51 protein-coding genes and 2 tRNA genes (1 of these 53 only partly in view) are annotated in these 56,862 nt (G+C 63.5%); 38 read left to right on the top strand and 15 right to left on the bottom strand.

The genetic code is table 11. The annotated features are described in order from the left end of the window. From moeA to AC07X6_RS20360, 3 genes are all read left to right on the top strand, one after another. Positions 1-172, top strand: partial view of a molybdopterin molybdotransferase MoeA gene (moeA, locus tag AC07X6_RS20370; protein ID WP_494792169.1) — the end only. It extends 1,676 nt beyond the left edge of the window; the window shows 172 of its 1,848 coding nt (coding positions 1,677-1,848); the start codon falls outside the window, past its left edge; the stop codon is at positions 170-172. Next, complete coding sequence (locus AC07X6_RS20365) at positions 172-960, top strand: hypothetical protein (protein ID WP_494792168.1); 789 nt, start codon at positions 172-174, stop codon at positions 958-960. Before moeA ends, AC07X6_RS20365 begins: the two co-directional genes overlap by 1 nt. Before the next feature lie 295 nt (positions 961-1,255). Then, the gene (locus AC07X6_RS20360; RefSeq protein ID WP_494792167.1) at positions 1,256-2,164 is read left to right on the top strand and encodes an MHFG family PEP-CTERM protein; all 909 of its coding nucleotides are present in this window, start codon (positions 1,256-1,258) and stop codon (positions 2,162-2,164) included. 9 nt (positions 2,165-2,173) lie between these two features. On the opposite strand, the gene AC07X6_RS20355 is transcribed toward AC07X6_RS20360, so the two are convergent. Together AC07X6_RS20355 and AC07X6_RS20350 are read right to left on the bottom strand one after the other, a co-directional pair. Then, positions 2,174-3,541: a DNA recombination protein RmuC gene (locus AC07X6_RS20355; RefSeq protein WP_474292490.1), complete on the bottom strand. Its 1,368-nt coding sequence runs from the start codon at positions 3,539-3,541 to the stop codon at positions 2,174-2,176. A gap of 4 nt (positions 3,542-3,545) precedes the next feature. Continuing rightward, positions 3,546-3,941, bottom strand: a complete 396-nt coding sequence (locus AC07X6_RS20350) for a group II truncated hemoglobin (RefSeq protein ID WP_034785429.1) — start codon at positions 3,939-3,941, stop codon at positions 3,546-3,548. A gap of 132 nt (positions 3,942-4,073) precedes the next feature. Between AC07X6_RS20350 and AC07X6_RS20345 the strand changes: the two genes are divergently transcribed. The 3 genes from AC07X6_RS20345 to AC07X6_RS20335 are packed head-to-tail and all read left to right on the top strand — an operon-like array spanning position 4,074 to position 6,227. After that, positions 4,074-5,342: an MFS transporter gene (locus AC07X6_RS20345; protein WP_494792166.1), complete on the top strand. Its 1,269-nt coding sequence runs from the start codon at positions 4,074-4,076 to the stop codon at positions 5,340-5,342. A 12-nt stretch (positions 5,343-5,354) separates the two neighbouring features. Further along, the gene (locus AC07X6_RS20340) at positions 5,355-5,702 is read left to right on the top strand and encodes a GIY-YIG nuclease family protein (protein WP_494792165.1); all 348 of its coding nucleotides are present in this window, start codon (positions 5,355-5,357) and stop codon (positions 5,700-5,702) included. 60 nt (positions 5,703-5,762) lie between these two features. Next, complete coding sequence (locus AC07X6_RS20335; protein ID WP_230539709.1) at positions 5,763-6,227, top strand: MarR family winged helix-turn-helix transcriptional regulator; 465 nt, start codon at positions 5,763-5,765, stop codon at positions 6,225-6,227. 10 nt (positions 6,228-6,237) lie between these two features. Here the strand turns inward: AC07X6_RS20335 and cqsA are convergent, their stop codons facing one another. Next, the gene (gene cqsA / locus AC07X6_RS20330; RefSeq protein ID WP_494792164.1) at positions 6,238-7,485 is read right to left on the bottom strand and encodes an alpha-hydroxyketone-type quorum-sensing autoinducer synthase; all 1,248 of its coding nucleotides are present in this window, start codon (positions 7,483-7,485) and stop codon (positions 6,238-6,240) included. Between the two features lie 197 nt (positions 7,486-7,682). Here cqsA and AC07X6_RS20325 point away from each other — a divergent pair, with 197 nt between their 5' ends. Further along, on the top strand, positions 7,683-8,939 hold the full coding sequence (locus AC07X6_RS20325) for a sensor histidine kinase (protein WP_494792163.1): 1,257 nt from the start codon (positions 7,683-7,685) through the stop codon (positions 8,937-8,939). 11 nt (positions 8,940-8,950) lie between these two features. Continuing rightward, on the top strand, positions 8,951-9,958 hold the full coding sequence (locus AC07X6_RS20320; RefSeq protein ID WP_494792162.1) for a response regulator: 1,008 nt from the start codon (positions 8,951-8,953) through the stop codon (positions 9,956-9,958). 8 nt (positions 9,959-9,966) lie between these two features. Here the strand turns inward: AC07X6_RS20320 and AC07X6_RS20315 are convergent, their stop codons facing one another. Beyond that, a complete protein-coding gene (locus tag AC07X6_RS20315; protein ID WP_494792161.1) occupies positions 9,967-12,498 on the bottom strand; it encodes an ABC transporter permease in 2,532 nt (843 codons plus the stop codon). Positions 12,499-12,521: 23 nt separating this feature from the next. Continuing rightward, positions 12,522-13,553 carry an adenosine deaminase gene (locus AC07X6_RS20310; RefSeq protein WP_230539714.1) on the bottom strand — a complete coding sequence of 344 codons (1,032 nt, stop codon included), beginning with the start codon at positions 13,551-13,553 and terminating at the stop codon, positions 12,522-12,524. A gap of 554 nt (positions 13,554-14,107) precedes the next feature. On the opposite strand from AC07X6_RS20310, the gene AC07X6_RS20305 reads away from it, so the two are divergent. From AC07X6_RS20305 to AC07X6_RS20240, 14 genes are all read left to right on the top strand, one after another. Further along, the gene (locus AC07X6_RS20305; RefSeq protein WP_034785249.1) at positions 14,108-16,030 is read left to right on the top strand and encodes a PrkA family serine protein kinase; all 1,923 of its coding nucleotides are present in this window, start codon (positions 14,108-14,110) and stop codon (positions 16,028-16,030) included. A 69-nt stretch (positions 16,031-16,099) separates the two neighbouring features. After that, positions 16,100-17,368, top strand: a complete 1,269-nt coding sequence (locus AC07X6_RS20300; protein WP_230539715.1) for a YeaH/YhbH family protein — start codon at positions 16,100-16,102, stop codon at positions 17,366-17,368. Next, positions 17,368-18,969 (top strand): SpoVR family protein, encoded by a 1,602-nt coding sequence (locus tag AC07X6_RS20295; RefSeq protein WP_230539980.1) that lies wholly within the window; start codon positions 17,368-17,370, stop codon positions 18,967-18,969. The genes AC07X6_RS20300 and AC07X6_RS20295 overlap by 1 nt, the downstream gene beginning before the upstream one ends. 539 nt (positions 18,970-19,508) lie before the next feature. After that, positions 19,509-20,165 (top strand): energy transducer TonB, encoded by a 657-nt coding sequence (locus tag AC07X6_RS20290; protein WP_077407913.1) that lies wholly within the window; start codon positions 19,509-19,511, stop codon positions 20,163-20,165. Positions 20,166-20,251: 86 nt separating this feature from the next. Beyond that, positions 20,252-21,181, top strand: a complete 930-nt coding sequence (locus AC07X6_RS20285; RefSeq protein WP_230539716.1) for a MotA/TolQ/ExbB proton channel family protein — start codon at positions 20,252-20,254, stop codon at positions 21,179-21,181. 3 nt (positions 21,182-21,184) lie between these two features. After that, positions 21,185-21,613 (top strand): ExbD/TolR family protein, encoded by a 429-nt coding sequence (locus tag AC07X6_RS20280; protein ID WP_230539717.1) that lies wholly within the window; start codon positions 21,185-21,187, stop codon positions 21,611-21,613. 105 nt (positions 21,614-21,718) lie between these two features. After that, positions 21,719-22,150 (top strand): ExbD/TolR family protein, encoded by a 432-nt coding sequence (locus AC07X6_RS20275; RefSeq protein WP_170840419.1) that lies wholly within the window; start codon positions 21,719-21,721, stop codon positions 22,148-22,150. Positions 22,151-22,228: 78 nt separating this feature from the next. After that, positions 22,229-23,440: a tetratricopeptide repeat protein gene (locus AC07X6_RS20270; RefSeq protein ID WP_230539718.1), complete on the top strand. Its 1,212-nt coding sequence runs from the start codon at positions 22,229-22,231 to the stop codon at positions 23,438-23,440. 284 nt (positions 23,441-23,724) lie between these two features. Then, the gene (locus AC07X6_RS20265; protein ID WP_230539719.1) at positions 23,725-24,696 is read left to right on the top strand and encodes a bifunctional riboflavin kinase/FAD synthetase; all 972 of its coding nucleotides are present in this window, start codon (positions 23,725-23,727) and stop codon (positions 24,694-24,696) included. Between the two features lie 67 nt (positions 24,697-24,763). Next, positions 24,764-27,664: an isoleucine--tRNA ligase gene (gene ileS / locus AC07X6_RS20260; protein WP_494792160.1), complete on the top strand. Its 2,901-nt coding sequence runs from the start codon at positions 24,764-24,766 to the stop codon at positions 27,662-27,664. An 83-nt stretch (positions 27,665-27,747) separates the two neighbouring features. Continuing rightward, complete coding sequence (gene lspA, locus AC07X6_RS20255) at positions 27,748-28,257, top strand: signal peptidase II (RefSeq protein ID WP_474292499.1); 510 nt, start codon at positions 27,748-27,750, stop codon at positions 28,255-28,257. Positions 28,258-28,274: 17 nt separating this feature from the next. After that, on the top strand, positions 28,275-29,495 hold the full coding sequence (gene coaBC / locus AC07X6_RS20250; protein WP_230539721.1) for a bifunctional phosphopantothenoylcysteine decarboxylase/phosphopantothenate--cysteine ligase CoaBC: 1,221 nt from the start codon (positions 28,275-28,277) through the stop codon (positions 29,493-29,495). A gap of 35 nt (positions 29,496-29,530) precedes the next feature. Beyond that, entirely contained in the window at positions 29,531-29,980 is a 450-nt protein-coding gene (dut, locus tag AC07X6_RS20245; RefSeq protein WP_099762451.1) for a dUTP diphosphatase, read from the top strand. A gap of 12 nt (positions 29,981-29,992) precedes the next feature. Continuing rightward, positions 29,993-31,096: a M48 family metalloprotease gene (locus AC07X6_RS20240; RefSeq protein WP_494792159.1), complete on the top strand. Its 1,104-nt coding sequence runs from the start codon at positions 29,993-29,995 to the stop codon at positions 31,094-31,096. Between the two features lie 117 nt (positions 31,097-31,213). Here the strand turns inward: AC07X6_RS20240 and AC07X6_RS20235 are convergent, their stop codons facing one another. After that, a complete protein-coding gene (locus AC07X6_RS20235; protein WP_162835767.1) occupies positions 31,214-31,354 on the bottom strand; it encodes a hypothetical protein in 141 nt (46 codons plus the stop codon). 100 nt (positions 31,355-31,454) lie between these two features. On the opposite strand from AC07X6_RS20235, the gene AC07X6_RS20230 reads away from it, so the two are divergent. From AC07X6_RS20230 to AC07X6_RS20210, 5 genes are all read left to right on the top strand, one after another. After that, positions 31,455-32,462 (top strand): XdhC family protein, encoded by a 1,008-nt coding sequence (locus tag AC07X6_RS20230; RefSeq protein WP_494792158.1) that lies wholly within the window; start codon positions 31,455-31,457, stop codon positions 32,460-32,462. Between the two features lie 66 nt (positions 32,463-32,528). Beyond that, positions 32,529-33,446, top strand: a complete 918-nt coding sequence (locus tag AC07X6_RS20225; protein WP_494792157.1) for a DNA-3-methyladenine glycosylase family protein — start codon at positions 32,529-32,531, stop codon at positions 33,444-33,446. Positions 33,447-33,503: 57 nt separating this feature from the next. Continuing rightward, on the top strand, positions 33,504-33,869 hold the full coding sequence (locus AC07X6_RS20220; protein WP_409028005.1) for a COG4315 family predicted lipoprotein: 366 nt from the start codon (positions 33,504-33,506) through the stop codon (positions 33,867-33,869). A gap of 27 nt (positions 33,870-33,896) precedes the next feature. Continuing rightward, on the top strand, positions 33,897-34,418 hold the full coding sequence (locus AC07X6_RS20215) for an RNA polymerase sigma factor (RefSeq protein ID WP_494792156.1): 522 nt from the start codon (positions 33,897-33,899) through the stop codon (positions 34,416-34,418). Beyond that, positions 34,415-35,200 carry an anti-sigma factor family protein gene (locus AC07X6_RS20210; protein WP_494792155.1) on the top strand — a complete coding sequence of 262 codons (786 nt, stop codon included), beginning with the start codon at positions 34,415-34,417 and terminating at the stop codon, positions 35,198-35,200. Before AC07X6_RS20215 ends, AC07X6_RS20210 begins: the two co-directional genes overlap by 4 nt. Positions 35,201-35,237: 37 nt before the next feature. Here the strand turns inward: AC07X6_RS20210 and mug are convergent, their stop codons facing one another. Further along, positions 35,238-35,759, bottom strand: a complete 522-nt coding sequence (gene mug / locus AC07X6_RS20205) for a G/U mismatch-specific DNA glycosylase (RefSeq protein ID WP_474292506.1) — start codon at positions 35,757-35,759, stop codon at positions 35,238-35,240. A gap of 151 nt (positions 35,760-35,910) precedes the next feature. On the opposite strand from mug, the gene AC07X6_RS20200 reads away from it, so the two are divergent. After that, entirely contained in the window at positions 35,911-36,387 is a 477-nt protein-coding gene (locus AC07X6_RS20200) for a (2Fe-2S)-binding protein (protein WP_494792154.1), read from the top strand. Next, entirely contained in the window at positions 36,384-38,690 is a 2,307-nt protein-coding gene (locus AC07X6_RS20195) for a xanthine dehydrogenase family protein molybdopterin-binding subunit (protein ID WP_494792153.1), read from the top strand. The genes AC07X6_RS20200 and AC07X6_RS20195 overlap by 4 nt, the downstream gene beginning before the upstream one ends. On the opposite strand, the gene AC07X6_RS20190 is transcribed toward AC07X6_RS20195, so the two are convergent. Beyond that, positions 38,687-39,883: an MFS transporter gene (locus AC07X6_RS20190; RefSeq protein ID WP_494792152.1), complete on the bottom strand. Its 1,197-nt coding sequence runs from the start codon at positions 39,881-39,883 to the stop codon at positions 38,687-38,689. The two genes, AC07X6_RS20195 and AC07X6_RS20190, sit on opposite strands and share 4 nt — an antisense overlap. A gap of 110 nt (positions 39,884-39,993) precedes the next feature. Here AC07X6_RS20190 and AC07X6_RS20185 point away from each other — a divergent pair, with 110 nt between their 5' ends. Beyond that, positions 39,994-40,794: a helix-turn-helix transcriptional regulator gene (locus AC07X6_RS20185; RefSeq protein ID WP_494792151.1), complete on the top strand. Its 801-nt coding sequence runs from the start codon at positions 39,994-39,996 to the stop codon at positions 40,792-40,794. Between the two features lie 46 nt (positions 40,795-40,840). Here AC07X6_RS20185 and AC07X6_RS20180 read toward each other — a convergent pair. Next, positions 40,841-40,917, bottom strand: a tRNA-Met gene (locus AC07X6_RS20180). A gap of 142 nt (positions 40,918-41,059) precedes the next feature. Continuing rightward, positions 41,060-41,136 (bottom strand) — tRNA-Met (locus AC07X6_RS20175). 186 nt (positions 41,137-41,322) lie between these two features. On the opposite strand from AC07X6_RS20175, the gene AC07X6_RS20170 reads away from it, so the two are divergent. Genes AC07X6_RS20170 through AC07X6_RS20160 form a run of 3 tightly spaced genes read left to right on the top strand, consistent with a single transcriptional unit; the run spans position 41,323 to position 43,431 of the window. Further along, positions 41,323-41,901, top strand: a complete 579-nt coding sequence (locus AC07X6_RS20170) for an NUDIX hydrolase (RefSeq protein WP_230539741.1) — start codon at positions 41,323-41,325, stop codon at positions 41,899-41,901. Between the two features lie 30 nt (positions 41,902-41,931). Further along, positions 41,932-42,648: a leucyl/phenylalanyl-tRNA--protein transferase gene (gene aat / locus AC07X6_RS20165; RefSeq protein WP_494792150.1), complete on the top strand. Its 717-nt coding sequence runs from the start codon at positions 41,932-41,934 to the stop codon at positions 42,646-42,648. Between the two features lie 60 nt (positions 42,649-42,708). Next, positions 42,709-43,431, top strand: coding sequence for an arginyltransferase (locus AC07X6_RS20160; RefSeq protein WP_230539743.1), 723 nt, complete (start codon positions 42,709-42,711; stop codon positions 43,429-43,431). 29 nt (positions 43,432-43,460) lie between these two features. Here AC07X6_RS20160 and AC07X6_RS20155 read toward each other — a convergent pair whose 3' ends face one another. Then, on the bottom strand, positions 43,461-46,772 hold the full coding sequence (locus tag AC07X6_RS20155; RefSeq protein ID WP_494792149.1) for a S41 family peptidase: 3,312 nt from the start codon (positions 46,770-46,772) through the stop codon (positions 43,461-43,463). A gap of 203 nt (positions 46,773-46,975) precedes the next feature. Between AC07X6_RS20155 and AC07X6_RS20150 the strand changes: the two genes are divergently transcribed. From AC07X6_RS20150 to AC07X6_RS20130, 5 genes are all read left to right on the top strand, one after another. Then, positions 46,976-48,025, top strand: a complete 1,050-nt coding sequence (locus tag AC07X6_RS20150) for a quinone-dependent dihydroorotate dehydrogenase (RefSeq protein WP_494792148.1) — start codon at positions 46,976-46,978, stop codon at positions 48,023-48,025. Continuing rightward, positions 48,025-49,071 carry an aldo/keto reductase gene (locus AC07X6_RS20145; RefSeq protein WP_494792207.1) on the top strand — a complete coding sequence of 349 codons (1,047 nt, stop codon included), beginning with the start codon at positions 48,025-48,027 and terminating at the stop codon, positions 49,069-49,071. The genes AC07X6_RS20150 and AC07X6_RS20145 overlap by 1 nt, the downstream gene beginning before the upstream one ends. 315 nt (positions 49,072-49,386) lie before the next feature. Next, on the top strand, positions 49,387-51,810 hold the full coding sequence (locus AC07X6_RS20140; RefSeq protein ID WP_494792147.1) for a TonB-dependent receptor plug domain-containing protein: 2,424 nt from the start codon (positions 49,387-49,389) through the stop codon (positions 51,808-51,810). A 137-nt stretch (positions 51,811-51,947) separates the two neighbouring features. Next, complete coding sequence (locus tag AC07X6_RS20135; RefSeq protein ID WP_494792146.1) at positions 51,948-52,559, top strand: immunity protein Imm33 domain-containing protein; 612 nt, start codon at positions 51,948-51,950, stop codon at positions 52,557-52,559. Then, complete coding sequence (locus tag AC07X6_RS20130; RefSeq protein WP_494792145.1) at positions 52,556-52,909, top strand: MmcQ/YjbR family DNA-binding protein; 354 nt, start codon at positions 52,556-52,558, stop codon at positions 52,907-52,909. The genes AC07X6_RS20135 and AC07X6_RS20130 overlap by 4 nt, the downstream gene beginning before the upstream one ends. Here AC07X6_RS20130 and AC07X6_RS20125 read toward each other — a convergent pair. Genes AC07X6_RS20125 through cysT form a run of 4 tightly spaced genes read right to left on the bottom strand, consistent with a single transcriptional unit; the run spans position 52,906 to position 56,655 of the window. Continuing rightward, positions 52,906-53,838 (bottom strand): CysB family HTH-type transcriptional regulator, encoded by a 933-nt coding sequence (locus AC07X6_RS20125; RefSeq protein WP_034785189.1) that lies wholly within the window; start codon positions 53,836-53,838, stop codon positions 52,906-52,908. The two genes, AC07X6_RS20130 and AC07X6_RS20125, sit on opposite strands and share 4 nt — an antisense overlap. A 12-nt stretch (positions 53,839-53,850) precedes the next feature. Then, positions 53,851-54,921 (bottom strand): sulfate/molybdate ABC transporter ATP-binding protein, encoded by a 1,071-nt coding sequence (locus AC07X6_RS20120; RefSeq protein ID WP_035821525.1) that lies wholly within the window; start codon positions 54,919-54,921, stop codon positions 53,851-53,853. Between the two features lies 1 nt (position 54,922). Beyond that, positions 54,923-55,849 (bottom strand): sulfate ABC transporter permease subunit CysW, encoded by a 927-nt coding sequence (gene cysW, locus AC07X6_RS20115; protein WP_230539751.1) that lies wholly within the window; start codon positions 55,847-55,849, stop codon positions 54,923-54,925. Beyond that, positions 55,846-56,655 carry a sulfate ABC transporter permease subunit CysT gene (gene cysT / locus AC07X6_RS20110; RefSeq protein ID WP_099408869.1) on the bottom strand — a complete coding sequence of 270 codons (810 nt, stop codon included), beginning with the start codon at positions 56,653-56,655 and terminating at the stop codon, positions 55,846-55,848. The genes cysW and cysT overlap by 4 nt, the downstream gene beginning before the upstream one ends. Positions 56,656-56,862: the final 207 nt, after the last annotated feature.

Here is a 56,862-nt window from a genome sequence, read left to right as displayed (position 1 = left end):
CGTCGAGCACGGTGCGGACGGGCGCCAGCACGTGCGCGTGACGGGGGCACAAGGCTCGGGCATCCTGCGCTCGATGACGCAAGCCAATTGCATGATCGTGCTGCATGAAGCGCAAGGCCACGTGGCGGCCGGCGACCTGGTCGATATCGTGCTGTTCCATGGATTGACCTGATGAAACATCTACTTCTGGCGCTGGCCCTGCTGCCGGGCATGGCGGCGTACGCTGGCGAAGTCCACAGCAATGGCTACACGGTGCGCTTCGACGAGCGCATCGAAACGGCACCGGGCGACTTGCACGGCGCCAGCGTGGGCCGCATCAGCATCGTGCGCGCCGCCGATCAAGGTCTCGCGTGGCAGGAAAACACGCCCTTGCAGCCGGGCTGCGGCGCGATTGCGGCCGTCACCGTCCTCAACGACAGCTATGTGGCCCTGTGCGGCCATCTGGGCGGGCGCCATTACACGCAAAAGATCATTTTCATGCAAGGCAACTCGCCCGCCATGGCGAGCGTGGACCAGTTCGATTCGCCCAGCGCCGTGCGCGTGGAGCGCGACGGATCGCTGGCCGTCGACGTCCTGCGGCGCGACCTGTTTCCAGGCGAGCTGACGGGTCCGCATTACTTTCTCACCGTGTACCGCTTGCACCACGACGACGCCACGTTCGGTTTCGTCCCCAGCTTTGATGGCGATGCCGCCGGGCGCTACTGGCAGCACTACCGCGCCACGCGCCAGGCGGCGCCAGCGGCGGGCGTGCTGCCTGAACTGCTGGCATCGCTGCTGGCCGCGCAGGCTGGCAAGCAGCCCATCTGCACCGAGCTGGCCACGCTCGCCGCGGACCTGCAGCGTGACGGCCAGCCGCGCGATGCACAAGCTGCGCGCACCATGATGCTCGCCTGGCTGCACAAGTTGCCGGCCATCGGCTATCCCCGCTTCGACGCACCTGCCTGCCGGGGCACTTTCTAGCGCGACAGGCGATCGGCGCTGCGGCGCCAGTTCGCTCAACATCCTTCCTCCAGCACCACGACGGCCCGCCCAGCGCGGGCCGCTCGCATTGCCCCTTCGCAATCAATTTGCCTGCGCGGCAACTACCCCGCTATCGAGATAAAAATATTAATTATTTCTTTAAATAACATATAAATAAACACAACACTAATTGTAATAATTTTATTTATTTGTTGATACCACAGTTTCTTCGGTGATAACATCCAAACTCACATAAAAATTCAATTTTGATATTGTTTTCACGAGGAAACTAATAATGAGACACCGTTCATGGATCGCGGGCGCCGGCATGCTGGGAGCGGCTTGCCTGCTTGGCATGTTGTCCCTGGCGCCGCTGCCCGCCTATGCCAAAGGAGCCCCACGGGCCGACGTGCTGGAACATTGCAGCTGGAACCGCCCGGGCGCCGACCCGTTCATGGGAGATGTCGTGGCCGCAGTGGACAGGTACCCGGACATCGCGCCGCAGGTGCGCGAAGCATTGAAGGCGCGCATGCGCGCGCGCCAGTACGATGAAATCGTCGTCATCAGCCGCGACGCCATCCGCGGCAAGGGCAATTACGATGCCCGCATCAGCGACATGCATTTCGGGCCGGGCCGCGTCTGCCGCAATGTCACGCGCGCAGGCTGGAGCGAGCAGATGCAGGAAAGGGGGCTCGTGTACTGCGTACAGGGCGCCTGCATCCTCGTGCCCACCGTGTGCCGCAATGTCAGCCGCATCACGCAGGCGGCGGCCGGGCCGCGCGCTGCTGGCACGGCGCCGGGCGGGGCCACGCCGGGCGGTACTGCGCCAGTGGCCGCAGCGCCACCGCCGGCGGGCGTGCCCGTCATCGAACACCCCGCCGGTGCGCATGGCGGCTCGTTCACGGGCGTGCCGCCGGCCGTGGTGGCCAGCGTGCCCGTGCTGGTCCTCGACATCGTGCGCACGGGCGGCGACACGCTGCTGCCGTCGGGCATCGGCGAGGGGCGCAACGGCGGCGGACCGCCACCGCGCGGCAGCAGCATCATCGAGTCCTATGTCCCCCCCGTCATCCGGCCCTCGCTGCCGCCCACCGACCTGTCCGTCCTGCCGGCCGTGCCGGAACCGCAAACGTGGGCCATGCTGCTGGCGGGACTGGCGCTGATCGCTTACAGCGCGCTGCGCCGCCGTACTGCACGGCCGGCCTGAGACGGCGCGCTACTCGCCGTCGCCGTCCGCCTTACCCAGCAGCAAGGCGGCCGCTTCGCCCGGCAAGGCTTCCACGGATTTCAATTTGCGCGCCATCTGCCGGCTGCGCACTTCCGCGCTTTCGATATTCTTCGCCGCTTTTTCCAGGGTCAGCCGGGTTTGCGACAGCACGTCGCCGAACTTGCCGAATTCCGTCTTGACGGCGCCCAGCACCTGCCACACTTCGGACGAGCGCTTTTCCAGCGCCAGGGTGCGGAAACCCATCTGCAGGCTGTTGAGCAAGGCAGTCAAAGTGGAGGGCCCGGCGATGCTGACCCGGTGCACGCGCTGCAATTCGTCGGCCAGGCCCGGCCGGCGCAGCACTTCCGCATACAGGCCTTCCGTGGGCAAAAACAAAATGGCGAAATCCGTCGTCAGCGGCGGCGCCAGGTATTTGTCCGCGATGGTCTTTGCCTCGCCCCGCACGGCCCGTTCCAGCTCGCGTCCGGCCTGGGCCACGCCGTCGGCATCGGCCCGCTCGGCCGCCTCGACCAGGCGCTCGTACTGTTCCTTGGGGAACTTCGCGTCGATCGGCATCCACACGGGCGGCCCGCCATCGGAGAGACCCGGCAGTTTCAGGGCGAATTCCACGCGCGCGCCGCTGCCCGGCACCGTTTCCACGTTCTTCGCATACTGGTCGACAGTGAGTACCTGCTCCAGCAGCATTTCCAGCTGCACTTCGCCCCACGTTCCCCGCGTCTTCACATTGGTGAGCACCCGCTTCAAGTCGCCCACGCCCAGCGCCAGCTGCTGCATTTCGCCGAGTCCCTGGTGGACTTTTTCCAGCCGCTCCGACACTTGCTGGAACGAGGCACTGAGCCGCGTTTCCAGCGTCGCGTGCAGTTTCTCGTCGACCGTCTTGCGCATCTCTTCCAGGCGCGCGCCATTGTCGGCCTGCAAGTCGCGGATCTTGTTCTCCAGCGTGGCGCGCACTTCCAGCATGCGCTGCGCATTCGATTCCGTCAGCTGGGACAAGGTTTGATTCGTGCTGTCGGCGAAGCGCGCCAGGCTTTGCGCCTGTTCCTCGCGCCCGACCTTGCCCTGCGCCTGCATCTGCGTGCGCAGGCTGTCGAGCTGCTGCAGGGTTGCCGCCTGGAATTGCGCCAGGCCGGCCGCCAGGTCTTGCCGCGTGGCTTGCGCCGACGCCTGCAATTGCAGCCGCACTTCGCGCTCGACCCGGTCGATGCGTTCCAGGCTTTGCTGCTGGTGCTGCTGCACCAGGGCCAGCGTGGTGGCGCCATCGCCAGCCGCGCCACGCGGGCGCAGCAGCAGCAAGATCAATAAAACGATGGCGGCGATGGCGGCGCCCAGCAGGCTGTAGAACTCGATTGGGCTCATGGGATCAGTCAGGTTTGTTGCGCATCCAGTCGGCCGTCTGATAGAACGATTCCATCAGGCGCACGCGCAAGGACTCTTCGATGCCCGTGTCTTCCATGGCCCAGGCCATGGCGCGCAGCCACTGGTCGCGCTCGCTGGTGCCGATGGCGTAGGGCAAATGACGGGCGCGCAGGCGCGGGTGGCCGAATTTCTCGATATACAAGTCCGGGCCGCCCATCCAGCCCGTCAGGAAGAAATACAGCTTGTCGCGCGAGCCATCCGTCGAGGGAGGATGCATGACGCGGATGCCGGCGAACTCGGCTTCGAGCTCCATCAGATCATAAAAACGGTCGACCATTTCGCGCAGCACGGGGGCGCCGCCGATGGTCTCGTACAGGGTGGGGGCAGTGGTATCAGTCATGGCCGCCATGATAACGCAAGCGCTGGCGGCCCACGCGGCGCCGGCCAGATCTGCCTCAATAAATGGCAATATACTTGACTGATCAAGCTTTTATCAACTACCATGCAATTTTAAAACAGGAACAAGACGAACATGCCAACCGCTACAGACACCGATTTGCTGCGCAATACCAACTTCCGCTGGCTGCTGGGCGGCGGCCTCGTTTCCATGCTGGGCGACCAGTTCAGCATGCTGGCCCTGCCCTGGCTGGTGCTGAGCCTGACGGGCGATAGCCTCAGCCTGGGCATCGCCGTGGCCCTGATGGGCGCCCCGCGCGCCGTGCTGATTTTGCTGGGCGGCACCATCGCCGACCGCCATTCGCCCCGGCGCGTGCTGCTGCTGAGCAAATATGCGAATGCCGCCATCCTGCTGGCGCTGGCGGTACTGCTGTGGCTGGACCAGGCCAGCCTGGTGCTCGCGTATGCGGCCGCGCTGGCGCTGGGCATCGCTTCCGCCTTCGCCATTCCCGCCGGCACGGCCATCCTGCCGCAAGCCGTGCCGCCGCAAACGCTGCAAAAAGCCAACGGCTTGCAGATGGGCACACGCCAGCTGTCCCTGCTGGCCGGCCCCCTGCTGGCGGCGCTCGTGCTGGGCGCCCGCGATGGCGGGCAGCACACCCCCATGGCGGCGCTGGCCGCCGCGTTTGCCATCGATGCGCTGACGTTTGTGTTTTCCGCCTGGACCTTGCGCCAAGTCAAGCTGCGGCCGCTGGCAGCGGCAGCCGCAACGCAGGGCATGTGGCGCGACATGGCGGCGGGCCTGGCCATGGTGTGGCGCGACCTTCCCCTGCGCAGCTGTTATGCCTACTGGGCGGTGGTGGCCTTCTTCGTCATGGGCCCGCTGCAAGTGGCCTTGCCCGTGCTGGCCAGCGAACGCCTGCACGGCGCCGCGGCGCTGGGCCTGCTGATGGGTGCGCATGGCGCGGGCACCCTGGCCGGCATGCTGGCGTCCGGCCTGGGCGGCACCTGGCTGCGCCGCCATTTCGGCGCCACCCTGCTGCTCGCCGACGCCGTCGTGGCTTGCCTGCTGATGGCGCTGGGACAAATCAGCACGGCCTGGCACGGCGCGGCCCTGCTGGCCATGACAGGGTTGCTGGGCGGCTATGTGCAGGTGGCCATCTTTACGTGGATACAGCGGCGCGTGGCGCCCGCCATGCTGGGCCGGGCGATGGCGCTGTTCATGGGCATCTTCCTGGGCCTGGCTCCGCTGTCGGCGGCGGCCACGGGCGCGCTGCTGCGCCACCTGAGCGTGGGCGAGCTGTTCTGCGGGGGCGGCGCCCTGCTGCTGGCCGCCGCCGTGGCTGCCGCCCTGTGGACGGACATCCCCCGCATCGCCGGCACCCCTTCGATATCTTCACCTTGAGAAAGTTCTACCATGGATAAAACACGACAAACGGCCCTGAAAGCGGCTTACCGGCAACAAGCGCCCGCGCTGGGCATCATCGCGCTGCAGCACCTGCCCAGCGGGCGCACCCTGCTCGAACGCAGCCGCAACGCGCCTGGCGCGCTGAACCGCCACCGCTTCGAACTCGCGCTGGGCACGCACCGCAACGCCCGCCTGCAGGCGGACTGGCGGCGCGACGGCGAAGCGGCCTTCCGCTTTGATCTGCTCGACGCCGTCACGGTGCCCGACGATCCCGCCTTCGATGCGGACGCCGAGCTCGACACCCTGCTGGCACTGCACCTGGAACAACTGCAGGAGCGGGGCCATGCCCTGTATTGAGCCGCCATGCTTTACACTTGCGCACTCAAGCACTGCGCAGCCAATTGAAAGGACGTCATGATGGATCACCCTCTCCCGCCGCCGGACGGCGCCGTCGCGCTGGACTTCTGCCTGCGCCTGGCGCGCGCCCAGGCCGTGCTGGTACGCCGCTTCGACAGCATCCTGGGCAACCTGCATGGCCTCAGTTTCAGCGATTACCAATTGCTGTACCACCTGCAGCGGGCGCCCGGCGGCCGCCTGCGCCGCATCGACCTGGCCGAACGCCTGGCGCTGACGGCGTCCGGCATCACGCGCTCGCTGCTGCCGCTGGAAAAGATCGGCCTGGTGGCGCGCCAGGCCGATGCGCGCGATGCCCGCGTCGGCTATGCCGTCATCACCGAGGCGGGGCAAGCCCTGCTGATCCACGCCGATGCGACGGCGCAGGCGCTGGGCCAGGAATTGCTGGGCAGCGCCAGCGCGGAGCAGCTGGCCCCGCTGTCCCAGTTGCTGGCCAGCATAGCCGGCAGCCAGCCCGGCAACGGCTGACGCGCTCCCCTTACACCAGCGCCAGCCTGCGCAGGCGCCGCGTCGATGGCCACTGCTCCACGCCCGTTTCGGCGCGGACGGCGGCGCAGCCCGCCAGCACCCGCTCGATGGCCGCCGCGTCGAGCCCCGCATTGAGGGTCAGGCGCACGAGGGCGCGGTTCTTCGCCGTGGCCGGCGCGCAAAACATGGCGCCGAAAATACCTTGCCGTTCCAGCGCCTGGCGCAGGGCCAGGGTGGCCGGTTCGCCGCCCGCCTCCAGCGCCACGATCTGCTCCGTGCCATCGCTGACGTTGTAGCCGAGCTCGCGCAAGCCTTCGCGCACCTGCAGCGTGTGGCGCCGCAAGGCGGCGCGGCGCCCATCGGCGGCCATGATGAAATCGAGCGCCGCGCCCAGCCAGGCCAGTTCATGCGCCAGCAGGCAGGAACTGAAGATGGCGGGGCGCGATTCGGACAAAAAATATCCCTTGAAGCGGCTGGAACAGCTGATGAAGCCGGCGCGCCCGGCAAACGCCTTGGCCAGCGAAGCCGTGCGGAAATGCACGCGGTGTCCCAGCCCCCATTCCTCCACCAGGCCGGCGCCCTGCGGGCCATGCGTGCCCAGCGAGTGCGACTCGTCGACCACCACCACGCAATCGCTGCGCTCGGCGATGTCCAGCAATTCCAGCAGCGGCGCCAGGCTGCCGTTGGTGCTGTACAGGGCATCGACGACGATCACGCCGCGGCCATGCTTTTCCACCTGCCGCCGCAAATGCGTCATGTCGTTGTGCAAAAAGGCGACGGCCTGGGCCTGGGCCGACAGCACGCCTTCCCACAGCGACGCATGGGCCTGCATATCGAGGTAGACGGGAATGCCGGGGCCGGCGATACACTGCAGCAAGCCGACGTTGGCCGCCATGCCGGACTGCGCCAGGATGCCATCCTCGCAGCCCATGTAGCGGGCCAGCCGGCTTTCCAGCCGGTGCTGCTCGCTGCCTTCCTGCAAGTACACGGCCGACATCAGCATGCCGCCCGCGTTCGCCTGCAGGGATGCCACCTGGGCCGCCACCAGCGCCGGCTCGGCCGCGATGGACAGGTAATCATTACCCGCCAGAAAGATGGCATCGGCCGGCGTGGGCTGCCATGCATGCGGATGCTGGCCGCCCAGCAATTGTTCGATGCGCGTGACGTGATGCGCATCCATGCGCCGCACGATGTAATCGGGCAGGCAGTGTTCAGCGCGGACAAACGGCGGGGTGTGCAGGCTGGTCATCATGGTCATGAGTTTTCTCCTAGGGAAATGTTTGTTGCAAATTAAAACCTTGACCGTGTTGCCAACCCGTCCATTGACGTATATCAATGTCCAGTCAGATAGTCGTTCAACCAGGAAAAATTACGCGATGATGACGTTCTGGAAAGCATCAAGGCAGAGTCATGACGCAGCAATGGCAAGGACGATGGACATACTGGCGGCAACGCGTGCGCCAGACACTGCTCCATTCGCTGCTGCATGAGCGCGCACCGCATGAGCACCTGGCCACCCGGGTTGCCATGCTGGCCGCCGTGGGCACGGTGGCCATGCCGCTGTACTACCTGCTGTGGCAGTTTTTTTTCCCGCAAGCCTATGAAAACCTGACCCTGCGCCTGACGGGCGTGGGCATCTGCCTGGCGGGCCTGTTCGCGCGCCGCTTTTCGGCCCGCTGGCTGTCGCGCTACCTGCTGTTCGCCCTCAGCTACATCCTGCCGTTCTTCTTTACCTTCATGTTCCTGATGAACCATGCGTCGTCCATCTGGAGCGAATCGCTGCTGATCGGCCTGGTGGTGCTGTTTCATTTCGAGACGAAGCTGGCGTGCCGCGCCTACCTGATCGGTACGGGCGCCGCCTGCCTGGCCGTCATCGTGCAGGGCGAAGGCGGCTTCCTGCTGCAGCCCACGGTGCTGCAGCAGCTGCCCGTGCACTGGTTCACCATCGCCGCGCTCTCCGTCGTGAAAGTGGGCGGCAAGGTACTGGAACAGGAGCGCCTGTCGGGTCTGGCCGCCGGGCTCGGTTCCGTGGCGCACGAGCTGCGCACGCCGCTGACCAGCGTGGAGGCGAACGTGCGCGGCATGCGCCGCCTGCTGCCGCAGCTGGCCGGCGAGGCCGAGGCCATGCCGCCCCTGCAGGAGGCGCTGTCGCGCATCCAGTTCGAGGTGCGCCACATGCAGCACATGATCGACCTGTTCCTCCTCAGCGCCAGCGCCGTCAACCGCAACCTGGAACCGAGCCAGGTGCTGTCGATGCTGGACATGGTGCATTCCGTGCTCAAGCGCTATCCGTTTACCGGCAACAAGCAGCGCGCCAGCGTCACGCTGGACGTGCGCGCCGACTTCCAGTTCGCGGGACAGGACGAACTGTGCGTGGTGATCCTGCTCAACCTGCTGAGAAATGCGCTGAAAGCCGTGCAGCGGGCCGGCAAGGGCCGCGTGCGCATCATCATCGACGGCGCCCGCCCCGTGCCCCGCCTGCTGGTCATCGACACGGGCTGCGGCATCGCGAAAAACCGCCTGCCGCTGATCTTCGAGCGTTTTTATTCGTATCCCGTGCACAACGGCAGCGGCATCGGCCTGGCCCTGTGCCGGCAGATCGCCCACGCCTGGCAGGCGCGCATCCGCTGCGTCTCGCGCGAGCATGCGTATGCGATCTTCATCCTGGAATTTCCCCAGCCCGTGCCTGCCCGCTTCCAACCCATTTCCTAGCAAGGTGACGCATGCAACTGCCCGTCTACACCCATCCGACCCTCACCGTGCTGATCGATGACAGCGATTCCTTTCTGAAAAGCATGGCTTTCCAGCTCGATCCCGCGCTGGCGCGCAAGACCTTCCACGATACGAGCACGGCGCTGCACTGGCTGCAGCAAACGCACCAGCGCGTCGCCATGCCCCTGCATGTGAATTTCGACCTGCACAGCACGGCGCCCAACGACTGCAATGTCGCCATCGACATCGAGCGCATCTGGCGCATCAGCGGCCAGGCCCAGCGCTTTGCCGTGCCGTCCGTGCTGGTGGTCGATTATTCGATGCCGCAGATGAACGGGCTGGAATTCTGCCAGGCCGTGCGCGACTTGCCGTGCAAGAAGATTCTATTTACGGGGGCGGCCGATGAAAAGATGGCCGTGACGGCGTTCAACCGGGGCTTGATCGACCGCTACATCAAGAAGAGCGACGACGATGCGCTCGACATCCTGGAACAGGAAATCGTCAGCCTGCAGCGCGAATTTTTCCTGCAGCAGTCGGACACCGTGCGCGACTTGCTGTTGCTGCATGACTATAGTTTCCTGCAAGACGAAGCCATGGCCGCCGTGGTGCACGAGCTGTGCCAGCGCCATGGCTTTGTCGAGTTTTACATCTTCCCCAATCCCAGCGGCATCCTGTTTTTCACGCGCGACGGCCACGCCAGGCTGATGATCATCGAGACGGAACGCAGCCTGCACACGCAGTATGAAATGGCGCGCGACAGCGACGCGCCCGAATCCTTGCTGCTGGCCCTGCTGGAAATGCGCGTGATTCCCTACTTTTCCGACGCCGACAGCGATGGCATGTACGCGGCGCACATCGGCGAAAACTGGTTCCGCTACTGCGCCGCACCCACCATCTGCCTGGGCCGCGTGACGTATTTCTGGGCCCTGTTCGACGTGCCGGCGCACCAGCTGGGCCAGCCGATTCTGTCCTACGCGCAATTTTTACGCGCGCAGGCGGGCGACAGCGTCGGCGCTTAGGCGTCAGCTCAACCTTCGCGCAAGGTCTGCAGCGGCGGATGCTTCAAGACATTGCGCAAGCCCAGCCAGCCGCCGGCGATCGCGCACAGGGCGCCGGCCAGCAGGCCGAAGGCCCACACGCCCGGCGCGAAGCTCCAGGCGAACTTGAACTGGTACGTGGCCAGAGCCCAGCCCATGGCCGCCGCGCCCGATGCCGCCAGCAAGCCGGCCAGGGCGCCGACGAGCGAAAACTCGATCAGCTGCGCCTGCGCCAGCTGGCGCCGCGTGGCACCGAGCGCGCGCAGCAGGCCCGCTTCGCGCGTGCGCTCGTCCTGCGAGCCCATCAGCGCCGCATACAGCACCAGCAAGCCCGAGGCCAAAGTGAAGGCAAACAGGAATTCGACGGCCGTCACCACCTGGTCCAGCACGCCCTGGATCTGTTTCAATACGCCGCCCACGTCGACCACCGTCAGGTTCGGATAGTCGCGCAGCAAGGCATTGCCCAGGTCCGCCTGCGCGGGAGGCCGGTGGAACGCCGTGATCCACGTCTGCGGCGTGTCCGCCATGGCGGCCGGATTGATGATGACAAAGAAATTGACGCGCATCGAGCCCCATTCCAGCTTGCGCAAGCTGGTAATGGCCGCTTCGACGGGCTGGCCGGCGATGTCGAAGCGCAGCTTGTCGCCCAGTTTCAGCTTCAGGGTCCTGGCGATGCCCTCTTCCACCGACGCCTCGGCCGGCGCGCCCGGCTTGTCGCTGAACCACTTGCCGGCCACCAGCTTGTTTTCTTCCTGCATGGTCGCCATCGTCGACAGATTGAATTCGCGGTCGGCCAGGCCCTTGGCGCGGTCATCCTCGTAGGTGCTTTCCGTGATGGCGTTGCCGTTCACGGCCACCAGGCGCCCGCGTATCATCGGATACAGCGGTGCGTTAGCCACGCCCGCCTGGGCCAGGCGCGCGGCGATCGGCTCCTTTTGCTCGGGCAGGATATTGATCATGAAGCGGTTCGGCGCATCGGGCGGCGTGGCATTGCGCCAGGCCACCATCAAGTCGCCGCGCACCACCGTCAGCAGCAGCAAGGCCATCAGGCCCAGGGCCAGCGACACCACCTGGATGACGGTGGCGCCCGGACGGCGCTGCAAGGACGTGACGGCAAAGCGCCAGCCCTGGTGATTGAAGGCGCCGCGCAAGGTTTTCAGCGAGCGGATGCCCAGCCAGCCGGCCAGGGCGAACAGGCCGAAGCCGCCGAGGAAGCCGGCCGCCGTCAGCAGCGCCAGTTTCACGTCGCCCGCCTGCCACAGCAGCAGCACGACGAAGGCGGCGATGCCGAGGCCATACGTGGCCAGGGCCAAGGCCTGCGGCGGCTCCTGCTCGCGGCGGATCACGCGGTTATGGGGAACATTGCGCAACTGCAAAATCGGCGGCAAGGCAAAGCCCAGCAACAGCAGCATGCCGGTGGCCACGCCCTGCAGCGCGGGCAGCAGGGACACGGGCGGCAAATCGCTCTGCACCAGCTTGCCCAACAGCTCCAGCAGCACCAGGTGGCCGCCGAAGCCCACCATCACGCCGATCACGCTGCCCGCCAGGCCCACCAGCAGGAATTCGATCACGTACATGGCAGTGACCTGGTTTTGCGTCAGGCCCAGGCAGCGCAGCATGGCGCAGGCATCGAGGTGCCGCAGCATGAAGCGGCGCGCCGCCATGGCCACGGCGACGGCCGCCAGCATGGCCGACAGCAGGCCGACGAGCGACAGGAAACGGTCGGCGCGGTCCAGCGTCGACTGCATCTGCGGGCTGCCCGATTCCAGCGATTCGATGCGCACGCCTTTTATCGACTGCGCCTTGATCTGGCTTTCCAGCCAGGCTTGATATTGCGCAAGCTCGGCCGCCTTGGCGGGCGGCGCCGACAGCAGCAGCCGGTATGACACGCGCGAGCCGTTCTGCACCAGCGCCGTGGCGGCCAGGTCACTCAAGGGCAGCATCACGCGGGGGGCGAAATTGAGGAAGGACGCGCCGCGGTCCGGTTCGCTGGCGATCAGTTGCGTGACCGTAAATGCCTTGTCGCCCAGGGTCAGGGTGTCGCCCAGCTTCGCGTTCAGGCTGGACAGGATCGCCGCATCGACCCACACGGTGCCCGCTGCGGGCACCTGGTCCGTCGGCTGGCCCACGGCATCCTGCGCTTCGCTCGCTTTGGTGGTGATTTTCAGCTTGCCCCGCTGTGGGTAGCCGGGCGAGACGGCCTTGATGGACGCCAGCTGCGAGGTCGATTGCTCGCCCTCGCCCGCCTGCGCCATGCTGGGGAACGTCACCGTGTCGGCCAGGATAAAGCCGCGCTTCTGCGCTTCGGCGCGCCAGGCCGCGTTGACGGGCTGGTCGGCGTTGATGACGAGGTCGGCCCCCAGCAACTGGTGCGCGTCGCGGTTCAGGCCCGCGCGCAAACGGTCGACGAAAAAGCCGACGGCCGACAGGGCCGCCACGGCGACGATCAGCGCGACGAGCAGGAAACGCAGTTGCCCGGCGCGCCAGTCGCGCCCGGTCATTTTGAGGGAGAGGCGGAGCATGGGCGGCGGGTCTTTATAGTCAGTTATTGCGCGGCGCCGTGGGCGGCGGCGTGCTGGGCGAAATACGCATCGACGGTGGCAAGAAACGCGTCTTTTTGCGCCTGCGGCAGGAAGGCGGCGATAAAACCGTTGCGCGCCAGGCGTTGCGCGTGCGACAGGCCCAGCGGCAGCGCGTCGAAGATGGCGTCAAAATTGTCGTTCATGTAGCCGCCGAAATAGGCGGGATCGTCCGAGTTCACCGTCACCAGCAGGCCCGCGTCGAGCAGTTGCACCAGGTTATGGTCATGCATCTGGTCGAACACGCGCAGCTTGGTGTTCGACAGCGGGCAGACGGTGAGCGCGACCTGTTCGCGCGCCAGACGGGCCGTCAGTTCCGCGTCTTCCAGGCAGCGCACGCCATGGTCGATGCGTTCGACTTTCAAGTCGTCGAGCGCCGTGCGGATGTAGGCTGGCGGGCCTTCCTCGCCCGCGTGGGCCACCAGGTGCAGGCCCAGCTCGCGGCAACGGGCAAACACGCGCGAGAATTTCTCGGGCGGGTTGCCCACTTCCGACGAATCGAGGCCGATGCCGATGAACTTGTCGCGGTGCGGCAGCGCGTCTTCCAGGGTCTCGAATGCCTCTTCCTCGCTCAGGTGGCGCAGGAAGCACAGGATCAGGGCCGCGCTGACGGGGCTGTCCTGGCAGGCGCGGTGGATGCCGTTGATCACGTCGGCCATGGCCACGCCGCGCGCCGTGTGCGTTTGCGGGTCGAAGAAGATTTCCGTGTGCAAGACGTTATCGGCTTCGGCGCGGCGCAGGTAGGCTTGCGTCATGTCATAGAAATCCTGCTCTTTCAAGAGCACGCTTGCGCCAGCGTAATAAATGTCGAGAAAAGACTGCAAATCTGTAAAAGCATAGGCGCTGCGCAAGTGTTCCACCGATTCATAGCCCAAAGGCACGCCATTGCGCTCCGCCAGTGCGAAAATCAGTTCTGGCTCCAGCGAGCCCTCGATATGGATATGCAGTTCGGCTTTGGGCATGCCGCGGACGATCGCGCGCAATTGGGGGTGCATCATGGGTGTTCCTTATAGGGTGAAGATAACAATGCTGGCACGCGCACGCGCACGCGCGGCGCGCGGGGCCATCGGACATGCAGGCATCTTAGCGCAAGATGGCCAGCCGCACCGGCGCCCGGCCGCCATGGCCCGCACCGGCACGCACTGGCGAATTGTCGTATGATGGTTTAAAAGGTACAAAAAAGTTCATTGAAATGGATGAAAAATTTGATGTTTTATCCAATTAAATCAACAATTTACAAACAAGTATTAAGGATATGCTGACATATCTTTTGACTTCCTGATCCTTTAGAGCAATAATAAATTTCATGGGGTAATGGTAGGTGCAACAAGCGCTATCAACAGTGAAAAAAAGCCGGCTGGCCACGTCAGCACACGGCATCAAGCGCCAGTTTTTTGGTCCGGGCAATCCGGACTCGCAAAGACAGCCGGGCTTGAAACAACAATAAAAATCGGTACGGGGTACAGGAAAAGTTCAGACGGCAAGCCCAGGCGAGTGCCAGGCGGGCGGCCATGGTGACTGGCAGTTCAGGTTTACATTAAAGGACATTGACATGACCATTTTTGATAACTATGCAGCACGCTACGAGCGCACCCGCGAAGAGGAAATGTCGCTCACCGAGTACCTGGCCCTGTGCAAGAAGGACAAGCTGACGTATGCCAGCGCGCCCGAACGCATGCTGGCCGCCATCGGCGAGCCGCAGCTGGTCGACACGCGCAACGACACGCGCCTGTCGCGCATCTTCGCCAACAAGATCATCAAGATCTACCCCGCCTTCCGCGAGTTCTACGGCACCGAGGAAGTCATCGAGCAAGTCGTCTCGTATTTCCGCCACGCGGCGCAAGGCCTGGAAGAACGCAAGCAGATCCTGTACTTGCTGGGGCCTGTGGGCGGCGGCAAGTCGTCGATCGCGGAAAAACTCAAGTCGCTGATGGAACACGTACCCTTCTATTGCCTGAAAGGCTCGCCCGTCAACGAATCTCCGCTGGGCCTGTTCAACGAGGAAGAGGACGGCACCATCCTGGAAGAGGATTACGGCATCCCGCGCCGCTACCTGCGCAACATCCCCAGCCCGTGGGCCGTCAAGCGCCTGCATGAATACAATGGCGATATCAACCAGTTCCGCGTCGTCAAGCGCTATCCGTCCGTGCTGAAACAGATCGCCATCTCGAAAACGGAGCCGGGCGACGAAAACAACCAGGATATTTCCTCGCTGGTGGGCAAGGTCGACATCCGCAAGCTGGAAGACTATGCGCAGGACGACCCGGACGCCTACAGCTATTCGGGCGGCCTGTGCCTGGCCAACCAGGGCCTGATGGAATTCGTGGAAATGTTCAAGGCGCCCATCAAGGTGCTGCATCCGCTGCTGACGGCCACGCAGGAAGGCAATTACAAGGGCACGGAAGGCTTCGGCGCGATACCGTTCGACGGCATCATCCTGGCCCACTCGAACGAGTCGGAATGGAAGACCTTCAAGAACAACCGCAACAACGAGGCGTTTCTTGACCGTATCTATATAGTCAAGGTGCCATACTGCCTGCGCGTCTCCGATGAAATCAAGATCTACGACAAGCTGGTCGCCAATTCCTCGCTGGTGAAAGCCCCGTGCGCGCCCGGCACCCTGCGCATGATGGCGCAGTTCGCCATCCTGTCGCGCCTGAAAGACCCGGAAAACTCCAGCATTTTCTCGAAGATGCTCGTCTACGATGGCGAAAACCTCAAGGACACGGATCCGAAAGCCAAGTCCATGCACGAATACGTCGATTACGCGGGCGTGGACGAGGGCATGAACGGGCTGTCGACGCGCTTTGCCTTCAAGATCCTGTCTAAAGTGTTCAACTTTGACAATTCCGAAGTGGCCGCCAATCCCGTGCACTTATTATATGTACTGGAACAGCAGGTCGAGCGCGAGCAGTTCGCGCCGGAACTCGAGCAGCGCTACTTCTCCTATATCAAAGAGCACCTGGCGCAGCGCTATGTGGAATTCATCGGCAAGGAGATCCAGACGGCGTACCTGGAAAGCTATTCGGAATACGGCCAGAACATTTTTGATCGCTACGTGACGTTTGCCGACTTCTGGATACAGGACCAGGAATACCGCGATCCGGACACGGGCGAAAGTTTTGATCGCGAATCGCTGAACAATGAGCTGGAAAAGATCGAGAAGCCGGCGGGTATTTCCAATCCGAAAGACTTCCGCAATGAAATCGTGAACTTCGGGCTGCGCGCGCGGGCGTCGAACGGCGGCAAGAATCCCGCCTGGACCAGCTACGAAAAGTTCCGCACCGTGATTGAAAAGAAAATGTTTTCGAATACGGAGGAATTGCTGCCCGTGATTTCCTTCAATGCCAAGGCCAGCGCCGACGATGCCAACAAGCACGCCGACTTCGTGGCACGCATGGTGGAAAAAGGCTATACGGCCAAGCAGGTACGCCTGTTATGCGAATGGTACTTGCGCGTACGCAAGTCATCGTAGCGCGGACAGCGGGCGCGCCCCGCCCGGAGACTGGCGGGGCGCGCAAGACGAGAAGCAAGGAGGCACCCTTTGACATACCTCATCGACAGGCGCTTGCAAAGCAAGAATAAATCCGCCGTCAACCGCGAGCGTTTCCTGCGGCGTTACAAGGGCCAGATCAAGGATGCCGTGGGGCGCGCCATCAAGGGGCGCTCGATCACGGACGTCGAGAATGGCGAAAAGGTCAGCATCCCCGTCAAGGACGTGGGCGAGCCGTCGTTTGGCCACGCGCATGGCGGCGTATGGGAAGTGGTCAATCCCGGCAACAAGGAATACCTGAAAGGCGACCAGATCGCCCGGCCGAAAGGCGGCGGTGGCAGCGGGCGGGGCAAGGCGGGCAACAGCGACGAGACGACGGAAGACGATTTCATCTTCGAATTGTCGCGCGAAGAATTCATGAATTATTTCTTCGAAGACTTGGAATTGCCGCACATGGTGAAAACCCAGCTGACGGCCACCACGGAATTCAAGAACCAGCGCGCCGGCTACAATATGTCGGGCACGCCGTCGAACATCCACGTGCTGCGCTCCCTGCGCGGCGCGCTGGGGCGGCGCATCGCCGTCGGCGGCGGCGCCCGCAAGCAGCTGGCGCAGGCCGAGGAAGACCTGGCCGAACTGTTGCACGAAGGCGCGCCCGACAGCGACCCGCTGGTCACGGAGCTGCGCCGCCTGATCCACCACCTGCACACGCGCTTGCTGGCGATACCCTTCATCGACCCGTTCGACTTGCGCTACAGCAACCGCATCAAGGTGCCCAAGCCCATGACGCAAGCCGTGATGTTCTGCATCATGGACGTCTCCGGCTCCATGGACGAGTCGCGCAAGGACACGGCCAAGCGCTTCTTCATCCTGTTATATCTGTTCCTCAAGCGCGTCTACGACAAGATCGAGGTGGTCTTCATCCGCCACCATACGGCGGCGGCGGAGGTCAACGAGCACGATTTCTTCAATTCGCGCGAGTCGGGCGGCACCGTCGTGTCGTCGGCCTTGCACTTGCTCAACACGATTATTGACGAACGCTATGGCGCCGGGCAGTGGAACAGCTATGTGGCGCAGGCATCCGACGGCGACAACTGGGACAACGATTCCGTGCTGTGCCGCCAGCTCCTAATTAATACCATCATGCCCAAGGTGCAGTACTACACCTATGTCGAGATCACCGACGGCCCGCAGCAAAACCTGTGGGAGCAATATGCGGGCGTGCTCGACCATCACGCCCATTTCGCCATGCAAAAGATCGTCACGCCGGCCGATATCTACCCGGTCTTCCGCGAACTGTTCAAGAAACAGGTGAAATGATGAGTGCAGCCTTTGACCGCGCCAGCAATACCCCGGGCGAACCGTTCGTGCGCCTGCGCCACCCGAACGCCTTGCCCGAGCAGTCGGAATGGACGTTCGAACTGATCGAGCAAATCCACGAGGAAATCCGCCGCGTGGCGAAACAGTTCGGCCTCGACACCTATCCGAACCAGCTGGAAATCATCACGGCCGAACAGATGATGGATGCCTACACTTCCGTCGGCATGCCCGTCTCGTACAACCATTGGTCGTTCGGCAAGCATTTTCTGTCTACCGAGAAAAGCTACAAGCGGGGCCAGATGGGCCTGGCCTACGAGATCGTCATCAACTCGAATCCGTGCATCGCCTATTTAATGGAGGAAAACAGCCTGACCATGCAGTCGCTGGTGATCGCGCATGCGGCCTACGGGCATAACTCCTTTTTTAAAGGCAATTACCTGTTCCGCGCCTGGACGGATGCGGACGCCATCATCGACTACATGGTGTTTGCCAAGAATTACATCGCCGAATGCGAGCAGCGCCATGGCGTCGATGCCGTGGAACTGCTGCTCGACTCGTGCCACGCCATCCAGAACTATGGCGTGGACCGCTACAAGCGGCCGGCGAAACTGTCGATGGCGAAGGAATATGCGCGCCAGAAAGAGCGCGAAGCCTATGTGCAGTCGCAGATCAACCAGCTGTGGCGCACCCTGCCCCGGCGCGACGAGGATGAAGACGAGGACGACCAGCGCAAGGCCGCGCCCCGCTTTCCGCCCGAACCCGAGGAAAACCTGCTGTACTTTATCGAGAAGTACGCGCCGCTGCTGGAACCGTGGCAGCGCGAGATGGTGCGCATCGTGCGCAAGATTTCCCAGTATTTCTATCCGCAGCGGCAAACCCAGGTCATGAACGAGGGCTGGGCCACTTTCTGGCACTACACGATATTGAACCAGTTATATGATGAAGGCGTGGTGGGTGACGGCTTCATGATGGAATTTCTCAAAAGCCATACCAACGTCGTCTACCAGCCCCCCATCGACAGTCCGTACTACAGCGGCATCAATCCGTATGCGCTGGGTTTCGCCATGATGAGCGACATCCGCCGCATCTGCGAGCATCCGACGGACGAAGACCGCGCCTGGTTCCCCGACATGGCAGGCAGCGACTGGCGCAAGAGCCTGGACTTCGCCATGCGCAATTTCAAGGATGAAAGCTTTATCGCCCAGTACCTGTCGCCGCGGCTGATCCGCGAATTCCATTTCTTTGCCGTGCTCGACGACGACAAGAATGAAAAGCTGGCCATTTCCGCCATCCACGACGATGCCGGCTACCGCTACGTGCGCCAGCAGCTGGCCGAGCAGTACAACCTGGGCAACCGCGAGCCGAACATCCAAGTGTGGTCCGTGAATACGCGCGACGACCGCGCCCTGACCCTGCGCCACACGCAATTCCAGCGCCGCCCGCTGAACCAGCAGGCGGCCGAGGTGCTCAAGCACGTGGCGCGGCTGTGGGGCTTCGATGTGCACCTCGATACGGTCGACCCGCAGGGCGCCGTTCTGGGCACCCTGAATTGCCGGCGCGAGAAGCGCAACCGGCGCGACGACCCCGTTGTCCGGCCATGAAATGATTTGTTGATAATAATCAATGGCAAGAATATAAGCGTTTCCTATGCCTACATAGGAATTCAGTATGGCCTGACGGCGTCAAATGGGCCGCCGGGAGCGCCTTTTTTGACCTGGGTGAAGTTCATTGCGCACCTGTTTGGTGCGCGCGGATGGTTAAGTGGTCTGGTTCCGAGCCAAAACATTTCCAAAAAGAAAGATTTTTCTCCAAATTTAGCAGTTTCCATATTGGATATCACGAAATATAATTCCGCCAGATCGGCACATCGGAGAACTTAGCAGCGGTCGCCCAAAACGGCTGTAAAAAACCGATAAGACCGCCTTTTTTTCTGTCCGAAAGCGTGCAAAGATGACATAAGCAAGTACGTTTTCAGGGCGCAAAAGCGCCAAAAATTTAACCGGTTTTAGGCGTTAAAAATCTGTGTAAAATAAAGAATTCGTATGTATAATTCGGCGACGTCCCGGATACGGCTGGAGCTTTGTGTCGTCATTTTGGGGTTCAGTTGCAAGACAAGAGATGGTATTTGGAGAAAGCAGGCATGAATTTTTCGAACGAGAAAAGTCCCAAGAACTACACAGGCATCACTATCGTTGTCCTGCTGCACGTTCTCGCGGCTTACGGGATCGTGACGGGCTTGGGCAAGCGGTTGGTCACCAAAATGATGGAACCGGTTGAAACCAAGATTATCGAGGAAGTCAAACCGCCTCCACCGAAGGATCTTCCACCGCCACCACCGCCGCCAGAAATGAAGGCGCCACCGCCGCCATTCATTCCGCCAGTCGAGGTGAACGTGCAGCAGCCGCCACCACAGCAGAACGTGATTGCAAATGCGACTGCCGTGAAGCCAGCATCGAATGTATTGGCACCGCCAACGCCGCCTGCACAGCCTGCGCCAACTCCTGGACCAGCCAAATCGGTGCGTACGCCGGCCGTGGTTGACTTCAGCGTCTGCGAAAAACCGGCTTATCCAAAGTCGTCGCAGCGTAACGAGGAAACCGGTGTGGTGACACTGTCGTTCCTGATCGGTGTAGACGGCAAGGTCGCTGATTCGAAGATCGTGAAGTCCAGCGGCTTCAGGGACCTGGACAAAGCCGCGGTGCAAGGTATCAGCCGCTGTACATTTAAGCCGGCAACAGTTGACGGCAAGCCGGAACAAGGCTGGCAGCAAATGCAATACGTTTGGTCGCTGGATTAAAACCCGAGACAGTTATCCCCTGTCTCACACTATGATTTCGTTGTCATTACGTTCAGCGATCTGTTATTTTTAATTTTGGAGGAAGCATGTTTAAGAATACCCGTTTGTCCGCATTTTTTGCCGCGGTTCTGTTGTCCGTTACCGCTACTACCGCTCTGGTAGCAGCTCCGGCATTCGCTGACGCGCCAGCATCGGCTGCCGCTTCGGCTCCTGCGGCAGACGCTGCACCAGCACCAGTTGCTGCAGATGCAGCCGCTCCAGCAGCAGACGCAGCCGCTCCAGCCGCTGATGCAGCCGCTCCAGCCAAAACCGAAGAAGTCCACAACCCGTTCGGCCTGCAAGCAGTGTGGGACGGCGGCTTCGTGCCACGCGCCACCCTGATCATCATGGTCATCATGTCGATCGGTACCTGGTACATCATCATCACCAAGCTGATCGATCAAATGAAGATCTTCAAGCAAGCTAAAGAAGCCGCTGCCAAATTCTGGAAAGCACCTTCGATCGCTGCTGGTTCGGCAACCCTGGAAGAAGGTTCGCCATTCCGCTTCATCGCTGAATCGGGCACCAAGGCAACGGCTCACCATGACGGCGCCCTGCTGGAACAAATCGATCTGTCGACCTGGGTGACGATGTCGATCCAGCGCGCTTCGGACAAAGTCCAATCGCGTCTGCAAGATGGCCTGTCGTTCCTGGCAACCGTTGGTTCGACCGCACCGTTTATCGGTCTGTTCGGTACCGTTTGGGGTATCTACAACGCACTGACCGCTATCGGCATGACCGGTAACGCATCGATCGACAAAGTGGCAGGTCCAGTTGGTGAAGCACTGATCATGACCGCTTTCGGTCTGCTGGTCGCTGTTCCTGCCGTTCTGGGTTACAACTGGCTGGTTCGTCGTAACAAAACCGCAATGGAAGACATCCGCTCGTTCAGCGCCGACGTTCACTCGGTTCTGGTTTCCGGCGTAATGTCCACCAGCGAAGCTGGCCGTGCTGCCGGCGCTAAAAAGATCGGATAAGTCATGTCGATGTCCGTCGGCTCCGACAGCGGAGAACAAGATCAGGTAATGTCAGAAATCAACACGACGCCGCTTGTCGACATCATGTTGGTTTTGCTGATCATTTTCTTGATCACCAGTCCGGTTGTCCTCAAGCTGCAGAAAATCGATCTGCCGATCGAGGCCAACCAAGCCCTTCAAACCAAGCCGCAAAACGTTAACATCGTTGTTAACAAGGATGGCGAGATTTACCTGGGCCAGACCAGACTGAGAGACACGAACGAATTGTTCGATTATCTTAAAGTTGAAGCAGTGAAAGTACCGCAGCCGGAAGTACACGTTCGTGGCGACCAAGAAACACGCTACGAATCGATCGGCCGGGTTATTTACACGACCCAACGTGCCGGGATCCAGAAGGTCGGCTTCATCACCGAACCACCTGACAAGGGCTGATAGCGACTGACAGCGGCGTCCCGGCAACATGGGGGCGCCACTGAAGGAAGCTTGCCGGGCGGCAGTTTCGCCCGGTGCTTCGTTGGACTTCTTAAAGGAAACACTATGAGTATGAATGTCGGTTCGGGAAGCGCAGCAGGCGCGGATCCGGAACCAATGATGGAACTGAACATGACGCCCCTCATCGACGTGATGCTGGTGCTGATTATCATGTTGATCATCACGATTCCTAAGCAAAACCACTCGGTGAACCTGAACATGCCGGTCGGCACCCCGCCGCCACCGACAACCGAACCAGTGGTCGTCACGATCGATGTCGATTTTGATGGCACTATCTTGTGGGACAATCAGGTCGTACCTGATCGTAATACGCTGGAAGCCAAGCTGAGCAACGTTGCTGCGCAAGCAGATCAGCCGGAAGTGCATCTGCGTCCTAACAAGCTGGTGGAATACAAAGTCGTCGCCGGTGTGATGGCGTCGGCGCAGCGTCTGGGCGTGACTAAAATCGGTCTGGTCGGCAACGAGCAATTCCAGTAAGCTGCAGCAATCAGGTTCTCTTTACATCCGAATAGGCAGGACTTCCTGCCTATTCGCTTTTTACTGAAAGACTTTCTCATGTCCAAGTTTCGTCTCGCTCATCTCGGCCTCGTCATGGCCGCTATCGGTTTTACCGCAGCAACTCCCGTAATCGGCCTGGGCTCGCTGGCATACGCCGCGGACACCGTGCGCGCCGAAGTGGGCAAGCCATTGCAAGAAGCGCAAAAACTCGCTGGCAGCGGCAAGAACAAGGAAGCGCTGGCCAAACTGCGCGAAGCAGACAGCGTCGGTGGCAAGACTGCCTTTGAAAGCTACCAGATCGAACGCGTGCGCGCTTCGGCCGCCGCCGCCGCCGGCGACAACGGCACCGCCATCAAGGCTTTCGAAGCCGTCATCAATTCCGGCCGCCTGAGCGCCGCCGAAGCCCCGAAATTCACGCAAGCGCTGGCCGGCATGTACTACCGCGCCAAGGACTGGCCAAATACCATCACCTGGATCAAACGCTCGCTGAAAGACCGCGACGACGCGCAAATGCGCGAACTGCTGATCCAGACCTACTACGTCAGCGGCAACTACGCCGAAGCGGCCAAGGAACTGCAAGCGCGCGGCGGCAACTCGGAAGCGAGCCTGCAAATGCTGGCCAACATCCAGTTGAAGCAAAACGACAAGGCTGGCTACGTCGCCACCCTGGAAAAACTGGCCGGCAGCTATCCAAAGACCAGCTACTGGGCTGACCTGCTGAACCGCGTCTCGGGCAAACCTGGCTTCTCGCAACGCCTGGGCCTGGACGTCCAGCGCCTGCGCCTGGCCAACGGCCTGTTCACCAAGCCTTCCGAATACATGGAAATCAGCCAGCTAGCCCTGCAAGCAGGCAATCCTGGCGAAGCTTTGAGCATCATCGAGCAAGGCTACAAGAAAGGCGTGCTGGGCACCGGCACCGATGCGCCACGTCACCAGCGCCTGAAAGACCTGGCCCTGAAAACCCAGGCCGACCTGAAGGCCAACGCCGCCAAGTCGGAAGCGGAATACGTCAAGAACAAGGACGCCGACAGCTTGAGCAAGCTGGGCTTCGCCCTGGTGTACGACGGCCAGGCCGAAAAAGGCCTGGGCCTGATGAATGACGCGGTGAAACTGGGCACGGCCAAGTATGCGGAAGAAGCCAAGCTGCATCTGGGCATCGCCTACATTCACGCCGGCAAGAAATCCAATGCAACGACGGCACTCAAAGCCGTCAAGGGCACGGATGGCGCGGCTGACCTGGCCCGTTACTGGACGTTAATGAACAAGTAATTGACATCGAACCCAAGCTACTGCGCGTCGCGCTTTGCAGCCTGTGATGCTCACCGTACTACAGTACGGTTGCGCTTCTCGGCCACAAATCACTGCCGCTCGCTACGCTTGGGTTCGACGTTGAGAGTGCATTGAATCAATACTAAAGCGTTGCCAGCATACCCGCCGGCAACGCTTTTTATCATTTCAGCAGTGAAATTCGCCCTGTGCCCACCCTGCCGGGTGTGCATCCCTGAAACAGTCCGTATAATCCCCCTTTTGGCACAGTTTTTCATCAGATTCCCATGAAGGTATTCCGCGGACTTCCCAATGCCCAGGCTCGAGCGCCCTGCGCTCTGACCATCGGCAATTTTGACGGTGTCCACATCGGCCATCAAGCCTTGCTGGCGCGCGTGCGCGAAGCTGCCACAGAACTCGGCATTGAAGCGGCCGTGATGACGTTCGAACCGCATCCGCGCGAATTCTTCGCGCAGCGCGCGGGCGACCTGTCGAAAGCGCCACAGCGCATCGCCAACTTGCGCGACAAGCTGCAATCGCTGGACGACGCCGGCATCGACCGTGTCGTCGTCGAGCATTTCAGTGCCCAGTTCGCCGCCTTGACGCCGCAGGAATTCACGGAAAAAGTCCTCGTCGACGGCTTGCACGTGAAATGGCTGATGGTCGGCGACGACTTCTGCTATGGCGCCCGGCGCGCTGGCGACGTGGCCATGCTGCAGGAAGCGGGCCGTCAATATGGTTTCCATGTAGAAACATTGCCGACGGTAATGAACGGCAGCACGCGCATCTCCTCGTCGGCCGTGCGTCTGGCGCTGGCCGCCGGCGATTTCCCGCTGGCCACGCAGTTGCTGGGCCATCCGTACGCCATTTCCGGCCACGTGATCCACGGCCAGAAACTGGGCCGCACGCTGGGTTTCCCCACCCTGAACCTGCGCGTGGCGCACCGCCCTGCCCTGTCCGGCATCTTCATCGTGCAAGTGCACGGCCTGGGACCGCAGCCGCTGCCGGCCGTGGCCAGCCTGGGTGTGCGCCCTACCGTCGACGACAGCGGCCGCGTCTTGCTGGAAGTGCATCTGTTTGATTTTAATCAATCGTGCTACGGCAAGCTGGTACGCGTGGAATTCCTGCAAAAGCTGCGCGACGAAGAAAAGTACGACGATTTGCCCACCCTGACGGCCGCCATCGAGCGCGACTCGAACCAGGCGCGTGCGTATTTCGCACTGCGCCGCAGCGCCATTACCGCCACCGACCGAATTTGATCCCGGCCAACTCCGCCGCCTGGCGGCACCTGCCGCCGCAAACTATTCAACACCATTAAAGAAGATTATGTCCGATCAAAACAAGCCAGCCACGCCCAAGCAGAACAAGAAGCCTGAAAGCAAATACCCGGTCAACATGACGGAAACCCCATTCCCGATGCGCGGCGACATGGCCAAGCGCGAGCCGCAATGGGTGCAACAATGGCAAGACAAGAAGATTTACGAGCGCGTGCGCAAGGCTGCCGCTGGCCGTCCGAAATTCATCCTGCATGACGGCCCGCCGTATGCGAATGGCGACATCCACCTGGGCCACGCCGTCAACAAGATCCTGAAGGACATGGTCGTCAAGTCGCGCTCGCTGGCCGGCTTCGACGCGCCCTACGTGCCGGGCTGGGATTGCCACGGCATGCCGATCGAGATCCAGATCGAAAAACTGCACGGCAAGAACCTGCCGACGGCCGACGTGCTGGAAAAGGCCCGCGCCTACGCCAACGTGCAGGTCGAGCGCCAGAAGAAGGATTTTATTCGCCTGGGCGTGCTGGGCGAGTGGGACAACCCATATCTGACCATGGCGCACGGCAATGAAGCGGACGAATTGCGCGCGCTGGGCAAGCTGCTGGAAAAAGGCTATGTCTACCGCGGCCTGAAACCCGTCAACTGGTGCTTCGATTGCCAGTCGGCGCTGGCCGAGGCGGAAGTGGAATACGCGGAAAAACGCGATCCGGCCATCGACGTCGGCTTCAAGTTCGCCGAGCCGGCCAAGCTGGCGGCCGCCTTCGGCCTGCCTTCCCTGCCGACCGATAACGGTTTCATCGTCATCTGGACCACCACGCCGTGGACCATCCCGTCGAACCAGGCGCTCAACGTGCACCCGGAAGTCAAATACGCGCTGGTGAAAGCCGAGCGCGATGGCCAGCCATTGCTGCTGATCCTGGCGCAAGACCTGGTCGTGGCCAGCCTGGCGCGCTTCAAGCTCGAAGGCACGACGATCGCCACCTGCGACGGCGCCGCCCTGGCCGGCATCAGCTTCCGCCACCCGCTGCACGCGGCCGACGCTTTCTACGACCGCCTGTCGCCGTTGTACCTGGCCGAATACGTGACCACGGAAAGCGGCACGGGCGTGGTGCACTCGGCGCCAGCCTACGGCCTGGACGACTTCATCTCGTGCAAGGCGCACGGCATGAAGGACGACGACATCATCAAACCCGTCATGGGCGACGGCAAGTTCGCCTCGACCCTGCCCCTGTTCGGCGGCATGACCATCTGGGAAGCGTCGAAACCGATCTGCAATGCCCTGAAAGAAGCGGGAGCCTTGTTCGAAGTCAAGATGTTCGACCACAGTTACATGCATTGTTGGCGTCATAAGACGCCGATCATCTACCGCGCCACGTCGCAATGGTTTGCCGGCATGGACGTGACGCCGAAGGACGGCGGCGCGACCCTGCGCGAAACGGCCTTGAAAGGCATCGCCGATACCGAGTTCTTCCCGGACTGGGGCCAGGCGCGCCTGCACGGCATGATCGCCAACCGCCCTGACTGGACCTTGTCGCGCCAGCGCCAGTGGGGCGTGCCGATGGCCTTCATCGTGCACAAGGAAACGGGCGACCTGCATCCACGCACGCCGGAACTGCTGGAGCAAGTGGCCAAGCTGATCGAAAAGGACGGCATCGAGGCATGGCAGGCGCTGGATCTGAAAGACCTGATCGGCGACGAAGCGGCCATCTACGCCAAGAACAAGGACACGCTGGACGTGTGGTTCGATTCCGGCGCCACGCACCAGACGGTGCTGGGCGGCCCGCAGGCGCACGGCTCGCACTCGACGCAGCTGCAATTCCCGGCCGACCTGTACCTGGAAGGCTCGGACCAGCATCGCGGCTGGTTCCACTCGTCGCTGCTGGTGTCGTCGATGCTGAACGGCCGTCCGCCATATAAAGCCCTGCTGACGCACGGCTTCACGGTCGATGGCGAAGGCAAGAAGATGTCGAAGTCGCTGGGGAACACCCTGGCGCCGCAAAAGATCTCGGACACCCTGGGCGCGGACATCCTGCGCCTGTGGATCGCTTCGACCGACTACACGGGCGAGCTGTCGATCTCCGACGAAATCCTGAAACGCGTGACGGAATCGTACCGCCGCATCCGCAACACCCTGCGCTTCCTGCTGGCGAACACCTCGGACTTCAATCCGGCCACAGATGCCGTGCCGGTGGCGGAGATGTTCGAAATCGACCGCTATGCGCTGGCCAACATGGCATCGCTGCAAACGCAGATCGAGAACAACTATGCGCGCTACGAGTTCCACCCCGTCGTGTCGAAGCTGCAGACCTACTGCTCGGAAGACCTGGGCGGCTTCTACCTGGACATCCTGAAGGACCGTCTGTACACCTCGGGCTTGACGTCGCACGCGCGCCGCTCGGCGCAGACGGCCCTGTGGCACATCACGCAAAGCCTGCTGCGCCTGATGGCCCCGGCCCTGTCGTTCACGGCCGAAGAAGCGTGGGCCGTCTTTGCCGGCGCGGAGGCGTACGCCGCCAGCGATGAAACCATCTTCACGCAAACCTGGTGGCAGCTGCCGGCAGTGGCGGATGCGGCCGAGCTGCTGGAGAAATACACAGCCCTGCGCGCCGTGCGCACGGATGTGACCAAGCAGCTGGAAGACTTGCGCACCTCGGGCGCCATCGGCTCCTCGCTGCAAGCGGAACTGACGATCAAGGCCGCGCCGATGAAGTACAAGCTGTTGACCACCCTGGGCGAGGACTTGAAGTTCGTCTTCATCACCTCGCAGGCAACGGTGGCGGAAGTGGCCGACGAAGCAGCCGAGGAAGTGCTCGTGGCCGCGTCGACGGCGCCGAAGTGCGAGCGCTGCTGGCACTATCGCGCCGACGTGGGCACGGACACCGCGCATGCCACCCTGTGCGGCCGCTGCGTCAGCAATCTGTTTGGAAAGGGCGAAGTTCGCCGTTTCGCTTAGACTGTCACCCCGGGGCGCTGCCTGCGTCCCGCGTCCAACCGCCGCCTGCTGCCAGGCGGCGGCTTTATCTTCCCTGGAAAAATATGGCCACTAAAAACCGTTTTTCATCGAAATCGTCCTCCTCAGCGTCGCTCGTGCCCTGGCTGGGCATTGCCGCCATCGTCATCCTGTTCGACCAGATCACCAAGATCACGATCCTGAAGACCTTCCGCTATGCGCAGGAGATGGTCATCACCTCGTATTTCAACCTGGTACTCGCGTATAACAAGGGCGCCGCGTTCAGCTTCCTGTCCGACCAGGGCGGCTGGCAGCGCTATTTCTTCACCGCCATCGCCCTGGCGGCCGCCGTCTACATCATCTACCTGCTGAAAAAGCACGCCGGCCAGCGCATGTTCTGCTGGGCCCTGGCGCTGATCCTTGGCGGTGCGCTGGGCAACGCCATCGACCGCCTGGTGTATGGCCACGTGGTCGACTTCCTCGACTTCCACTGGAAAAGCTGGGGCCATTTCCCCGCTTTCAATATCGCCGACAGCGCCATCTGCATCGGCGCGGCCCTGTTCATCATCGATGAACTGCGCCGTGTAAACAAATAGACAAGCAGGAGAACGGCATGGAATTGTCCGGCAAAAAAATCGTCCTGGGACTTTCGGGCGGCGTCGCCTGCTACAAGGCGGCGGAACTGTGCCGCGCGCTGACAAAGGCCGGCGCCTCGGTGCAGGTGGTGATGACGGATGCGGCCAGCCACTTCATCACGGCCGTCACGATGCAGGCGCTGTCCGGCCACCCCGTGCACACCAGCCAGTGGGATGCCCGCATCGATAACAACATGGCGCATATCGACTTGACGCGCCATGCGGACGCCATCCTGATCGCGCCGTGCTCGGCCGATTTTCTGCGCAAACTCGCGCATGGCGTGTGCGACGACCTGCTCTCGACCCTGTGCCTGGCCCGCCCGGCCCACCTGCCTTTGCTGGTGGCGCCGGCCATGAACGTGGAAATGTGGCAGAACCCCGCCACGCAGCGCAACGTGCAGCAACTGCACGACGACGGCATCACCCTGTTTGGCCCGGCCGCCGGCGAACAGGCTTGCGGCGAAGTTGGCCTGGGCCGCATGCTGGAACCGGAACAGCTCTTGACAGAGCTGATCGCCGCCTTCCAGCCGAAAGTCCTGGCGGGCAAGCGCGTGCTGGTCACGGCCGGCCCCACGTTTGAAGCCATCGACCCCGTGCGCGGCATCACCAATCTGTCCTCGGGCAAGATGGGCTATGCGGTGGCGCGCGCGGCGCGTGAAGCGGGCGCCGAAGTGCTGCTCATTTCCGGCCCCACGGCCCTGGACGCGCCGTTTGGCGTGCGCCGCATCGACGTGCAAAGCGCGCAGCAGATGCACGATGCGGTGCTGGCCCACGTCGACGGCCAGCATGTCTTCGTCGCCGTGGCCGCCGTGGCCGACTGGAGAGTCGCCAACGCCAGCGACCAAAAGATGAAAAAGCAGGCCGACGGCTCCGTGCCCGAACTGCAGTTCGCGCAAAACCCCGACATCCTCGCCACCGTGGCGGCGCGCACCAACCTGGCCGGCTATCCGTATTGCGTGGGCTTTGCCGCCGAATCAGAAAACCTGGTGGAATTCGGCTCGGTCAAGCGCGAGAAAAAAGGCATTCCTCTGCTGGTTGGCAATATCGGCCAGAACACGTTTGGCCAGGACGACAACACCATCATCCTGTTCGACGAGGAAGGCCATACCGTGCTGCCGCGCGCCTCGAAACTGAACCTGGCGCGCCAGCTGATTTCGGAAATCTCGAAACGCCTGGCAAAAAATTCGCTGCTCAAATAATCCTTTTAAACGACTTAGCTTAGTTAGTTAGATTCATGAAAAATATCGACATCAAGATCCTCGACGCCCGCATGCAAGAACTGCTGCCGGCCTACGCCACACCGGGCAGCGCGGGGCTGGACCTGCGCGCCTGCATCGACGAGGCGATCACCATCGAAGCCGGCCAGACCGTGCTCATTCCCACGGGCCTGGCCATCCACATCGGCGACCCGTCGTATGCGGCCATGATTTTGCCGCGCAGCGGCATGGGCCACAAAAACGGCATCGTTTTGGGGAATCTGGTAGGCTTGATCGACTCCGATTACCAGGGCCAGCTGATGGTATCGACCTGGAACCGGGGCCAGAGCGCCTTCACGCTCAATCCCATGGAGCGCCTGGCGCAACTGATTATCGTGCCGGTGCTGCAAGTGGGCTTTAACGTCGTCGAGGAATTCGGCGACAGCGAACGCGGTGTTGGCGGTTTCGGCAGCACCGGCAAACATTAAGGATTGACACTTATGCCAGGTTTCCGCCATCTGATCCCAGCCCAGACTTCGCTGCACCGATTGGCCACTCCCCTCCTGTTGGCCGGCGCGGCCATTCTGGCCGGCTGCACCACGCCGGTGACGACTGTCAGCGGCCCGTTCAACGTCGTGCCGGCGCCCGAGGCCCCGGCCCTGACGGCGCAGCAAAAGGCGGCGCAGGAAGAGCTGGTGAAGATGGTAACCCTGCAGGACCGCCTGTCGAAAGTCTCGGCGCCCCTGCTGATCAACAATGCGGACCTGTGCAAGACGTATGCGCGCAACCTGCTGGGCTTCACGGCGCAGAACAAGTATTCCTACCCTGGCATCTATGCCGACGCGGCGCAGGCGGCACTCGGCTACGGCGAACAGATGCAGGTGTCCGGCGTCTTGCCGGGCAGCGGCGCCGCGCGCGCCGGCTTGCGCAAGGGCGACGGTTTGCTGGCCGCCGAAGGCAAGCCGCTGCCGGCAGGCCCGAAAGCGGAAGGCCCGTTCGGCGCCATCGTCGGCCCGCTGGCCTCGAAGAACGCAAGCCTGAACATGACCATCGCCCGCGACGGCCAGCAGCAGGACCTCAAAATTCCCGTCACGCGCGCCTGCGCCTTCCGCGTCGCCCTGGGCAATGCGGACAATATCAACGCGTATTCGGACGGCGCGCGCATCATGCTCACGCGCGGCATGATCAATGCGGCGCAAAACGACGAAGGCATCGCTTTCGTCATCGCCCGCGAAATGGCGCACAACATCCTCGACCACGCGCGCAGCCAGCGCTCGGCCGGTACGGCCGGCACCATCATCGACAGCCTGGGCGCCGTGCAGCCCGACGTCTCGATGCTGACGGGCGCCGCTGGCATCAAGGCCATGCCGCAGGAACTCGATGTGCAAGCCGACACCCTGGCCATCTACCTGCTGGCGCGCGCCGGCTACAACGTCGACAACGCCGCCCGCTTCTGGCAGCGCATGGCCACGCAAGTGCCGGCCACGGTCGCCAACGGCTACACGGCCCTGCACCCGGGCACCAACTCGCGCATGGCTGCCGTCAACCGCGCCGTCATCGACGTGCGCGCCAAGCAGGCGGCGAAGAAGCCGCTCAAGCCTTAGCACGGAGGCGCCTGACAAAACCGTCGCGAGCGGCAGTGATTTGTGGCTAAGAAGCGCAACCGTACTCTAGTACGGTGAGCATCGCAGGCCACAAAGCGCGACGCGCAGCAGGTTTGCTCAGGCGCCGGGGAAGTTCGGGAAGTAGGTGCCCATGATCCAGGTCAGGGCACCGCAGAACACCACGGCCAGAAACAGGACGATGAGCAGCTTGCCGAACTTGGGAATACCCTCTTCTTGCGTCTTGACTTCATTTGACATGAAAATTCTCCGCAGGGTGGTGGAACAGGTAGTATATCCACAATCTTGAATACTTTTCCATACTTTGCCGCAAACATACGGCATGTAACTCGCGCGCGCCATGGACAGCATCGACCTTGAAGTTCTGAAGACCAGCGCCGCCTGGCTCGCCGCCGGGCACCGCTGCGAACTCGTCACCGTCATCAAGACCTGGGGTTCCAGCCCCCGCCCCGTGGGCGCCACCCTGGCCATCTGCGACGATGGCACGGTGGTCGGCTCCGTCTCGGGCGGCTGCATCGAGGATGACCTGATCGACAGGGTGCGCGTGCACGGCATTGAGCGCACCTTGCCGGACATCGTCAGCTACGGCATCAGCGCGGACGAGGCGCACCGCTTCGGCCTGCCCTGCGGCGGCACCATCGAACTGGCCATCGAGCCGCTGCATGCGGGCAGCAAGGTGGCCGAACTGCTGGCGCGCCTGGAAGCGCACGAACTGGTCGAACGCCGCCTCGACCTGGGCACGGGCGCCGTCACCCTGCAAACCGCCGCGCCGGGCGCCGTGCTGGCCCTGGAAAATGGCGCGCTCACCACGCAGCACGGCCCGCGCTGGCGCCTGCTGATCATCGGCGCCAGCCAGCTGTCGCGCTTCGTGGCGCAAATCGCCATGGCCATGGATTACCACGTCATCGTCTGCGACCCGCGCGAGGAATACCGGGGCGGCTGGAACGTGCCCGGCGTGCCCCTGCTGCACGCCATGCCGGACGACCTAGTGCTGGAACTCAAGCTCGACAGCCGCAGCGCCGTCGTCGCCCTCACGCACGACCCCAAGCTCGACGACCTGGCCCTGATGGAAGCACTCAAATCCCCTGCGTTTTATGTCGGCGCCATCGGCTCGCGCGCGAATAACGCCAAACGCCGCGAACGGCTGCTGCAGTTCGACGTCAGCGCGGAGCAGCTGGCGCGCCTGCATGGCCCCATCGGCCTGTACATCGGCAGCAAGACGCCGGCCGAAATCGCCATCTCCATCCTGGCCGAACTGACGGCCGTGAAAAATGGCGTGCCCGACGCCCTGCAGATCCAGCATGCGGCGGCCCTGAGCCCGCCCACCACGGATATCTGCGCCCGCTAAGGGCCGCAGCAAGAAACGCGGTGCGCCGGCGGCGCACCCCTGCTACCTTCACTGAATTTGGCCACCATGACCCTGCTGCACTGGACCCTCCCCCTGCCCGCCGGCTACCGCCGCGACGACGTCATCGCCTTTCACAGCCGCGACGGGGAAGCCGTCGCCGAACAGGTCACCGCAGCAGGCCTGCGCAAGGGCATCCTGCTTGCCGGCGTGCCCGTGGTGCTGGACGTGGCCTTCACGGACGCTGCGGCCGTTTGCCGCGCCGAGATCGACGGCGGCGCCAGTGACGCTGTGCAAACGGCGCTGCACGGCGCCCTGCTCAACATCCTCGGCCTGCGCATCGACCCGCAGCCGTTCGCCCTGCTGGCCGCCGCCGACCCGCTGCTGGCGCCTTTGATAAGCGTCAATCCGGGCTTGCGCATCGTGCAATCGGCCAGCCCCTTCGAGGCGCTGACCTGGGCCATCATCGGCCAGCAGATCAATCTGTCGTTCGCCATTTCCCTGCGCCGCACGTTTATTTTGCAGGCGGGGCGCCGGCATGCCAGCGGCTTGTGGTGCTACCCCGAGGCGCGCGATGTGGCGCGGCTGGAAATCGAGGATTTGACCAGCCGCAAATTCTCGCGCGCCAAGGCGGAAACCGTGCTGCGCCTGGCGCGCCTGGTCGACGACGGGGAATTGTCGCTGGAACTGCCCCCTTCCGGCGACGTGGCGGCCATTTCGCAGGCGCTGCTGGCCGTGAAGGGCATCGGCCCGTGGACCGTCAATTACGCGCTGCTGCGCGGCTACGGCTATGCCGACTGCTCGCTGCACGGCGACGTGGCCATCCGCGCCGCCCTGCAAAAACTGCTCGGCGAAGAGGTCAAGCCGGACATGGCGCGCACGGAGCAGTGGCTGCGCCAGTACGCGCCGCACCGCACCATGGCGGCCGCCCACCTGTGGGCCAGCCTGCACGCTCCGGCAAAAAATATTTCAAACGAGCGGGAATAAACGGCGGGCGGCATGCGTCTATCCCTTGCAAGCCCACCAAACCTCAAGGAGACCATCATGCGCTTTACTGCTATCGCCACCCTCGCCGCCCTATTGTCCGCCCCGCTGGCCTTCGCCGCCGACGTCATGCCCGCCAACGGCATGCTGGTCAACGCCAGCGGCATGACCGTGTACGTGTTCGACAAGGATGTCGCCGACAGCGGCAAGAGCGCCTGCAGCGGCGGCTGCCTGGTCGCCTGGCCCGCCGTCATCGCCACCGACGCGGCGCCCGCCGCCCCGTATGGCAGCATCAAGCGCGAAGACAACGGCGCCATGCAGCTGACCTACAAGGGCAAGCCCCTGTACCTGTACAAGGAAGACAAGAAGCCGGGCGACGTGGCCGGCGACAATTTCAAGAACGTGTGGCACGTCGTCAAGCCCTAAGCTCACCATCCCGCCACCACGATGACCATGCAAGAGGACAGCCGCCAGCTGCAAGCGTGCCTGCCCGGCCTGCGCCGCTATGCGCGCGCGCTGGCCGGCGCCGCGCACGCGGACGACCTGGTGCAGGACACCGTGGAGCGGGCCTGGCGCAAGTTCGACCAGTGGCAGCGCGGCGGCGAGATGCGGCCCTGGCTGTTTTCCATCATGCATAACCTGCACGTGGACCAGCTGCGCCGCCCCGGCCTGGCCCTGCAGGAGCTCGACGACGATACCGTGCTGCCCGCCCCTGAGCACGCGCCGGGGCAAGCCATCGCCATCGGCGAAATGGATGCGGCGCTGGCCCGTTTGCCGCTGGGGCAGCGCGAAGTGATCCTTCTGGTCGCGCTGGAACAGATGCCGTACGAGCAGGTGGCGGCCACCCTGGACATCCCCGTCGGCACAGTCATGTCGCGGCTGGCGCGCGGGCGCGACCGGCTGCGCGAACTGCTCGACGGCCGCCCTGCCGGCAGCCAGGGCAGCGGCCCACCCACCCTGAAAGTCGTGAAATGACAACGCAAGCCATCAGCGAAGCGCAATTGCACGCCCTGGCCGACGGCGTCCTGCCCGAAGACCAGCGCGCGGCCGTCGACGCCCACCTGCGCGCGCATCCCGGGGACGCCGCCAGGGTGGACGCCTGGCGCGAACAGAACCGGCAATTGCGCGCCCTGTTCGATCCCGTGCTGGACGACGCTGTGCCCCCGGCGCTGCTGCAGGCGGCGGCCCCGCCGGCGGCGAACGGCGCCTGGCGCCGCCCCGCCATGCAGGCGGCAGCGGCCGTCGTGCTGGTGCTCGCGGGCGGCGCGGGCGGCTGGCTGCTGCGCGGCGGCGATGGCGTGCCCCCCGGCGCCAGCCCGGTTTCCCTGGCGCGCAGCGCCGCCATCGCCCATGCCGTCTACACGCCCGAAGTGCGCCACCCCGTGGAAGTAGGCGCGGAACAGGAGGCGCACCTGGTGCAATGGCTGTCGAAACGCCTGGGCAGCAAATTGCAGCCGCCCGCGCTGTCGCCGCTCGGCTATCACCTGATCGGCGGGCGCCTGCTGCCCGGCGATGGCGACGGCCCCGTGGCGCAATTCATGTATGAAGATGGCAAAGGCCAGCGCCTGACCCTGTACGTGGCGAAAGAACGGGCCGGCAAGCAGGAAACGGCCTTCCGCTACGCGCAGGAAAAGGATCTGAGCGTGTTTTACTGGATCGACGGCCAGCTCGGTTACGCCCTCTCGGCGAGCCTGCCCAAGCAGGAACTGGGCAAGATCGCCGGCGCCGTGTACGCGCAGCTGGAGCAGCCGCGCTGAACCAGGCCGCCCATGTGTTGCGCCGCGCGCGGGTACGTCAGCCCAGCGCGCGCCTGAGTTCCGCGTAGGCCTCGACCAGCCGTTCCTTCGAATAGCCGCGATTGAGGCCACTGGGATTGGGCAGTATCCACACGCGCGCGCCGCCGAAGCGCTCCGGCTGTTCGCCCCATTCCAGCTGGCGTTTTCCCGTCATCGCCGCGTAGGCGGCCTTGCCCAGGAAGGCGATCCACTGCGGCTGCATCAATGCCAGTTTGTGCTGCAGGCCGGCCGCCGCTTGCGCGAATTCGTCCGTTCCCACCTGGTCCGCGCGGCTGGTCGGACGCCCGACGGCCGCCGTCAATCCCAGCCCGAAACCGAGCACGCTGGCATCGTCCTGCGGCGCCACCAGGTGCGGCGTGAAGCCGGCCAGGTGCAGCACGGGCCAGAAGCGGTTGCCGCGGCCGAGAAAATGGTGGCCGGCCGCCGCCGCGTCCACGCCGGGATTGAGGCCGCAAAAAACCACCTGCAAGCCGGGAGCGAGAATGTCGGGCAAGCCTTGCGCCACTGTGATGTATGTCATGGAAAACTCCAATATCGGAAGCCGCAGTATGCCACCGGCCTCCGCCATGCAGCGCAGGGCGGCTGGTGCTACCATCCGATACTGATGCGCTCATCCATATGCCGGATGGCCGTCGCGCGTCCCCGCACCATCCCCACTCCGAGGAATACACATGACGACCCTGACCATCAATGGCAAGCAGCACGAACTTGCACTGCCTGAAGACACGCCCCTGCTGTGGGCCTTGCGCGACGAACTGGGCATGACCGGCACCAAATTCGGCTGCGGCATGGCCCTGTGCGGCGCCTGCACCGTGCACCTCGACGGCGAAGCGATCCGCTCCTGCGTGACGCCCGTGTCGGCCGCCGCCGGCAAGAAGATTACCACCATCGAAGCGGTGGGCGAAGACAAGGTCGGCTTTGCGCTACAGCAAGCCTGGCAGGAACACGGCGTGCCACAATGCGGCTATTGCCAGGCTGGCCAGATCATGTCGGCCACGGCCCTGCTGCACAAGACGCCAAGACCGAACGACCAGCAAATCCGCGAAGCGATGAGCGGCAATATCTGCCGCTGCGGCACCTACACGCGCATCCACGCGGCCATCAGGCAGGCCTCGGCCAGTATCCACGCGAAAGGAGCGGCCAAATGAGCATCCATGACACTGCCGCCGCACATTCGCCTGCGCGGCGCCACTGGCTCAAGGCCGCCGGCGCGCTGGCCGGCTTGACCCTCGTGGCCGGCCCTTCCGGCCTCGTGATGGCGGCCGATGCCGTCAAATACGGCGGCGACAAGATGGCGGGCGGCGTGGTCGACGACACCCTGGTCTTCCTGTCAATCGCCGCCGACGGCATCGTCACCATCGTTGTACACCGCTCCGAAATGGGACAGGGCATCCGCACCAGCCTGCCCATGGTGGCGGCCGACGAACTGGGCGCCGACTGGGCGCAGGTGCGCGTGCAGCAGGCGCCCGCCGACGAGGCGCGCTACGGCAGCCAGGATACGGACGGCTCGCGCAGCATGCGCCACTCGTTCCGCGCCATGCGCCACGTGGGCGCCACGGCGCGCCTGATGCTGGAAACGGCAGCCGCCGTGCGCTGGGACGTGCCCGTGACGCAAGTCAAGGCCGTCAACCATGCGGTCGTGCATGCGGCCAGCGGACGCTCGCTGTCGTTCGGCGCGCTGGCCGAGGAAGCGGCCAAGCTGCCGGTGCCGCCACGCGCGCGCATCAGCCTGAAAACGGCGGGCGAGCTGCGTTATATAGGCCAAAGCAGCACGCGCGGCATCGACCTGCACGACATCGTCACGGGCAATACCCACTTCGGCATCGACACGCGCCTCGACGGCATGGCGTACGCCGTCATCGCCCGTCCGCCCGTCTTCGGCGGCAAGCTGAAAAGCGTGGACAAGACGGCGGCCCTGAAGGTGCCGGGCGTGCTGCGCATCGTCGAACTGGCAGGCAGTCCGCCGCCGGCCATGTTCAATCCGCTGGGCGGCGTGGCCGTCATCGCGAAAAATACCTGGGCCGCCATCAAGGGCCGCGAAGCGCTGGTGCTGGAATGGGACGATGGCCCGAACGGCGATTACGACTCGAAAGCCTTCCGCAAGACCCTGGAAGCTGCCGTGCGCCAGCCGGCCAGCCCGGCGCGCGACCAGGGCAAGACGGTGGCCACCCTGGCCGCCGCTCCCGCCGCGCGCAAACTCAGTGCCGAATATTATCTGCCCCACCTGGCCCACGCCACCATGGAGCCGCCCGCCGCCACCGTGCGCATCGCCGGCGGCAAGGCCGAAGTGTGGGCCTGCGTGCAGGCGCCGCAGGCGACGCGCAGCAACGTGGCCAAGGCCCTGGGCCTGGCGTATGACGACGTCACCGTCCACGTGACCCTGCTGGGCGGCGGTTTCGGGCGCAAATCGAAGCCCGATTTCGCCGTCGAGGCGGCGCTGCTGTCGAAAGCCATGGATGGCGCGCCCGTCAAGCTGACGTGGACGCGCGACGACGACCTGCAGCACGACTATCTGCACACGGTGTCCGTCGAACGGCTGGAAGCGTCGCTGGATGCGAAGGGCATGCCGACGGCCTGGCTGCACCGCACGGCCGCCCCCACCATCACCTCGACCTTTGCCGCCGGCGCGAACAAGCAGGCGCCGTTCGAGCTGGGCATGTCGGCCATCAACGTGCCGTTCGCCATTGCGAACATCCGCGTCGAGGTACCCGAAGTGCCGGCCCATACGCGCATCGGCTGGTTCCGTTCCGTGTCGAATATCCCGCACGCGTTTGCCATCCAGTCGTTCACGGCCGAACTGGCGCACGCGGCAAAGAAGGATCACCGCGACTACCTGCTGGCATTGCTGGGCCCCGCGCGCAAGATCAACCCGGCCGACCTGTCCGATGGCTGGAACTATGGCGAAGATCCGGCGAAGTATCCGGTCGACATAGGCCGCATGCGCCACGTGATCGAACTGGCGACGGCCAAGGCGGGCTGGGGCCGCAAGCTGCCCAAGGGACGGGGGCTGGGCCTGGCCGTGTCCTACAGTTTCGTCACCTATGTGGCGGCCGTGATCGAAGTGGAAATCAATGCGGCCGGCGAAGTCATCGTGCCCAGGGTCGATATCGCCATGGATTGCGGCCCGCAGATCAATCCGGACCGCGTGCGCTCGCAGATCGAAGGCGCCTGCATCATGGGCCTGTCGCTGGCCATGAGCGGCGAGATCAGCTTTAAGAATGGCCGGGTCGAGCAAAGCAATTTCCACGACTATAGCGTGCTGCGCGCCGCCGACGCGCCCCACGTGATCCACACGCACCTGGTGCCCGGTACCCTGGACATGGAGCTGGGCGGCGTGGGCGAGCCGGCCACGCCGCCCATCGCGCCGGCCCTGTGCAACGCCATCTTCGCCGCCACGGGCAAGCGCATCCGCGCCCTGCCCGTGGGCATGCAGCTGGCGAAAAAAGGCTAGCCGCGCCGCGCGGCCGGCAGCTGCAGCAGCAACGCGGCGGCGGCGACCAGGGCGGCGCCGGCCGCCAGCAGCCACATGGGCCAGTTGAGCACGAGCAGCACCCCACCTGCGGCGGCGCCGATGGCGCTGCCCAGGTACAGCGCCGATTCATTGAGGGCGATGGCCAGGTTGCCGTCGCCCTGCCGCGCGCGCACGGCCAGCAGTTGCTGGTTCTGCGGCACTTGCAGGGCCCAGCCGGCCGCGCCCCACAGCACGATCGGCGCCAGCATCAGCCAGGCCGACCAGCCGGCCGCCAGCGGCAGCGCGCCCAAGGCCAGCGCCAGCAGCAGCAAGATGAGGCAGGTCAGCTTCGGCGCCGCCACCTTATCCGCCCATGGCCCGACCAATACGCTGCCCGCGATGCCGCCCACGCCCCAGGCCCACAGGAAGGGCGTGGCGGATATCGCGGCGCCGTGCGCGGACCACGCCAGCAGCGGCGCAATAAACGTGTACATGCCCAGGCTGGCGATGGCCGCCAGCAGCGACACGAGCAAAATGGCCAGCACCTGCCCATCGGCCAGCAAGGCCAGCTTGCGGCGCAGCGAGGTCGCCGGTACTTCCGGCAGCGCGGGCAGCTTCCACAGCAAGCCCGCCAGCGCCAGCGCACCGAGGCCGGCGACCAGCCACAGGGCCGCCGTCCAGCCCAGCTGCTGCGCCAGCAACAGGCTCAAAGGCACGCCCAGCACCGTGCCGCCCGCCATGCCGCCCATGATCGCACCGATGGCCTTGCCGCGCTGCCGCGGCGCCGACACGCCCGCCGCCGCCGCGATGCCCAGCGCCAGGTAGACGCCCGCCCCGATGCCGGCCACGGCCCGCCACGCCAGCAGACTGGTAAAACCGGGCGCCAGCGCGCTGGCCCCATTCGCCAGCACGAATACGCCCAGGGCGGTCAACAGGCCGGAGCGCTGCGCGCGCGCCGGCAGCAAGGCCACGGCCAGGGGCGAGCCGAGGCCATAGGCCAGCGTAAACGCCGTTACCAGCTGCGCGGCCATGGCCAGGGAGATGGAAAAGGCACTGGCAATCATCGGCATCAGGCCCGCCGTCACATACGACGCCATGCCCAGCGCGAACGCGCCCACGGCGATCAGGTAGACGGTGGCGGGCAGCGCGGCATCGGCAAGTGCGGGTGCGCGGGAGGAAGAATAGTCAGACATGGGCAAGCTTTCGGGAAGAAAGCAGGCATTCTGGAATACAATATAAACAATTACAATTTAACTGTTTATGCTATTACTGATAGCAACAGGCTCACCGGAAAACCCCCACCATGCGCACTTTGGCCCGCACCCGCCACGAACTGGCCGCCTACCTGCAGGCGCGCCGCGCGCGGCTGTCGCCCGAAGACGTGGGTTTGCCCGGTGGCGGGCGGCGCAGGACGCCGGGCTTGCGCCGCGAGGAAGTGGCGGCGCTGGCCGGCGTGGGGCTGACCTGGTACACCTGGCTGGAGCAGGGGCGCGACATCGGCGTCTCGAGCGCCTTTCTCGACAAGCTGGCGCAGGTGCTCAAGCTCGATGCGGGCGAGCGGCGCCACCTGTTCCTGCTCGCGCATGCGCGTCCGCCCGCCGAAGAGGGCAAGACGTTTTGCGTGGTGCCGCCGCCCGTGCGCCGCCTGATGCACGAACTGGCGCATCCGGCCTATGTGCTCAACCTGCGCTGGGACGTGCTGGCGTTCAATGCGGGAGCGGACGCCCTGTTCGGCTTTGGCGCGCATGCCGCCGCGCGCCGCAACCTGCTGTGGCTCTTGTTTACCGACCCGCTGCTGCGCTCGCGCTTCACGGCCTGGGAAGAGCAGGCGCCGCTGATACTGTCGAGCTTTCGCCGCGACTATGCGCGCGCCACGCAGGAAGCCGATATCCACGCGCTGGTGGACGAACTGGAAAAAGTCTCTCCCGAATTCAAGCTATGGTGGCGCCGCCATGACGTGCATGCGCCATGCGCCGGCGTGCGCCGCCTGACCATCGGCGGCGAGGACATCGCGTACGAGCACACCTCGCTGACCATCGATGCGGACCGCCACCTGCGGCTGGTCGTGTACGCGCGCCAGCTGGCAGAAGACACCGCGCCGTAAACGAAAAAACCGCTGGCCCTCTTGCGAGGAACCAGCGGCTTCGAATTGGTTGCGGGGACAGGATTTGAACCTGTGACCTTCGGGTTATGAGCCCGACGAGCTGCCAGACTGCTCCACCCCGCACTCGAATTATATACCAGATTGTTGCGCGGCGTAAAGGGCATGATTTGACAATGTCATGCCTGCCCCGCCTGGCGAATATTGTTCCTGGGTGGAAATGGAAAAAGCCGCCGATCTTTTGCAAGAATCAGCGGCTTTCCGGTATTGGTTGCGGGGACAGGATTTGAACCTGTGACCTTCGGGTTATGAGCCCGACGAGCTGCCAGACTGCTCCACCCCGCACTTGAATTATAAGGGCAAACGGGTGGCTTAGGCAATAGCTATCTCAACTTAGACTGCAATAGAGCTATTTAATTATAAAACCAGGCCAATTGCCGGTTGGCATTGTGTCCGCCCGTCACGCCACACAGCGCGCAATCGGTGTACAGTAAGCGTTACACCAGACACCCATTTTTCCGAAGCCTGCCCATGAAATTCTGCTCCGAATGCGCCCATCCTGTCAGCCTGTCCATTCCGGAAGGCGACAACCGTCCCCGCTATGTGTGCGCCAACTGCGACGCCATCCATTACCAGAACCCGAAAATGGTGGTCGGCTCCATCCCCGTGTGGGAAGAGGATGGCCAGCTGCAGGTCTTGCTGTGCAAGCGAGCCATCGAGCCGCGCCTCGGTTACTGGACCCTGCCGGCCGGCTTCATGGAAAACGATGAAACGACGTCCGATGCGGCCGAGCGCGAAACGGTGGAGGAAGCGGGCGCGAATATCGAACTGGGGCCCCTGTTTTCGCTGCTCAACGTGCAGCGCGTGCACCAGGTGCACCTGTTCTACCTGGCGCGCCTGCGCGACCTCGATTTCGCGCCGGGCATCGAAAGCCTGGACGTGCGGCTGTTTACGGAAGCGCAGATTCCCTGGGATGACCTGGCCTTCCCCACCATCCGCGCCACCCTGGAACTGTTCTTTGCCGACCGCGTGAAAATCCGCGAAGGCGGCAGCTACGGCTTCCATACGGGCGACATCACGCGCCCGATGGCGCGCGCGGATGCCGAGTAAGCCCCCCCCTCACCTGCCAATTGACCCTGCATGATTCCCTGGCTCGACATCCACACCCCGTTTCCCGACGTCTCGCGCGCCCTGAAAGACGAGGCGCCCGGCCTGCTGGCGGCCGGCGCCGACCTGTCGCCCGCGCGCCTGCTCGACGCCTACAAGCACGGCATCTTCCCCTGGTTTTCCGAGGGCCAGCCCATACTCTGGTGGAGCACCGATCCGCGCATGGTGCTGATGACGGACGACTTCAAGGTGTCCGACAGCCTGGCCAAGGCGATCCGCAAGGTCGAGCGCAGCGCCGCCACGGACGGGCGCTGGCAGCTGCGATTCGACAGCGATTTCGACGCCGTCATGCGCGCCTGCGCGGCGCCGCGCAAGGATGGCCCTGGCACCTGGATTTCCGACGAGATCATCGCCGGCTACACGGGCTTGCACAAGCTGGGCTACGCGCACTCGTCGGAGCTGTGGCTGGACGGCGAACTGGTGGGCGGCGCGTACGGCGTATCGATCGGGCGCATGTTCTATGGCGAATCGATGTTCGCCCGCGTTTCGGACGGTTCGAAGATCGCGCTGGCGCACCTCGTGCGTTTTTTACGGGCGCGCGGCGTGGCTATGATTGACTGCCAGCAAGAAACGAAGCACCTGGCCTCGCTGGGCGCGGCGCCCATTTCGCGCGCCCGCTTCCTGGCCCACGTGCGCGTCGCTATTGAAGCAGCGCAAATCACCGATTGGCATGCTGCGCCACCCGCATAAAAAAGCTATGATATCTTCAGGCACATTTCCATTGCCGCGGACAGACCAGACAGGATCAGCATGACGCACCTGAACGAACTACCGTTTGCCACCCTGCAGTTCTACACGACGGCGCCCTACCCGTGCAGCTACCTGGACGACCGCCAGGCCCGCTCGCAGGTGGCCACGCCATCGCACCTGATCAACAGCGACGTGTATTCGGAACTGGTGCGCAACGGCTTTCGCCGCAGCGGCATTTTCACCTACCGCCCGTATTGCGACGGCTGCCAGGCCTGCATTCCCGTACGCGTCGTAACGCAATCGTTCACCCCCAACCGCAACCAGCGCCGCGCCTGGAACCGCCATGCCGACCTGCAGGCGGGCGTGGCCACCCTGTCCTTCCTCGACGAGCACTACGAGCTGTATCTGCGCTACCAGAGCACGCGCCACGCGGGCGGCGGCATGGACCAGGACAGCCGCGACCAGTACGCGCAATTCCTGCTGCAAAGCCGCGTCAACACGCGCCTGGTGGAGTTCCGCGAACCGGACGGCACCCTGCGCATGGTCAGCATCATCGACGTGCTGGCCGATGGCCTGTCGTCCGTCTACACGTTTTTCGATCCCGACGTGCCGGGCGCCTCGTACGGCACCTACAACGTGCTGTGGCAGATCGCCCAGGCGCAGGAACTGCGCCTGCCCTACATCTACCTGGGCTACTGGATAGAACAAAGTCCGAAGATGGCCTATAAAATCAACTTCAAGCCGCTGGAAGCGCGCATCAAGGGGCAGTGGGTCGTGATGTAAAAAAAGGGCTTGCGCCCCTTTTCCATTGCCTACTTGCTCTTGTCCGGAAACGCCGGACGTGCAGGCCGCGCGGGCGGGTTCTTCGCCAGTTCGGCCTGGATCACCTCGATCGCCTTTTCCAGCTGCGGATCGCGCCCGGCGATGACGTCGGCCGGCGTTTGCTCGACTTCGATATCGGGCGGCACGCCTTCGTTTTCCACGCCCCAGCCGTTTTCGCGCGTCCAGAACGCCAGGTTCGGCGCCGTGATGGAGCCGCCATCCATCAGCACGGGGAAGCCGAGAATGCCCACCAGGCCGCCCCACGTGGCCTTGCCGATCAGCGGACCCATGTTGTTCTTACGGAACATCCACGGCAGCAGGTCGCCGCCCGAGCCGGCCGTCTCGTCGATCAGCATGGCGCGCGGCCCCTGGATCGAGGCGGACGGCGTCTTCATGTCGGCGCCATAGCGCATGGTCCACCAGGCGATTTCCTTCTTCTGCAGGATCTCGATGTAGTAATCGGCCACGCTGCCGCCGCCATTGAAACGCTCATCGACGATGATGGCCTGCCTGTCCGCCTGCGGGAAGAAATAGCGCTTGAAGTAGGTGTGGCCCAGTCCCGCCGTATTCGGCACGTACACGTAGGCCACCTTGCCATTGGTGGCCGCATTGACCTTGCGCATATTGCCTTCGATCCAGTCGCGGTTGCGCAAGGCATCCTCCGTCGGCACGGGCACCACAGTGATCGTGCGCGCGCCCTTGCCGTCGGCCGATGGCCCCACGGTCAGGTCGATGGCCTTGCCGGCCGTGTTCTCGAAGGCGCTGTACAGGTTGGTCGGCGGCAACAAAGGGCGGCTGTCGACGGCCAGCAGGTATTCGCCCGCCTTGACGTTCAGGCCCGGCTCCGTCAGCGGCGCGCGCAGGGCCGGATTCCAGTTCAAGCCGCCATACACCTTCTTGAAGCGGTAATGGCCGTCGCGCACTTCATAATCGGCGCCCAGCAAGCCCCCGGGCACCTTCTTCGTCTCGATAAAGTCGTCGCCGCCGCCGCCGCGGTGGTGGCCCACGGCCAGTTCGCTGCACATCCACTGTATCAACCGGTTCAGGTCCGCGCGGCTGGACAGCTCGGGCAGGAACACGGCGTACTTGTCGCGCATGGCCTTCCAGTCCACGCCATGCATGCCCGGGTCATAGAAGTAATCGCGGTTGATGCGCCACACTTCATTGAAAATCTGCGTCCACTCGGCGCGCGGATCGGCCTTCACCTCGATGGCGTCGACCTTGATCTTGCCTTCGCCGGGCGCCAGCAGCTTGCCCGTGGCGGAGCCCATGGCCCAGTTGTCCTTCTGGCGGTACAGCAGCTTCTTGCCGTCGGCCGAGACCTCGAAATCATCGGCTTCGGCCACCACGGTTTCCGCCTTGCGCTCCTTCAGATCGAAGCGCTGCACGGCCTTCTTGCCGTCGCTTTCGCGCAACAGCAATATCTGCCCCGCGGCGCCGGCCGTCAGGCTGGAAAACTGCGCGGCAGGCAGCGGCAGGTCGACGATGCGCGTGGCGATACCGTCGAAATCGATGCTGATCGGCGCCACGGGCGCCACCGTCACTTTCGGGTCGTCGCGGCCCGTCTTCGGATCGGTCTTCGGCTCGTTCTTAGGCTCCGCTTCCGCCTTCGCCGTGTCTTTTTTACTCTCCGCGCCGGCGGCCTTTTCCTCGTCGCTTTCCTTGATCAGCGGCGACGGCAGGTCGCGCCGCAGCACAGCCATCCACACGGTGCGCGTCACCAGATTGTCCTCATTCTGCTGCGAGAACCAGTTGTTGCTGGGGCCAGCATTCGTCGACGCGAAGAAGTACAGGTATTTGCCGCTCTTGTCGAACACGGGCTGGGCCACGTCGGACAGGCCATCGGTGACGGGCATCGACTTGTTCTGCTCGACGGAATAGATGTAGGCGCTGCGCGTGTAGGTGGGCGAATTGAGCGTGTAGGCCAGCCAGCGCGAATCGGGCGCCCACGAAGCGCGCATGCTCTTGTCGACGCCATACATCGGCTCCGTGGCGATCTTTTGCACCTTGCCGTTGCCGACGTCGATCACGTACATGCTCCAGCCATTGTCGGCAAACGCGATCTTCCTGCTGTCGGGCGACCAGACGGCGTTGTCATAGAAGCCGCTGCCATTGAGCTTGAGCTTTTTCACGGCGCCCTTGCCGTCCTGTGCCCGCACATGCAGCGCATATTCTCCCGACTCGTCCGAGAAATACGCGACCGAGCGGCCATCGGGCGACCAGATCGGCGTGCGCTCGTGCGCGCCGGCCGTCTGCGTCAGGTTGCGCACGTCGCCCTTGTCGGCGGGGATGGTGACGATCTCGCCCCGGTATTCGAAGGCGATGCGCGCGCCCGACGGCGAAATCGACGCGTCGCGGATGTATTTCGCATTCTTGACCCAGCGGGGGCGCGTCTGCCCCAGGTCGCTGGCCACGCCGATGCTCAGCTTGCGCGCCTGGCCGCTGGCGATGTCAAACGAGTGCAGATAGCCGGCCTGCTCGTAGACGATGGTGCCGTTCGCGGCCGACGCGTTGAGCACGGGGAAATCCTTGTGCTGCGTCAACTGGCGCACGGCCTTCGTCTTGACGTCGTAGGCAAACAGGTTGAATTCGCCGTTGCGGTCGGAGCGGAAGTACACGCTGTCGCCTATCCACATCGGGTCGACGTCGTTCGAGCGCGTGGTCGGCTGGGGGATTTTTTCGATCGACTTGTCGCTGGACGAAAACAGCCACAGCCAGGAATTGGTGCCGCCCCGGTAGCGCTTCCACTGTTTGAAGGCGGGCATCAGGGGGTTGTAGGCGATGCGCTTGCCATCGGGCGAATACGTGGCGCGCGACGCGTTGGGGATTTCCAGCTGGGTTTCCACGCCGCCCGCCACGGGCACCGTGAACAGCTTCTGGAAGCGGTTATTGAAGGCGGCGCGGGGCGAGGTGAACATCACGGACTGACCATCGGGCGTGAACGATTGCGCCAGATCAACACCCGGGTGGAAGGTCAGGCGGCGCGGCACGCCGCCGGCCGCCGCTATTACGTACACGTCGACATTGCCGTCGATGTTGGCGCTGTACGCGATCAGGCTGCCGTCAGGCGAAAAGACGGGATTGGACTTGTCGCCCAGGTCGGACGTCAGGCGCCGCGCGCCGCCGCCGTCGAGGTTCGATAGCCATAAATCGCCCGCATAGATGAAGGCGATGTGGCGGCTGGAAACGGCCGGTTCACTCAGCATGCGGGTGTCTTGCGTATTGGGCAGGGCCAGGGCCGGGTGACTCAGCAGCAATGCGCTGGCGGCCGCGATAGCGGTCAGGATGCGTGTCTTTTTCAATCGATGTCTCGCTTATGAAGTCAAGGGAACAGGGAAGAAACAGGAAAGTCCAGGGCTCGATGCAGATTATCAAGGGATTAATATTGCATCAGACCAACAAGAACTATACACCCGGCCGCCGCGCGGAACACGGTAAAATACGGCACTTATTTCGCGCGCCGCCAGCCCTTCCCGGCGGCCCGCACACCTACTCAAAGCGCCCCATGTCTGAAAAATTCCTGTACTCCCTCGCCCGCCCGCTGCTGTTTTCGATGGATGCCGAAGCGGCCCACCATTTCACCCTGCCCGCCCTGAAACGCGCCAGCGCGCTGGGCCTGACGAAGCTGGCCGGCAAACCGGCTGCTGATCCGCGCACGGTGATGGGCATCACCTTCCCCAATCCCGTCGGCCTGGCCGCCGGCCTGGACAAGGATGGCGCCTATATCGATGCGCTGGCCGACCTGGGTTTCGGCTCCATCGAAGTGGGCACCGTCACGCCGCGCGCGCAGGCGGGCAATCCGCAACCGCGCATGTTCCGCCTGCCGCAGGCGCAGGGCATCATCAACCGCATGGGTTTCAATAATGGCGGCGTGGACGCGTTTGTCGCCAACGTGCAGGCGTCGAAGTTCTACCAGGAGCGCGCCGGCGTGCTGGGCCTGAACATCGGCAAGAACGCCGATACGCCCATCGAGCGGGCCGCCGACGACTATCTGCTGTGCCTGGAAAAAGTCTATCCGTACGCCAGCTATGTGACGGTGAACATCTCGTCGCCGAACACCAAGAATTTGCGCCAGCTGCAGGGTGCGTCCGAACTCGACGCCCTGCTGTCGCAATTGAAGGATGCCCAGGCGCGCCTGGCCGACAAGCACAAGCGCTACGTGCCGCTGGCCCTGAAGATCGCCCCGGACATGGATGGCGAGCAGGTGAAAAGCATCGCCGAGTCGCTCACGCGCCACCGCATCGACGGCGTCATCGCCACCAACACGACCCTGTCGCGCAGCGCCGTCGAAGGCATGCCGCACGGCGCCGAGGCGGGCGGCCTGTCGGGCGCGCCCGTGTTCGAGCTGTCGAACAATGTCATCCGTTTGCTGAAGGCGGAACTGGGCGACGCCCTGCCCATCATCGGCGTGGGCGGCATCATGCAGGGCAAAGATGCCGTGGCCAAGTTCGAGGCGGGCGCGCAACTGGTGCAGCTGTACAGCGGCCTGATCTATGCGGGTCCGGCCCTGATCAAGGATTGCGCGCGCGCGCTGCGCGGCAGGCAGCCGGCATGATAGCCAAGGTCAGACTCGGTTCCAGCGGCCTGGAAGTGAGCCGGATCTGCCTGGGCACGATGACCTTCGGCGAGCAGAACAGCGAAGCCGAAGCGCACAGCCAGCTCGATTACGCGCTGGAACGGGGCATCAACTTCATCGACACGGCCGAAATGTATCCGGTGATGGCCAGCGCGCAGACGCAGGGCAGCACCGAGCGCTACATCGGCAGCTGGCTGAAGAAAAGCGGCAAGCGCGGCGACATCGTGCTGGCCAGCAAGGTGGCCGGGCCGAACTCGCGCATGCACTGGATACGCAAGGGCAAGACGGATCACGACGCGGTCAACATCCGCGCCGCCGTCGAAGACAGTTTGCGCCGGCTGCAGACGGAGCACATTGACCTGTATCAATTGCACTGGCCCAGCCGCAACCTGCCCATCTTCGGCGCAAGCGTGTACAACCCGCGCAAGGAGCACGCGTCGGTCGCCATCGAAGACACGCTGGCCGTGCTGGGCAAGCTGGTCGACGAAGGCAAGATCGGCCACATCGGCGTGTCGAACGAATCGTCGTGGGGCGTGTGCGAATACATCAAGCAGGCCGAGCTGAAAGGCTTGCCGCGCATCGCATCGATCCAGAACCTGTACAACCTGACGGCGCGCCATTTCGAGACGAGCTTGCTCGATGAAACCTGCCACCGCGAAAACGTCAGCTTGCTGGCCTACAGCCCGCTGGCGTTCGGCCAGCTGACGGCGAAGTACCTCGACGATCCGCAAGCCCAGGGCCGCCTGACGCGCTTTCCGGCCGGCTGGAGTCCCCGCTACGTGCGCCCCGCCACCATCGCGGCAGCCAGCCAGTATGCGGCGCTGGCCCGCGCGCACGGCTTGACGCCGGCGCAGCTGGCGCTGACCTGGTGCTACTCGCGCTGGTTCGTCGCCTCGACCATCATCGGCGCCACCAGCGTGGCGCAGTTGCAGCAAAATATCGACGCCCATCAAGTTACCTTGTCGCCGGAACTGGTGGCGGCCGTCGACGCCATCCACTCTTGCCTGCCCAATCCGGGGCAGTAAGCCCCGCCGTCTGGCGGCGCGTACCGCCGCCAGACCCCCCCCCCCCCCCCCCCACTTCCCACGCCCATCGCAGATAGTCGTATTTATACAACAGCCGGCAATTTACTGCTGTGCAGCATTGCGGCCTTGCCGTACCCGGTCGTATGCTGGAAACGAGGCCATATGCGCTACGCGCACCATGTCGACGTCTTTCAGATATTTATTGCATATCGATAGACAGAACGATTCGTAAGCACGCCGCGTGCCCACTGTTAATCTGATTGCATCACCGGACCGCCATGGTCCGCGCAACCACCAACCGAAGAGATATCGTCGATGAGTTCAAGCACCGCCCGCCAACACGTTCCCGCCCTGCCCGTGAAAACCGTTATCGCCGCCAGCCTGATCGCCTGCTTCAGCCTGCCCATGCAGGCGCAAGCGCAGCAAGAGCTGCCGGCCGAAGGCGAATTGCAATCGGTAGTGGTCACCGGCACCTTCGCCAAGAACCGCCGCACCATCGATTCCGAATCGCCGATCGACATCCTCACCTCGCGCGACCTGCAAAGCACGGGTTCGGGCGAACTGGCCACCGTGCTGGCGCGCCTGCTGCCATCGCTGAACTTTGCCCGCGCCACGGGCGCCGACGCCAGCGACGCCGTGCGTCCGGCGCAATTGCGCGGCCTGTCGCCCGACCAGACCCTGGTGCTGGTGAACGGCAAGCGCCGCTATACCTCGGCCGTGGTCAACGTCAACGGCTCGCTGGGCCGCGGCTCGGCGCCCGTCGACCTGAACGCCATTCCCCTGGCCGCCATCGACCACGTGGAAGTGCTGCGCGATGGCGCGGCGGCCCAGTACGGCTCCGACGCGATCGCCGGCGTGATCAACATCATCCTGAAAAAAGGCGCGGCCGGCGGCGATATCGAAGTGGGCTATGGCCAGACGCAGGAACGCGACGGCAAGCAAAAATCCATCAAGGGTTCGGCCGGCTTCGCCCTGGGCGACGACGGCTGGGTGCGCGTCTCGGCGGAAGTGGCGGAGCGCGACCCGACCAACCGCGCCGGCGCCGACTTCCGCAATCCGCTGGAACCACGCTACGGCAAGGTCAACCAGCGCTATGGCGACCCGGAAAGCAAGCCGGCAACGATATTCCTCAACAGCGAATACCATATCAGCGACAACCTCGACTGGTATGCCTTCGGCAACTACGGCAAGCGCGACACGTCGGCCGCCGCTACCTGGCGCACGGCGCTGATCACGGACCCGAACAATTCGAAGCTGTTCGTCCAGCGCACGCCGATCTTCCCGGAAGGCTTCTTGCCGCTGCAAAACAGCACCCTGACCGACCAGTCCTTGGTGACGGGCTTGCGCGGCGAGGCGGCCGGCTGGCGCTGGGATGCCAGCATCAATTACGGCAGCAACAAGTTCGAGCTGGACCTGGACAACACGGTCAACCAGTCGCTGGGCGCGAACAGCCCCACGCACTTCTATGCCGGCTCGCTGAAAAACGAACAGACCGTATTCAACCTCGATGCGGCGCGCGAATTCCCCGTGGCCGCCTTCTCCGGCCCGCTGACGGTGGCCGTGGGTGCCGAAGCACGCCATGAAAAATACACGATCGGCGCCGGCGACGCAGCCTCGTACACGGGTAGCGGCTCGCAAGGCTTTGCCGGCTTCCGTCCCGCCAACGCGGGCAGCCACTCGCGCCACAACGAGTCGATCTATGTGAACCTGGAAGCGGAAGCGACGAAGAAACTGTCCGGCGGCGTGGCCCTGCGCCATGAGCGCTACAGCGACTTCGGCAGCACCACCTCGGCCAAGGGTTCGGCCCGCTATGCGTTCACGGACGCGCTGTCCCTGCGCGGCACGGTGTCGAGCGGCTTCCGCGCGCCATCGCTGGCGCAGCAGTACTACACCATCACCACCACCAACTTCCAGGTCGTCAACGGCGTCAACACGCCGATCGAGACGGGCACCTTCGCCGTCAACACGCCGCAGGCGCGCGCCCTCGGTGCACAAGACCTGAAACCGGAAAAGGCCCGCAACTACAGCCTGGGCCTGCAGTTCCAGCCCAACCGCAACTTCACGACGACGGTGGATGCCTACCGCATCGACATCGACAACCGTATCCTGTTTTCGGCCAATCTGATCCTCAACAATGATTTGAAGAGCATCCTGGCCGCGCAGGGCACGCCCGTGGGTTCGGGACGCTACTTCACCAACGCCGTCGACACGCGCACGGAAGGCGTGGACATCGTCAGCACCTACCGCATCGACCTGCAGGACAAGGACCGCCTGGACCTCACCGTGGCGTACAACCACAACAAGAGCACGGTACGGAAAATCGCCGACAATCCGGCCATCCTGACGGCCAACAACCTGAAACTGATCGACCGCCAGAGCATCGACCGCATCACGGTGGCCTCGCCGAAGGACAAGTTCAGCCTGGCCGCCGACTACGGCTTCGGCATCTGGAATGCGCACGGCGTCGTAACGCGCTACGGCAGCTTCACCGTGCCGCAGAACGACGTCAAGCTGGACCAGACGTATGACCCGCAATGGGTGCTGGACGTGTCCGGTTCCGTGAAACTGGGCAAGAACTGGCGTCTGGTGGCCGGCATCGACAACGTCACCAACCGCTACCCGGCGCAAGTGACGAGCAACGGTAACCTGAACGTCAACGGCACCCAGCCCTACAGCATCTTCGCGCCAAACGGCTTCAACGGCCGCTATTACTATGCCAAGGCTGGCTATAGCTGGTAATAGCTGGCAATAGAGCAAGGCAGCACGGGAGGCATTTGCCTCCCGTTTTCATTCCGGCCGGCTCCCTGGCGTACGGGTAGTCATCCTGGCCCGCAATCGGCTACCATGGGTGCTACTCTTCTTGAGAACGGATCACCATGCCCAGCTGGCACCTGGCCGACGCCGCCGAACTGGCGGCGCGCCATCGCTACACTTTCTATAAATCGCCGCCCGAGGCCATCGCCCAGGTGCGCCCCGGCGAGGTGGTCAAGCTGATCTTCGCCTTCCACAGCGACGATCCGCAGGCGCCGGGCGCCGAGCGCATGTGGGTGCTGGTCGACACGGTCGAGGCAAATGGCCACTTTACGGGCAAGCTCGACAACATGCCCGGCTACATCGCCGATCTGCGCGCCAAGGACCCCGTCGCCTTCGAGGCGCGCCACATCATCAATACGCAGCACGACGATGACGACAACCTCGTCAACCGCTACGCGGGCCTGTGCTTCGTGACGAAAAAAGTGCTGGAAGACGGCGCGCCCGTCGGCTACCTGTACCGCGAGGAGCCGGACAACGCCGACGACAGCGGCTGGCGCTTCACGGCCAACGACGAAAGCGACGACTACATGAACGACAGCGCCAACGTGGCCCTCGTCTCGCTGGGCGCCGTGCTCGGCGTGGACGACCGTTTTATTAAGCTGCTGGACGCTCCGGCCGGCGCGGCCTATGCCTTCGACCATAGCACGCAACAATTCATGGCGGTTGACGAATGACAAACGATGATCTGAAAGACTTTTGCGCAGCCCTGCCCGGCGCGCAAGCCGTGCTGTACGGTGCGCCGTCGAACATCCTCGTGTATGAAGTGGGCGGCAAGAAATTTGCGTATTTCAAGACCAGCATGCCCGAGCAGTGGCGCTTCAGCCTGCGCGTCAGCGCGGAACGCTTTGTCGAACTGACGGACATGCCGTGCGTGAAACCGGCCCGCTACATGGGCCGCTTTCACTGGGTCACCATCGTCGATGTGGCGCGTTTTCCTGCCGATTACCTGATGGAACTGGTGCAGGATAGCCATGCGCGCGCCGTGGCCAGCCTGACCCGCGCGCAGCGGGCCGCACTGGCTTAAAGCGCGTCCTCGCCCGCCATGGCGCGGTCGATGTCTTCGCGCGTCAGGTCCGGCGCCAGTTGCAGGATGAACTCGTAGGCATAGGCGCGCAGGTAGGCGCCGCGGCGCACGGCCAGGCGCGTCGTGTTGGTGGCGAACAGATGCGACGCTTCCACGGCCCGCAGCCCCTTGTCGCGGCCATGGTCGAAGGCCATCGAGGCGACGATGCCCACGCCCAGGCCCAGCGCCACGTATTGCTTGATGACGTCGGAATCCATGGCCGTGAGGATGATATCGGTGGCCACGCCCGCCTTGGCGAACGCATCGTCGATATGGCCCCGGCCCGTGAAACCCTTGTCGTAGGTAATCAGCGGGTATTTCGCCAGGTCTTCCAGGCGGATCGGCGAATGCTCGAGCAGCGGATGGCCGTCCGGCACGACGATCAGATGGCTCCAGCGGTAGCACGGGAACGACACGAGGTCGGGGAACTGGCTCAGGCCTTCCGTAGCGATGCCGATGTCGGTCTTGCCCGAGAGCACCCATTCCGCAATGTGCTCGGGTGCGCTTTGTTGTAGCGCAATACGCACCTCGGGGAAAGCGGCGCGGAAGCTTTGCACCACTTTCGGCAACGCATAGCGCGCCTGCGTGTGCGTGGCCGCCACGGACAAGGTTCCGCTGGTCTGGCCGCTGTATTCGAGGCTGGCCTGCTGCAGGTTTTCCGCCTCGATCAGCAGGCGGTCGACGATCTTCAGGATGCCCTTGCCCGGCTCCGTCAAGCCCGTCAAACGCTTGCCGTTACGCTCGAAAATCACCACGCCCAGCTCGTCTTCGAGTTCGCGGATTTGCCGGCTCACGCCCGGTTGCGACGTGAACAGGGCGTTCGCCACTTCCGTCAGGTTATAGCCGCGGCGGGCCGCTTCGCGGATCGATCGCAATTGTTGAAAGTTCATGGCTATCCTGTATCAAGTTCGGGTGGGTTCAACAAATACATGGAGGCGTTTCGGACGGACAACTAATGTCTCGCCTTCCTTCAGCTGCAGATGGGTAAAACGCTCGTTCGACATCACCGCTTCGATCAGTTCGCTGTTATCGACGCGCTGCAAGTCCAGCTGGGCCAGCGGGCCGATGGCATGCGCGCGGCTCAGTTTCACGACGATGCCTTCCGCACCCTGCGTGTAGCGGTCGATTTCCAGGTCGTGCGGACGCACATAGGCCGTGCCCTTGCTGTCGCTCACGCCCGCGTAATCGGGCACCTCGAAACTGGCGTCGCCCGTGGCCATCACGCCGTCATGCACGCGGCCGTGGAACAGGTTGACGTTGCCCAGGAAACCGTACACGAACGGCGAGGCCGGGTGGTTGTAGACTTGCTCTGGGGAACCGAGTTGCTCGACCGTGCCCTTGTTCATCAGCACCACCTGGTCCGCCACTTCCAGCGCCTCTTCCTGGTCATGCGTGACGAAAATGCTGGTCACGTGCAAGTCGTCGTGCAGGCGGCGCAGCCAGCGGCGCAATTCCTTGCGCACCTTGGCGTCGAGCGCGCCGAACGGTTCGTCGAGCAGCAGCACGCGCGGTTCGACGGCCAGGGCGCGCGCCAGGGCGATGCGCTGGCGTTGTCCGCCCGACAGTTGCGGCGGATAGCGGTCGGCCAGCCAGTCCAGCTGCACCAGCTCCAGCAAATCTTTCACTTTACGGCGGATCTGGTCTTCCGACGGACGCTCGCTGCGCGACTTCACGCGCAAGCCAAACGCCACGTTTTCGAACACCGTCATGTGCTTGAACAGCGCATAGTGTTGAAACACGAAACCGACTTGCCGCTCGCGCACGTGGCGGTTCGACGCGTCTTCCGCATCGAGCAGCACCTGGCCGCTGTCAGGATGTTCCAGGCCGGCAATAATGCGCAGCAAGGTTGTTTTACCGCAACCCGACGGGCCCAGCAGGGCCGTCAATTCGCCAGCGGGAAAGTCCAGCGAGATATTGTCGAGGGCGACGAAATCGCCGAAGCGTTTATTGATGTTTTTAACTGCGATGGTCATATCAGTGCTCCGTAGAACGTAAGGCGGAATCGTCGGCGTCGCTCTCGTTCAAACGCCACTCAATAAAGGCTTTCAAGGCCAGGGTCACCAGCGCCAGCAAGGCCAGCAGCGAGGCGACGGCAAACGCGGCGGCGAAGTTGTACTCGTTGTACAGAATCTCCACCTGCAAGGGCATGGTGTTCGTTTCGCCGCGGATATGGCCGGAGACGACGGACACGGCGCCGAATTCGCCCATGGCGCGGGCATTGCACAGGATCACGCCATACAGCAAGCCCCATTTGATATTTGGCAAGGTGACTCTGCGGAAAGTGTTCCAGCCCGAGGCGCCCAGCACGATGGCGGCCTCTTCCTCTTCGCTGCCTTGCGACTGCATCAGCGGGATCAGTTCGCGCGCCACGAAGGGGAAGGTAATGAAGATGGTGGCCAGCACGATGCCGGGCACGGCGAACAAAATCTTGATGTCGTGCGCCTGCAGCCACGGGCCGAACCAACCCTGGGCGCCAAACATCAGCACGTAGATCAGGCCGGAAATCACGGGCGAGACGGAAAACGGCAAGTCGATCAGGGTCAATAAAATGCTCTTGCCGCGGAACTCGAACTTGGCGATGCACCACGAAGCGGCCACGCCGAACACCAGGTTCAGCGGCACGGCGATGGCGGCCGTGATCAGGGTCAACTTGATGGCGGAAATCGCGTCCGGGTCGATGATGGCGGCGATATACGCTTCCCAGCCCTTCTTGAACGCTTCCGCAAACACGGCCACCAGGGGCACGATGAGGAATGTCGTCAGGAACAGCAAGGCGATGGTGATCAATACCGTGCGCACCCACAGCGGCTCCAGCACGACGGGGCCGACATTCGGCTCGAAGCGGCGCGCTGTCGGCCGCGCAGTGTCCACGCCAGCGGCGGCAGTCGTATTCGTACTCATGATTTCTTCGCCTTTCCGCGCGTCCATGCTTGCAGCAGGTTAATTGTCAACAACAGCAGGAAAGACACCACCAGCATCACCACGGCGATGGCCGTGGCGCCCGCGTAATCGTATTGTTCCAATTTGGTAATAATGAACAGCGGCGTGATTTCCGACACCATCGGCATGTTGCCGGCGATAAAGATCACGGAACCGTACTCGCCCGTGGCGCGGGCGAAGGCCAGCGCAAAGCCCGTCAGCAACGATGGCAAAATCGTGGGGAAGATGACGCGGATAAACGTTTGCAGGGAATTGGCGCCCAGGCTGGCGGCCGCTTCTTCCAGTTCCTTTTCCGCGTCTTCCAGCACCGGTTGCACGGTGCGCACGACGAACGGCAAGCCGATGAAGGTCAGCGCCACCACCACGCCCAGCGGCGTGAACGCCACCTTGATGCCCAGCACGCCTTCGATGAACTGGCCGAACCAGCCGTTCGACGAGTACAAGGCCGTCAGGGTGATGCCGGCCACGGCCGTCGGCAAGGCGAACGGCAAGTCGACCAGGGCGTCGATGATGCGCTTGCCGGGGAATTTATAGCGCACCAGCACCCAGGCCAGGATGCCGCCAAACACCACGTTCAGCAGGGCGGCGATCAGCGAGGCGCCAAACGTCAGGCGGTATGACGCCATCACGCGGTCGGACGTGACGGCGCTGAAGAAGGCGTCCCATGTCATGGTGAAAGTTTTCAGGAACACCGACGACAAGGGAATGAGGACGATCAAGGCCAGGTAAAAGAGCGTGAAGCCCAGTGACAGCTTAAACCCCGGCATGACCCGAAACGGCGCTCCGCGCGCCTTGGGCGGCGCTAGTGTTGCTTCAGACATGGAAACCCCTTCTTATTACATTTTTGAGTTATAGGGCGCAATAATCACATGCAATCGTTATAAAAAGAACTAACCATTTCTCATTTGCTTAGATGGATTTTGCATACTTGCCGGCAGAATCGGCGGGCGAAAAAAGGGGTCGGACCCTGCGGG

Source organism: Janthinobacterium sp. GW460-12-1-14-LB5 (genome assembly GCF_059423585.1).
Note: the sequence above shows the minus strand (reverse complement) of the source record. Positions and strands in the feature narration are given on the sequence as shown.

Excerpts from the sequence above, each read along its gene's own strand:
- aat (WP_494792150.1), top strand. The coding sequence starts at position 41,932 with ATGATTCCCTGGCTCGACATCCACACCCCGTTTCCCGACGTCTCGCGC.
- AC07X6_RS20185 (WP_494792151.1), top strand. The coding sequence starts at position 39,994 with ATGCGCACTTTGGCCCGCACCCGCCACGAACTGGCCGCCTACCTGCAG.
- AC07X6_RS20315 (WP_494792161.1), bottom strand. The coding sequence starts at position 12,498 with ATGCTCCGCCTCTCCCTCAAAATGACCGGGCGCGACTGGCGCGCCGGG.
- AC07X6_RS20365 (WP_494792168.1), top strand. The coding sequence starts at position 172 with ATGAAACATCTACTTCTGGCGCTGGCCCTGCTGCCGGGCATGGCGGCG.
- AC07X6_RS20150 (WP_494792148.1), top strand. The coding sequence starts at position 46,976 with ATGTCTGAAAAATTCCTGTACTCCCTCGCCCGCCCGCTGCTGTTTTCG.
- AC07X6_RS20215 (WP_494792156.1), top strand. The coding sequence starts at position 33,897 with ATGCAAGAGGACAGCCGCCAGCTGCAAGCGTGCCTGCCCGGCCTGCGC.
- AC07X6_RS20345 (WP_494792166.1), top strand. The coding sequence starts at position 4,074 with ATGCCAACCGCTACAGACACCGATTTGCTGCGCAATACCAACTTCCGC.
- AC07X6_RS20195 (WP_494792153.1), top strand. The coding sequence starts at position 36,384 with ATGAGCATCCATGACACTGCCGCCGCACATTCGCCTGCGCGGCGCCAC.
- AC07X6_RS20320 (WP_494792162.1), top strand. The coding sequence starts at position 8,951 with ATGCAACTGCCCGTCTACACCCATCCGACCCTCACCGTGCTGATCGAT.
- AC07X6_RS20270 (WP_230539718.1), top strand. The coding sequence starts at position 22,229 with ATGTCCAAGTTTCGTCTCGCTCATCTCGGCCTCGTCATGGCCGCTATC.
- AC07X6_RS20210 (WP_494792155.1), top strand. The coding sequence starts at position 34,415 with ATGACAACGCAAGCCATCAGCGAAGCGCAATTGCACGCCCTGGCCGAC.
- AC07X6_RS20190 (WP_494792152.1), bottom strand. The coding sequence starts at position 39,883 with ATGTCTGACTATTCTTCCTCCCGCGCACCCGCACTTGCCGATGCCGCG.
- AC07X6_RS20295 (WP_230539980.1), top strand. The coding sequence starts at position 17,368 with ATGAGTGCAGCCTTTGACCGCGCCAGCAATACCCCGGGCGAACCGTTC.
- AC07X6_RS20160 (WP_230539743.1), top strand. The coding sequence starts at position 42,709 with ATGACGCACCTGAACGAACTACCGTTTGCCACCCTGCAGTTCTACACG.
- ileS (WP_494792160.1), top strand. The coding sequence starts at position 24,764 with ATGTCCGATCAAAACAAGCCAGCCACGCCCAAGCAGAACAAGAAGCCT.
- AC07X6_RS20240 (WP_494792159.1), top strand. The coding sequence starts at position 29,993 with ATGCCAGGTTTCCGCCATCTGATCCCAGCCCAGACTTCGCTGCACCGA.
- AC07X6_RS20230 (WP_494792158.1), top strand. The coding sequence starts at position 31,455 with ATGGACAGCATCGACCTTGAAGTTCTGAAGACCAGCGCCGCCTGGCTC.
- coaBC (WP_230539721.1), top strand. The coding sequence starts at position 28,275 with ATGGAATTGTCCGGCAAAAAAATCGTCCTGGGACTTTCGGGCGGCGTC.
- AC07X6_RS20275 (WP_170840419.1), top strand. The coding sequence starts at position 21,719 with ATGAGTATGAATGTCGGTTCGGGAAGCGCAGCAGGCGCGGATCCGGAA.
- AC07X6_RS20170 (WP_230539741.1), top strand. The coding sequence starts at position 41,323 with ATGAAATTCTGCTCCGAATGCGCCCATCCTGTCAGCCTGTCCATTCCG.
- AC07X6_RS20225 (WP_494792157.1), top strand. The coding sequence starts at position 32,529 with ATGACCCTGCTGCACTGGACCCTCCCCCTGCCCGCCGGCTACCGCCGC.
- AC07X6_RS20360 (WP_494792167.1), top strand. The coding sequence starts at position 1,256 with ATGAGACACCGTTCATGGATCGCGGGCGCCGGCATGCTGGGAGCGGCT.
- AC07X6_RS20285 (WP_230539716.1), top strand. The coding sequence starts at position 20,252 with ATGTTTAAGAATACCCGTTTGTCCGCATTTTTTGCCGCGGTTCTGTTG.
- AC07X6_RS20290 (WP_077407913.1), top strand. The coding sequence starts at position 19,509 with ATGAATTTTTCGAACGAGAAAAGTCCCAAGAACTACACAGGCATCACT.
- AC07X6_RS20130 (WP_494792145.1), top strand. The coding sequence starts at position 52,556 with ATGACAAACGATGATCTGAAAGACTTTTGCGCAGCCCTGCCCGGCGCG.
- AC07X6_RS20140 (WP_494792147.1), top strand. The coding sequence starts at position 49,387 with ATGAGTTCAAGCACCGCCCGCCAACACGTTCCCGCCCTGCCCGTGAAA.
- AC07X6_RS20305 (WP_034785249.1), top strand. The coding sequence starts at position 14,108 with ATGACCATTTTTGATAACTATGCAGCACGCTACGAGCGCACCCGCGAA.
- AC07X6_RS20355 (WP_474292490.1), bottom strand. The coding sequence starts at position 3,541 with ATGAGCCCAATCGAGTTCTACAGCCTGCTGGGCGCCGCCATCGCCGCC.
- AC07X6_RS20350 (WP_034785429.1), bottom strand. The coding sequence starts at position 3,941 with ATGACTGATACCACTGCCCCCACCCTGTACGAGACCATCGGCGGCGCC.
- cqsA (WP_494792164.1), bottom strand. The coding sequence starts at position 7,485 with ATGACCATGATGACCAGCCTGCACACCCCGCCGTTTGTCCGCGCTGAA.
- mug (WP_474292506.1), bottom strand. The coding sequence starts at position 35,759 with ATGACATACATCACAGTGGCGCAAGGCTTGCCCGACATTCTCGCTCCC.
- AC07X6_RS20280 (WP_230539717.1), top strand. The coding sequence starts at position 21,185 with ATGTCGATGTCCGTCGGCTCCGACAGCGGAGAACAAGATCAGGTAATG.
- AC07X6_RS20265 (WP_230539719.1), top strand. The coding sequence starts at position 23,725 with ATGAAGGTATTCCGCGGACTTCCCAATGCCCAGGCTCGAGCGCCCTGC.
- AC07X6_RS20235 (WP_162835767.1), bottom strand. The coding sequence starts at position 31,354 with ATGTCAAATGAAGTCAAGACGCAAGAAGAGGGTATTCCCAAGTTCGGC.
- AC07X6_RS20120 (WP_035821525.1), bottom strand. The coding sequence starts at position 54,921 with ATGACCATCGCAGTTAAAAACATCAATAAACGCTTCGGCGATTTCGTC.
- AC07X6_RS20220 (WP_409028005.1), top strand. The coding sequence starts at position 33,504 with ATGCGCTTTACTGCTATCGCCACCCTCGCCGCCCTATTGTCCGCCCCG.
- AC07X6_RS20310 (WP_230539714.1), bottom strand. The coding sequence starts at position 13,553 with ATGATGCACCCCCAATTGCGCGCGATCGTCCGCGGCATGCCCAAAGCC.
- AC07X6_RS20200 (WP_494792154.1), top strand. The coding sequence starts at position 35,911 with ATGACGACCCTGACCATCAATGGCAAGCAGCACGAACTTGCACTGCCT.
- AC07X6_RS20340 (WP_494792165.1), top strand. The coding sequence starts at position 5,355 with ATGGATAAAACACGACAAACGGCCCTGAAAGCGGCTTACCGGCAACAA.
- cysW (WP_230539751.1), bottom strand. The coding sequence starts at position 55,849 with ATGAGTACGAATACGACTGCCGCCGCTGGCGTGGACACTGCGCGGCCG.
- dut (WP_099762451.1), top strand. The coding sequence starts at position 29,531 with ATGAAAAATATCGACATCAAGATCCTCGACGCCCGCATGCAAGAACTG.
- AC07X6_RS20125 (WP_034785189.1), bottom strand. The coding sequence starts at position 53,838 with ATGAACTTTCAACAATTGCGATCGATCCGCGAAGCGGCCCGCCGCGGC.
- cysT (WP_099408869.1), bottom strand. The coding sequence starts at position 56,655 with ATGCCGGGGTTTAAGCTGTCACTGGGCTTCACGCTCTTTTACCTGGCC.
- AC07X6_RS20135 (WP_494792146.1), top strand. The coding sequence starts at position 51,948 with ATGCCCAGCTGGCACCTGGCCGACGCCGCCGAACTGGCGGCGCGCCAT.
- AC07X6_RS20335 (WP_230539709.1), top strand. The coding sequence starts at position 5,763 with ATGGATCACCCTCTCCCGCCGCCGGACGGCGCCGTCGCGCTGGACTTC.
- lspA (WP_474292499.1), top strand. The coding sequence starts at position 27,748 with ATGGCCACTAAAAACCGTTTTTCATCGAAATCGTCCTCCTCAGCGTCG.